Annotated in this window: 42 protein-coding genes and 1 riboswitch (2 of these 43 running past the window's edge); of the genes, 22 read left to right on the top strand and 20 right to left on the bottom strand. The window is 65.1% G+C overall.

What is annotated here, in order from left to right; translation table 11 throughout:
* From D7S86_RS29580 to D7S86_RS16950, 5 genes are all read left to right on the top strand, one after another.
* Window positions 1-685, top strand: part of the annotated coding region (locus tag D7S86_RS29580) for an autotransporter outer membrane beta-barrel domain-containing protein (protein WP_476704090.1) (this coding region is incomplete at its 5' end). The annotated region extends 1077 nt beyond the left edge of the window; 685 of its 1762 annotated nt are in view.
* Window positions 686-803: 118 nt separating this feature from the next.
* Window positions 804-1253: a hypothetical protein gene (locus tag D7S86_RS29575; RefSeq protein ID WP_158602003.1), complete on the top strand. Its 450-nt coding sequence runs from the start codon at window positions 804-806 to the stop codon at window positions 1251-1253.
* 312 nt (window positions 1254-1565) lie between these two features.
* Entirely contained in the window at window positions 1566-3137 is a 1572-nt protein-coding gene (locus D7S86_RS16960) for a ShlB/FhaC/HecB family hemolysin secretion/activation protein (RefSeq protein WP_240648230.1), read from the top strand.
* Window positions 3138-3199: 62 nt separating this feature from the next.
* On the top strand, window positions 3200-5059 hold the full coding sequence (locus tag D7S86_RS16955; protein WP_121088029.1) for a peptide transporter: 1860 nt from the start codon (window positions 3200-3202) through the stop codon (window positions 5057-5059).
* Between the two features lie 135 nt (window positions 5060-5194).
* On the top strand, window positions 5195-5857 hold the full coding sequence (locus tag D7S86_RS16950; RefSeq protein ID WP_240648229.1) for a response regulator: 663 nt from the start codon (window positions 5195-5197) through the stop codon (window positions 5855-5857).
* An 87-nt stretch (window positions 5858-5944) separates the two neighbouring features.
* Here the strand turns inward: D7S86_RS16950 and D7S86_RS16945 are convergent, their stop codons facing one another.
* Entirely contained in the window at window positions 5945-7159 is a 1215-nt protein-coding gene (locus tag D7S86_RS16945) for an MFS transporter (RefSeq protein WP_121088028.1), read from the bottom strand.
* A 391-nt stretch (window positions 7160-7550) separates the two neighbouring features.
* Here D7S86_RS16945 and poxB point away from each other — a divergent pair, with 391 nt between their 5' ends.
* Entirely contained in the window at window positions 7551-9272 is a 1722-nt protein-coding gene (gene poxB, locus D7S86_RS16940; RefSeq protein WP_121088027.1) for a ubiquinone-dependent pyruvate dehydrogenase, read from the top strand.
* A gap of 173 nt (window positions 9273-9445) precedes the next feature.
* Here the strand turns inward: poxB and D7S86_RS16935 are convergent, their stop codons facing one another.
* Together D7S86_RS16935 and D7S86_RS16930 are read right to left on the bottom strand one after the other, a co-directional pair.
* Complete coding sequence (locus D7S86_RS16935; RefSeq protein ID WP_121088026.1) at window positions 9446-10597, bottom strand: Gfo/Idh/MocA family protein; 1152 nt, start codon at window positions 10595-10597, stop codon at window positions 9446-9448.
* A 12-nt stretch (window positions 10598-10609) separates the two neighbouring features.
* Window positions 10610-11377 carry a sugar phosphate isomerase/epimerase family protein gene (locus D7S86_RS16930; RefSeq protein WP_240648228.1) on the bottom strand — a complete coding sequence of 256 codons (768 nt, stop codon included), beginning with the start codon at window positions 11375-11377 and terminating at the stop codon, window positions 10610-10612.
* A 150-nt stretch (window positions 11378-11527) separates the two neighbouring features.
* Between D7S86_RS16930 and D7S86_RS16925 the strand changes: the two genes are divergently transcribed.
* The 4 genes from D7S86_RS16925 to D7S86_RS16910 all read left to right on the top strand — a co-directional run bounded on the left by D7S86_RS16925 (window position 11528) and on the right by D7S86_RS16910 (window position 15214).
* A complete protein-coding gene (locus tag D7S86_RS16925; protein WP_121088024.1) occupies window positions 11528-12418 on the top strand; it encodes an AraC family transcriptional regulator in 891 nt (296 codons plus the stop codon).
* 233 nt (window positions 12419-12651) lie between these two features.
* Window positions 12652-12981 (top strand): thioredoxin family protein, encoded by a 330-nt coding sequence (locus D7S86_RS16920; protein WP_121088023.1) that lies wholly within the window; start codon window positions 12652-12654, stop codon window positions 12979-12981.
* A 33-nt stretch (window positions 12982-13014) separates the two neighbouring features.
* Complete coding sequence (locus D7S86_RS16915; RefSeq protein ID WP_121088022.1) at window positions 13015-13914, top strand: LysR substrate-binding domain-containing protein; 900 nt, start codon at window positions 13015-13017, stop codon at window positions 13912-13914.
* A gap of 205 nt (window positions 13915-14119) precedes the next feature.
* Window positions 14120-15214, top strand: coding sequence for an ankyrin repeat domain-containing protein (locus D7S86_RS16910; protein WP_121088021.1), 1095 nt, complete (start codon window positions 14120-14122; stop codon window positions 15212-15214).
* On the opposite strand, the gene D7S86_RS16905 is transcribed toward D7S86_RS16910, so the two are convergent.
* Window positions 15211-16020 carry an SDR family NAD(P)-dependent oxidoreductase gene (locus tag D7S86_RS16905; protein WP_121088020.1) on the bottom strand — a complete coding sequence of 270 codons (810 nt, stop codon included), beginning with the start codon at window positions 16018-16020 and terminating at the stop codon, window positions 15211-15213. The genes D7S86_RS16910 and D7S86_RS16905 overlap by 4 nt on opposite strands.
* Window positions 16021-16327: 307 nt before the next feature.
* On the opposite strand from D7S86_RS16905, the gene D7S86_RS16900 reads away from it, so the two are divergent.
* Together D7S86_RS16900 and D7S86_RS16895 are read left to right on the top strand one after the other, a co-directional pair.
* A complete protein-coding gene (locus D7S86_RS16900; RefSeq protein WP_121088019.1) occupies window positions 16328-16954 on the top strand; it encodes a TetR/AcrR family transcriptional regulator in 627 nt (208 codons plus the stop codon).
* A gap of 85 nt (window positions 16955-17039) precedes the next feature.
* Window positions 17040-18746 (top strand): acid phosphatase, encoded by a 1707-nt coding sequence (locus tag D7S86_RS16895; protein ID WP_121088018.1) that lies wholly within the window; start codon window positions 17040-17042, stop codon window positions 18744-18746.
* A gap of 600 nt (window positions 18747-19346) precedes the next feature.
* Here the strand turns inward: D7S86_RS16895 and D7S86_RS16890 are convergent.
* Window positions 19347-19712, bottom strand: coding sequence for a hypothetical protein (locus D7S86_RS16890; protein WP_121088017.1), 366 nt, complete (start codon window positions 19710-19712; stop codon window positions 19347-19349).
* A 42-nt stretch (window positions 19713-19754) separates the two neighbouring features.
* Window positions 19755-19865, bottom strand: a riboswitch (SAM-I-IV-variant riboswitch).
* Window positions 19866-21245: 1380 nt separating this feature from the next.
* Here D7S86_RS16890 and D7S86_RS16880 point away from each other — a divergent pair.
* Complete coding sequence (locus tag D7S86_RS16880; RefSeq protein WP_240648227.1) at window positions 21246-23588, top strand: putative bifunctional diguanylate cyclase/phosphodiesterase; 2343 nt, start codon at window positions 21246-21248, stop codon at window positions 23586-23588.
* 105 nt (window positions 23589-23693) lie between these two features.
* The gene (locus tag D7S86_RS16875; RefSeq protein WP_121088014.1) at window positions 23694-25313 is read left to right on the top strand and encodes a DHA2 family efflux MFS transporter permease subunit; all 1620 of its coding nucleotides are present in this window, start codon (window positions 23694-23696) and stop codon (window positions 25311-25313) included.
* Between the two features lie 69 nt (window positions 25314-25382).
* Here the strand turns inward: D7S86_RS16875 and ribA are convergent, their stop codons facing one another.
* Window positions 25383-26033, bottom strand: coding sequence for a GTP cyclohydrolase II (gene ribA, locus D7S86_RS16870; protein ID WP_121088131.1), 651 nt, complete (start codon window positions 26031-26033; stop codon window positions 25383-25385).
* A 535-nt stretch (window positions 26034-26568) separates the two neighbouring features.
* On the opposite strand from ribA, the gene mprF reads away from it, so the two are divergent.
* Window positions 26569-29154, top strand: a complete 2586-nt coding sequence (gene mprF / locus D7S86_RS16865; protein WP_121088013.1) for a bifunctional lysylphosphatidylglycerol flippase/synthetase MprF — start codon at window positions 26569-26571, stop codon at window positions 29152-29154.
* 40 nt (window positions 29155-29194) lie between these two features.
* Window positions 29195-30532 (top strand): virulence factor family protein, encoded by a 1338-nt coding sequence (locus tag D7S86_RS16860; protein ID WP_121088012.1) that lies wholly within the window; start codon window positions 29195-29197, stop codon window positions 30530-30532.
* Window positions 30533-30558: 26 nt separating this feature from the next.
* Here D7S86_RS16860 and D7S86_RS16855 read toward each other — a convergent pair whose 3' ends face one another.
* Both D7S86_RS16855 and D7S86_RS16850 read right to left on the bottom strand, forming a co-directional pair.
* Window positions 30559-32199, bottom strand: a complete 1641-nt coding sequence (locus tag D7S86_RS16855) for an EAL domain-containing protein (RefSeq protein ID WP_121088011.1) — start codon at window positions 32197-32199, stop codon at window positions 30559-30561.
* Window positions 32200-32373: 174 nt separating this feature from the next.
* Complete coding sequence (locus D7S86_RS16850; RefSeq protein WP_121088130.1) at window positions 32374-33063, bottom strand: alpha/beta hydrolase; 690 nt, start codon at window positions 33061-33063, stop codon at window positions 32374-32376.
* 241 nt (window positions 33064-33304) lie between these two features.
* On the opposite strand from D7S86_RS16850, the gene D7S86_RS29185 reads away from it, so the two are divergent.
* Together D7S86_RS29185 and D7S86_RS16845 are read left to right on the top strand one after the other, a co-directional pair.
* The gene (locus tag D7S86_RS29185; RefSeq protein WP_147432370.1) at window positions 33305-33607 is read left to right on the top strand and encodes a hypothetical protein; all 303 of its coding nucleotides are present in this window, start codon (window positions 33305-33307) and stop codon (window positions 33605-33607) included.
* A 4-nt stretch (window positions 33608-33611) separates the two neighbouring features.
* Window positions 33612-34514 (top strand): DMT family transporter, encoded by a 903-nt coding sequence (locus tag D7S86_RS16845; protein ID WP_240648226.1) that lies wholly within the window; start codon window positions 33612-33614, stop codon window positions 34512-34514.
* 21 nt (window positions 34515-34535) lie between these two features.
* Here D7S86_RS16845 and D7S86_RS16840 read toward each other — a convergent pair whose 3' ends face one another.
* The 3 genes from D7S86_RS16840 to D7S86_RS16830 form a co-directional block, all read right to left on the bottom strand.
* Complete coding sequence (locus tag D7S86_RS16840) at window positions 34536-37748, bottom strand: bifunctional diguanylate cyclase/phosphodiesterase (protein ID WP_121088010.1); 3213 nt, start codon at window positions 37746-37748, stop codon at window positions 34536-34538.
* Between the two features lie 269 nt (window positions 37749-38017).
* Window positions 38018-38629 (bottom strand): hypothetical protein, encoded by a 612-nt coding sequence (locus tag D7S86_RS16835; protein ID WP_121088009.1) that lies wholly within the window; start codon window positions 38627-38629, stop codon window positions 38018-38020.
* A 465-nt stretch (window positions 38630-39094) separates the two neighbouring features.
* Complete coding sequence (locus D7S86_RS16830; protein ID WP_121088128.1) at window positions 39095-39844, bottom strand: SDR family NAD(P)-dependent oxidoreductase; 750 nt, start codon at window positions 39842-39844, stop codon at window positions 39095-39097.
* A 177-nt stretch (window positions 39845-40021) separates the two neighbouring features.
* Here D7S86_RS16830 and D7S86_RS16825 point away from each other — a divergent pair, with 177 nt between their 5' ends.
* Window positions 40022-40951 carry a LysR family transcriptional regulator gene (locus tag D7S86_RS16825; protein WP_121088008.1) on the top strand — a complete coding sequence of 310 codons (930 nt, stop codon included), beginning with the start codon at window positions 40022-40024 and terminating at the stop codon, window positions 40949-40951.
* A gap of 86 nt (window positions 40952-41037) precedes the next feature.
* Here D7S86_RS16825 and glgA read toward each other — a convergent pair whose 3' ends face one another.
* A complete protein-coding gene (gene glgA / locus D7S86_RS16820) occupies window positions 41038-42507 on the bottom strand; it encodes a glycogen synthase GlgA (protein ID WP_121088007.1) in 1470 nt (489 codons plus the stop codon).
* On the bottom strand, window positions 42504-43802 hold the full coding sequence (gene glgC / locus D7S86_RS16815; RefSeq protein ID WP_121088127.1) for a glucose-1-phosphate adenylyltransferase: 1299 nt from the start codon (window positions 43800-43802) through the stop codon (window positions 42504-42506). The genes glgA and glgC overlap by 4 nt, the downstream gene beginning before the upstream one ends.
* A 382-nt stretch (window positions 43803-44184) precedes the next feature.
* Between glgC and D7S86_RS16810 the strand changes: the two genes are divergently transcribed.
* Window positions 44185-45129, top strand: coding sequence for a pyridoxal-phosphate dependent enzyme (locus tag D7S86_RS16810; protein ID WP_121088006.1), 945 nt, complete (start codon window positions 44185-44187; stop codon window positions 45127-45129).
* 107 nt (window positions 45130-45236) lie between these two features.
* On the opposite strand, the gene D7S86_RS16805 is transcribed toward D7S86_RS16810, so the two are convergent.
* Together D7S86_RS16805 and D7S86_RS16800 are read right to left on the bottom strand one after the other, a co-directional pair.
* Window positions 45237-46958: a tannase/feruloyl esterase family alpha/beta hydrolase gene (locus tag D7S86_RS16805; RefSeq protein WP_121088126.1), complete on the bottom strand. Its 1722-nt coding sequence runs from the start codon at window positions 46956-46958 to the stop codon at window positions 45237-45239.
* Window positions 46959-47225: 267 nt separating this feature from the next.
* The gene (locus D7S86_RS16800; RefSeq protein WP_121088005.1) at window positions 47226-47678 is read right to left on the bottom strand and encodes a MarR family winged helix-turn-helix transcriptional regulator; all 453 of its coding nucleotides are present in this window, start codon (window positions 47676-47678) and stop codon (window positions 47226-47228) included.
* Between the two features lie 257 nt (window positions 47679-47935).
* Here D7S86_RS16800 and aceE point away from each other — a divergent pair, with 257 nt between their 5' ends.
* Both aceE and D7S86_RS16790 read left to right on the top strand, forming a co-directional pair.
* Window positions 47936-50620, top strand: coding sequence for a pyruvate dehydrogenase (acetyl-transferring), homodimeric type (gene aceE, locus D7S86_RS16795; RefSeq protein ID WP_121088004.1), 2685 nt, complete (start codon window positions 47936-47938; stop codon window positions 50618-50620).
* Between the two features lie 99 nt (window positions 50621-50719).
* Window positions 50720-51343 carry an FMN-dependent NADH-azoreductase gene (locus D7S86_RS16790; RefSeq protein WP_121088003.1) on the top strand — a complete coding sequence of 208 codons (624 nt, stop codon included), beginning with the start codon at window positions 50720-50722 and terminating at the stop codon, window positions 51341-51343.
* A 30-nt stretch (window positions 51344-51373) separates the two neighbouring features.
* On the opposite strand, the gene D7S86_RS16785 is transcribed toward D7S86_RS16790, so the two are convergent.
* The 5 genes from D7S86_RS16785 to D7S86_RS16765 all read right to left on the bottom strand — a co-directional run.
* Entirely contained in the window at window positions 51374-51841 is a 468-nt protein-coding gene (locus D7S86_RS16785; RefSeq protein WP_158602001.1) for a GNAT family N-acetyltransferase, read from the bottom strand.
* Window positions 51842-52053: 212 nt separating this feature from the next.
* Complete coding sequence (gene yicI / locus D7S86_RS16780; protein WP_121088001.1) at window positions 52054-54417, bottom strand: alpha-xylosidase; 2364 nt, start codon at window positions 54415-54417, stop codon at window positions 52054-52056.
* A gap of 174 nt (window positions 54418-54591) precedes the next feature.
* Complete coding sequence (locus D7S86_RS16775; RefSeq protein WP_121088000.1) at window positions 54592-55404, bottom strand: carbohydrate ABC transporter permease; 813 nt, start codon at window positions 55402-55404, stop codon at window positions 54592-54594.
* 8 nt (window positions 55405-55412) lie between these two features.
* On the bottom strand, window positions 55413-56393 hold the full coding sequence (locus D7S86_RS16770) for a carbohydrate ABC transporter permease (RefSeq protein ID WP_205962834.1): 981 nt from the start codon (window positions 56391-56393) through the stop codon (window positions 55413-55415).
* A 186-nt stretch (window positions 56394-56579) separates the two neighbouring features.
* Window positions 56580-57671, bottom strand: the 3' portion of a protein-coding gene (locus D7S86_RS16765) for an ABC transporter substrate-binding protein (RefSeq protein ID WP_205962833.1). 138 nt of this gene lie beyond the right edge of the window; only the last 1092 of its 1230 coding nucleotides appear in the window; its start codon lies off the right edge, out of view — the gene reads right to left on this strand; it ends in the stop codon at window positions 56580-56582.

Raw genomic sequence — 57671 nt, 5'->3', positions numbered from 1 at the left:
CATACTCAGGAACGGCAACAGCATTGCGCTATCCGGTTCGGTCGTCAATATCGGAGGCGGTTCGCTCCAAGGCACGTCATCGGGCGGCGCCGGCGTCGTCTTTCAGGGCACCCTGACCACGACGGGGAATGGCACGCTGACGGCCACGGGCGTGTCCAATTCGGGCAATGGCGTGGTGATCTGGAAGTATGGGAATCTGAACGTCACGGGGAATTCGACGATCGAGATCAATGGCACATCGGCAAGCGGGCGGAGTGTCTATGCTTTTGCGGGCTACGATTCCGTGAATGGGCGTGCAGCAGATCGGCGGGGTCAATGCGTCAGGCAACAGTTCGACGACTTTCATCGGTCGCTCGACGGCGAGCACGGGTGTCAATCAGCGAGGACAAATCAGCGCCGCGGAAGACAGCACGGTCGTGATTCTCGGCGATTCGTCCCAAGGCACGGGCGTCGACCAGAACGGCGTGATCAACGTTTCAGGGACGGCCGAAGTGGCGGTTTCCGGAAACTCCACCGAAGCCGTCGGTCTCGTGCAATCCGGCACCATCAATGTCACGGACAACGGCATTGCGACCGGCAACGGGAACTCGACGCTCGGCACCGGCGCAACGACCACCGGGGCCGTCAACGTCACGCAAGCGGGTGTCGCGTCGATCAGAAGCAACGGGCAATCGATCGCCTATGAGAGCGATCCGCCGCCGGTTACCGATGATCCGGGTCCCGGTGATTCGAACGGCTCGAGCCCGGTTGTCAATACCGACACGTCGAGCGACTCGAATGGCGCGGTCGGCGCAATCGTCGGTGTGGCCGGGGGTATCGGCATCGGCGCGGCCATCGAATACTTTGTCGCGGACCACGGAGGAGCGCTGGGTCTTGAGCGCGCCGAGCCGCTGACGATCGAATCGGGCGATGCCGAGTACTGGTCCGGCGCGACGCTCGACGAGGTGCGTTTCGAGGGGGCCGGACACGATGCCGATCTGGTCGTGCGCACACGCTCGGCACGGATGACGCGCCACATGCCATATCGCGATGCGGCACACGGAGCGAAGCATTTCGCGTTCGACGATGCATCGACCGGTACGCACGCGGAACTGTCCGTCGATACGCATACGCGCGAGTTCTTCTACGCGGAACGCGGTGTCGCGGACGGGCGGCCCTATGCCGTCAAATCGCACGGATGGCTTCGGCCCGATTCCAAAACGACGCTCGACGCGTCCGCGTCGGCCGATACGGCACAAACGACAGCGCACTGACGTTTCATCGCATGGACGTGGTGGCGTCAAGCCGCCGCGTTCATCGCGTCACGACTTCGGATACTTGCTTCAAAAGCGCGACACCCTCACGGTGGCGAGTCCGCGATGGCGGACATCGACTGTCGGGGACGCGCGCCCGCAATACGCTGCACGGATTCAATTTAGGTAAGGAAGCATCGCATCTTGGTGCATCGATGGAACTGGAGCGACTTCGCTCGCGCAGGCGGCCGTGTCCGCCCGATATGGATCGCAGGGCTGATTCTGATTCAGCCTGCTATCGCGATGGCGTCGGCTCAATCTGAGATATCGTCCGTGTCCGATCCGCACGCACACGGCGAGATCGCCGTGAAGGTCGTGCCGGCCGACGGTCGCGACGCGGCTGAAGCGACCGAGCGCGTCGCGCAGCGGATACGCGCGCTCGGCGATGCGCCGGCCACCTACGCCGACGTCAATCGCTGGTCGGAGGCTTTGACTGCCGCGCTGCGTCAGGACGGCTTTCCTTTGGCGCAAGTTCTGATGACGCAGGAAGACTGGGAGGCATCGCGCCATGGCGCGCAGGTGCGTTTCACGGTATTTCCGGGGCGTGTGCGGGCGATTACGCTGAAGAACGCATCGCGGGTCGACGATGCGCATCTGCAACGACTGATCACGCGCGCGCTATGCGGTCAGGACAGCATTCCTGAAGATTGCCTGCTGCGTTCGGTGCGTCTCGAACGCGCGACACAGCTTCTGCAGGACATGCCGGGCGTCGCGATCGAGAAGGCGCCGCAGTTTTCACCGGGCGCGGGTGTCGGCGACGTGAACGTTGCGTTCGATCTGGCCAGCTCGGGTAAGCCCGTGCAGGCCGATCTCGTTGCCGACAACAAGGGGATGCCGTCGACGGGTTCGCTGCGTTTCGGCGTGACGGGGTCCGCGAACAATCTGTTCGGCATCGGCGATCGCTATGCGCTGACGCTCATGGCGACCGACGACAAGATGTGGACCGGTGCGTTGAGCGGCAGCGTGCCGCTGTTCGGCAGCGATTGGCGCGCAACGGCGGGATTTACGCGCCAGCAATATTCGATCAACGGGCTGACGGCGATCACGGGCGTTGCGTCGACGAGCGAGGTCGGGGTCATGTTTCCGTTCGCGCGCGGTCTCGACAGCAATATCTGGGGCACCGCATCGTACGTGCACAGCCGCACGACGACGGATCTGGGCCCCGTCTACGGCGCGCAGCACAACACGATCGATTCGCTGCGGCTCGGCGTGCAGGCCGACAACGGCGATCGGCCCAAATACTTGCGCGCGAACGTCTGGAGCATGCAAGCCGCGATGAATATCGGGCATCAGTCCAACGATTCGTTCGCCAATCGCGTCACGGACGTGGCTGGCATGTATGCGAAATGGACCACGAATCTTTTTGGAACGCGCGCGATCACCTCGAACGGCAATCTCTTCGTCATGGGGCGTGTGAACGCGCAGCTCGCGAATCGGAATCTCGATCCGAGCGAAAAGCTGATGATCGGCGGCCCCGATGCCGTGCGTGCGTATCGGCCCGACGAGGGGTCGTTCGACGATGGCGCGGTCGTCAATCTCGGCGTGATTCAACGCGTGCCGGTCGCGACCGGTCACCAGCTCCAGTTCGGCGCGTTCACGGATTTCGCTTACGGCCGCGTCAATCACGCGCCGTGGAACGGGTGGGAGGATGGGTATCCCGGCGTGCCCGGCGTGAGCAATGACCGCCTGCTTGCCGGTTACGGCGTGAGCGTCGATTGGCTGACGCCGATCGGCGCGACCGTTTCCGTTTCCGTCGCGAAGCCGTTTGGGTTCGCGTCGTCATCATGGGTCGACCCTGGAAAGAAACCGGTTCAGTATTGGTTATCGGTCGCCTGGACACACTGATTCGAGCGTCGTCCCGCATATTCATCGAGGGCTCGCATCGCGTCGATACACGTTGGAATGCCATGAAATTCAGCATCAACAAGTTCGAATATCTGTGCTATTGCCGCGATCACGAAGCCGCCGGTCGCGAGCTTCTGGCCTTGCTGACGCGAATCGATCAGAACTACGGCATCCTGATGGACGTCGACGACTGGGCGCAGTCGGAGGAAGCGTTCGACATCATGGACGATCACATCGTCACGCGTCTCGCATCCGCGATTACGGCGCTCGTGACGGATCCCGCGTTTACGTTCTCCGACGAGGGTTTCAAGCACATCGCGCTGTTTCAGCGCTGGCTCGCCGGGATCTTCGCGGCGAGCGCGTTTCGCAACGGCGATCACGTGTTGCGTTCGCTCGGCATCGACGAGGACGCGCGCTATGCAGTCTCGCCGCGTGTGGCGAACATGCGCAAGTTTCAGCTGTTCTACATGCCCGAGTCCGAAGTGCGCCTCGATTGGGACGCGCTCTGGGACTACGACAAGGTCATCGCCGCGAGTCTGGCGATGACGATCATGTCGTCGCGCTTTCTCGCGACACCGCCCGCGCATCAGAAGCGCGAGTTGATTCTGCGCTGGCTGCCCGATCGACTCGCCGAGATCGAGTCGATCGATGCCTTGCCGATGGGCGTTCTGCACGACATGTATATGCATTGCAGTTATGCCGATCTGCCGGGCAAGCACGACATCAAGAAGCCGATCAACGCGCTGATCCGCCGCAAGCTCGCGAGTCTCGATCTGCACGACGTCGAGCGGCGCGCGGCTCCTGCGGCGCAGGGCAAACCCGTAGTGCTCGTCGTACTCGAATGGTTTTCAAAGAATCACTCGATTTATCGCACGCACTCGCAGACGCTCGTCGCGATGCGCGAGCGCTTCCATCTCGTCGGCATGGGGTTCGAGCGGCTCGTCGACGAAGCGGGACGTGCGGTGTTCGATGAGTTCATCGTGTTCGGAAACGAGAACCTCTGGGAGAACGCCAGGTTCGTGCGTGAGACCAGCGAGGCGCGCGGCGCGCAGATGATGTATATGCCGAGCGTCGGCATGTTCCCGATCACGATGGTGCTCGCGTGCCTGCGCGTCGCGCCGATTCAACTCATGGCGCTCGGTCATCCGGCCACGACGCACGGTCATGCGATGGATTACGTCGTGGTCGAGGAGGACTACGTCGGCGACTCGGCGTGCTTTAGCGAAACCTTGCTGATGCTACCGTCCGACGGCATGCCGTATCGCGCGCCGGCGGCCATGCTCGAACTGGATTTGCCGCCGAAAAAAAATCAGAACGGGCCCGTGAGGATCGTCGTCGCGGCCACGACGATCAAGCTCAATCCAGGTTTTCTGCAGGCCTGTGTCGAGATCGCGAATCAAGCGTCCGTGCCCGTCGAATTTCATTTCCTCGTCGGGCAGGCAAGAGGACTTACGTTTCCTCAAGTACGGAACTGGATCCGTCGCTTGATGGGCGATCAAGCGATCGTCTATACGCACCAGGACTACACGCGCTATATGCGCGTGATCGCGGAAAGCGACGTGTTTCTCAATCCGTTTCCGTTCGGCAACACGAACGGGATCGTCGACACGGTATGGGCCGGACTCATCGGCGTGTGTCGCACGGGCCGCGAGGTTCATGAGCACATCGACGAGGGCATGTTCCGGCGCTTGGGGTTTCCCGAGTGGACGATCGCGCGAACGACGCAAGCGTATATCGATGCCGCCTTGCGCCTGATCGGTGATGCGGACGAGCGGCGCGCGCTGTCACGGATGCTCGCGGGGCCGAAGGCGATCGAACGATTGATTTTCGCCGGGCGCCCCCAAGTGCTCGGCGAGCGCATGCATGCGCTCTGGCGCGAGCGGGTATCCCAGGAGGCCGCGCAGAGCCGGCCCGATGCCTGACGCAGTTCGACGATGAGGCGCGCGCGATGGCGTGGCGAGGCCCACAAAGAGGTTGTCTCCCGAGTCGCGATTACTAGAATTCAGGTGGATATCACCGCGCGCGTCCCCTTTGCGCCTTACTGATTCGGTGTGCTCATGCATAGGCAGGCCCGCCCCCTTCGTATCGTCATTGCCGACGATCATCCCGTCGTGTTGGCGGCCGTGTCCGACGCCTTCGCGCAGCACATCGGATGCGAAGTCGTCGCGACAGCCAGTTCGGGCGACGAACTGGTTCAGATTCTGCAGCGCGATCTGCCCGATCTCGTCGTCACGGACCTCGTGATGCATTCGACGGATCAAAGCAGTGTTGACGGGCTGCGACTGATCAGCATGTTGCGGCGCAGCTATCCGACGCTGCCGCTCGTCGCTTTCACGATGATCGCGAGCGGCGGCATGTATCGCGAACTGAGCAAGCTGCGGGTCGCGGGCATCGTGAGCAAGGAGGAATCCTTGACCGAACTCGTCCAGATGGGCCTTCGCGCGCTGTCGAGCCGACGCACGCTGATGTCGCCGAAGGTGCTGCAGCGCGTTGTGGCGAACGGGCATCGCGAGGGGGAGATGCCCGAACGTTCGCTTTCGCCGCGCGAGCTTGAAGTCGTGCGCCTGTTCTCGCACGGTCTGACCGTCACGGAAATCGCGCGGCGGCTCAGCCGCGCGGTGCCGACGGTCGCGACACAAAAGCGCTCGGCGATGCGCAAGCTGAATCTGACGAATCATGTCGATCTCGTCAAATACGCGAACGACATCGGGCTTGTCTGAGTGCGGGGCGCGCGCGACGCCGTGCGCCTCGACACGACACGACACGACACGACACGATCGCGCGCCGTGTGCGGCGCGACGACCGACTTAGCGCGAGCGCTGCGCGCTCTCCCGGCTGCCGACCGCCGCGAAATGCAGCAGCGCAAGCAGCGGGAACACGATCGCGATACTCGCCGTCAGCGTCCAGCCGCCGTGCTTGTAGAGCGCGCTCGCGATCGACGAACCGATCGCGCCGCCCGTGAAGATGCACGTCATATAGAGCGCATTGAGCCGATTGCGGCTCGCCGCGTGCAACGAGAAGATCTCGCGCTGGCCGAGCACCATGTTCATCTGAACCGCGAAATCGATGGCCACGCCGGTCACGACGAGACTGCCGACGCCCCAGGCCGGATGCACAATCGACGGCAGGAAGGCGAGGATCCCCAGCGTGAGCGCGATATACGTGCCGCGCCGCGTATAGCCGGCATCGGCGAGACGGCCGGCGAGCGGCGCCGACGTCGCGCCGGCCGCGCCGACGAGCGCGAAGATCGCGACCCCGGTTTGCGTCAGGCCTTCGTGCCCGATGAGTTCGAGCGGCACCGCCGTCCAGAACAGACTGAACGCGGCGAACATCAGGCCCTGATACAACGCGCGGTGGCGCAAGACGGGCATCGTCACGACGAGATGTTCGAGCGAGCGGATCAGTTCGAAGTAGGTCGCTTGGTGCGCGGGCTGGCGCTTCGGAATCGTCCATGCGACGACGCCCGTCACGACGGCCATGAGCACCGCGGCGGCGGCGAATACGAAGCGCCAGCCAAAAAAGTCGGCGGCGAAGCTCGAAATCGGGCGCGACAGCAGGATGCCGAGCAGCAGGCCGCTCATGATCGTGCCGACGACCCGGCCCCGCGATTCATCGGGCGCGAGATGCGCGCCGAGCGGGATCAGGATCTGCACCGCGACCGAACTGAAGCCGATCACGAACGAAATGACGAGAAACGTTGCCGCATGGTGCGTGACCGCGGCGATCGCGAGCCCGGCGATCGCGAACAGCATCGTCGTGATCATGAGCCGGCGGTTTTCGAGCAGATCGCCGAGCGGAACGAGGAAAAACAGGCCCATCGCGTACCCGATCTGCGTGAGCGACACGATGAGACTCGCGGTTTCGGTCCGTAGATGAATATCGGGCGCGATCAGGTCGATGATCGGCTGCGAGTAGTACAGATTCGCGACGATGACGCCGCAGCAGAACGCGAATAGAGCAATGAGGCCGGATGTGAGCTTGGGGGCGTCCCGTGTCGGGGCCGCTGAGACTTCGATCGTCATGAAGATTCCTGTGGGGGCAAGGAGGCTCGCTGGCGCGTGCTTGTTCGGCACGGCGCGGTCAAGCTGCGTGGCGTCTTGCGCCGCAGGTGCGAGAAACGAGGTTGTGTTGTGAAGGACGAAGCATACCTGCGCGCGCCGCGGCGTGAAATGTCCCTGCGCGCAACTCAGGTTTAAACGGTGCGCAACGTGCGTCGGGCGGAGGCTGGCCGCAAGGCGTGTTGGCGGGCCGCGCGATGCACGCCGAGGATCCCGCCACAGGCGATGCAAGGATCTGGCGGCGGCGCGCGGACACCGTGTCCACGTATCCCGTCGAGCGCGTTCCGGGGGCCGATATGCGGCCTTGGGCGAACGCTCGCATACTGCCGCGTGTGTCCAATTCAAGGGTGGCGGGATGAGCAAATCGACGATAGCCGGATATGTGGCCAATACGCTCAAGGCGGTCGGCGTCGAGCGTATCTGGGGCGTCACGGGCGACAGCCTCAATGGCCTTGCCTACAGCCTCGATCAGGTCGGCGGCATCCGCTGGATGCATACGCGCCACGAGGAAAGCGCCGCGTTCGCGGCCGGCGCGGACGCGGCCTCGACGGGCAAGCTCGCCGTCTGCGCGGGCAGTTGCGGGCCCGGCAACCTGCATCTGATCAACGGCTTGTTCGACTGCCACCGCAGCCATCAGCCCGTGCTCGCGATCGCGGCCCATATTCCGTCGACCGAAATCGGCCTCGGGTACTTTCAGGAAACCCATCCGCAGCAGCTTTTCAAGGAATGCAGCCATTTCGTCGAGCTTGTCTCGAACGCGACGCAGTTACCTCGTCTGCTCGACCGGGCGATCCGGACCGCGATCGAGGAACGCGGCGTCTCGGTCATCGTGCTGCCCGGCGACGTGGCGCTCGCCGACGGGCCCGCCGAAAAACCGGCGTGGTCGCCGAGCGAACCCGCGACGATCCTGCCGTCCGGCGCCGATATCGAGCGCCTCGCGCAGATGCTCAACGATGCGGAGGCCGTCACGATCATGTGCGGCAGCGGCGTCGCGGGCGCGCACGCGCAGGTCGTCGCGCTGGCCGATGCGCTCGGCGCGCCGATCGTGCACGCGCTGCGCGGCAAACCGTTCATCGAATACGACAATCCGTTCGACGTCGGCATGACGGGGCTCATCGGGTTCAGCTCGGGCTATCACGCGATGGAATCCTGCGACACGCTGCTGCTGCTCGGCTGCGATTTTCCGTATCGGCCGTTTTATCCGAAGCACGCGAAGGTCATCCAGATCGACTGGAAGGGCGCGCAGCTCGGGCATCGCGCGCCGCTCGCGCTGGGCCTCGTCGGCACGGTCAAGGAGACGGTCAATGCCGTGCTGCCGCGGATCGTGCGTCAAGCGAACCGCAAGTTCCTCGACAACGCCAAGCGCCACTATGCGGACGCACGCAAGGCCCTCGACGATCTCGCGAAGCCAGCCGGCAAGGGACGGCCCGTGCATCCGCAGTATCTGACCAAGCTCATCGACGAGATCGCCAACGACGACGCGATCTTCACGGCCGACGTCGGCACGCCGACCATCTGGGCCGCGCGCTATCTGACGATGAACGGCAAACGCCAGCTCCACGGATCGTTCAATCACGGATCGATGGCCAATGCGATGCCGCAGGCGCTCGGCGCGCAGGGGGCGAATCCGGACCGCCAGGTCGTGTCGATGTCGGGCGACGGCGGCCTCTCGATGCTGCTCGGCGATCTGTTGACGGCCGTGCAGCTCAATCTGCCGATCAAGATCGTCGTGTTCAACAACAGCCTGCTCGGCTTCGTTTCGATGGAACTCAAGGCAGGCGGGTATCTCGACACGAACGTCGATCTGAGCAAGACCGATTTCGCGGCGATCGCGAAAGGCGCGGGGATTTTCGGCGTGCGTGTCGAGGACTCCGATTCGGTCGCCGATGCGCTGCGCGCGGCATTTGCGCATCCGGGGCCCGCGCTCGTCGACGTCGTGATTTCGAAGTACGAGCTCGCGATGCCGCCGACGATCGAGCTCTCGCATGCGCGCGGCTTCAGCCTCTATATGCTGCGGGCGATTCTCAGCGGTCGCGGCGACGAGATCCTCGAGCTTGCCGAAACGAATCTGCGTTAGCGCGTCCGGCTGCCGCGCGCGCATCGGCATCGGCAGGCGCCGTGCGTGTGTTCAATGCTTGCGGACCGCCTCGATCGTTCGCGCGCCCCAAAAAAGCGGGCGAACGGCCGCTGGACCGTTCGCCCTTCGAGCGGGAGACACACGGTAAGGCCCGCGCGCGAGACGCGCCCGGATCAGGCGAGTTCGCGTGCGGCGCCGAAGACTTCCTCGCCCGCGCCGAGCGGCACGGCGTCGGGGCGGTCGCACGGGCTTTCGATGACGATATGCCGGCCCTCGTTCGACGAGCGTTCGAACGCTTCGAGCACTTCGAGCACGTGGAGCGCGAGTTTGCCGCTCGCGCGATGCGCACGGCCCTGGCGGATCGCCGTCGCCATATCGAGCACACCGACGATTCGATAGTCGGCGACCGGATCGCCGTTACCCTTGGTCCGGTTGCTGATGCCGAACGGATGCGCGCTGATGTCGAGCGCTTTCCATTCGCCGTCGCGCTCGCTGATCATCGGCGTGCCGCCGAAGAAGTTCGGATCGGGCACGAGCAGGCTGCCTTCGGTGCCGTAGACCTCGATCGGCGCGCGCTGATGGCGCCAGACGTCCCACGACGCGCTGAGCGTCAGGTTCGCGCCGTTCGCGAACTCGAGCAGGCCGTTGACCGTCGTCGGCACTTCGACTTCGATCTTCGTGCCCTTGAGGGGCTCGCTTGTCACGACGCGCACGGGATTGCCGATCGTCGTGATGCCCGACACGCGCGTGACGGGACCGAGCATATTGACGAGCTGCGTGATGTAGTACGGACCGAGATCGAGAATCGGGCCGCCGCCGCGCTTGAAGAAGAATTCCGGATTCGGATGCCAATGTTCCATGCCGTGCGAGAGCACGGCGACGGTGCCGCCGACGGCGCGGCCGATGCGTCCTTCGTCGATCGCGCGGCGCGCGGCCTGATGCGACGCGCCGAAGAACGTGTCAGGCGCGCAGCCCACGCGCAGGCCCTTCGTGTTCGCGAGCGCGATGACTTCGCGCGCGGCGGCCAGTTGGGCCGACAGCGGCTTTTCAAGGTAGACGTGCTTGCCCGCGTTGAGGATTTGCATCGAGACGGGCGCGTGCGCGGCCGGCACGGTCAGGTTCACGACGATCTCGATCTCGGGATCGGCGAGCAGCGCCTCGACGCTGAGCGCCTGCACGCCGTAAAGCTCCGCCTTGGCCTTCGCCGCCTCGGGGCGCAGATCCGCGCAGGCCTTGACCTGGATCAATTGCGAATTCGCGGCGCCCTTGAAGTACGCATCGCTGATGTTGCCGCATCCGATGATGCCGATTTGAGTCACTGTCATGCTGCGATCCGATCAGAGGGAATTGAGGAATGTGAAGCTCGCGCGTGCGAAGCGACCCGGGTCCGACGGCTTGTCGTGTTCGGCGACGAACCAGCGCGCGCCCGCGGCGCGGCTCGCGTCGGCGAGGTCGTGCCAGTCGAGCACGCCGGTGCCCACGTCGGCCCAGCCGTCCTCGTCGAGCGCCTGACCTTCGGGCGCGATGTCCTTCGCGTGAACCGAGACGACACGGTCGCTATAACGCTTGAGCCAGACTTTCGGATCGACGCCGCCGCGCACGAGCCACGCGACGTCGGCCTGCCACGTCAGCGGGCTGCCTGCCGCGCCTTCGAACAACAGTTCGAGCGCGTTCTTGCCACCTTCCTTCTGCTTGAGTTCCCAATGATGGTTGTGATAGCCGAGATCGATGCCTTGCTCGGCGAAACGGCGCGCGTAGTCGCCGAGTTCGCGGCCGAGCGCGCTCCAGTACGGGCCGTCGGCGTCGCGTTCGGCGGGCGGCACGGCGGGCATGAACAATTGCGTGAAGCCGAGCGTCTTGCAGGCGGCCGCGACCGTGTCGAAGCGCGTGCGCAGGGCGTCGAGACTCACATGGCTCGACGACGCCTTGAGGCCGCGCGCGTCGAGTTTGGCGCGCACGTTGACGGCGTCGTCGAGATGCGCGCCGATCAATTCGACGTTGCGGTAACCGGCGGCCGCGACGGTGTCGAGTTCCTGATCGAGGTTGCCGATATTGCGCATGCTGTAGATCTGAATCGAAATCGGTAATGCCTGGACTTGTGCCACGTCTGTTTCCTCCAATGTGGATCTGGGGTTTTCATCACCGTCTGGCGGGTGAATTCACATAGAATCATCCCAGCCGGCGCGGCTGAGAGACATGACCGGAGGCGCGTTCCATCTAGCCAAAGCCGAGATTTCGACCCCCGTATTAACCCTATGCATCCGAGCCACACCCCTGCGCCCTTGATCGAGTCGGGCAGCGTGACGACGCTGCGGCAACCGAATCTGTCCGCGAGCTTTCAGCTCACGGGCGCGCACACGCGCGACGTGCCGGCCGGGTGGTCGTATCCGCGGCACGATCATCCGTACTTCGAGATCTGCCTGCTCGAATCGGGCCGGCAGGAAACGCGGCTCACGGGGCGCACGCTCGATCAGTCGCCGAACGATCTGCTGCTGCTGTGTCCGTTCGACGCGCACGCGAGCGTGACGCCCGTCGAGTCGAAGCTCTATTGCATCCATTTCGATATCGACGAACTCGCGCTGCGGCGCCTGCTGTGCCGGGGCGGCTCGCGGCTCATCGGCGCCGAGAGCGCGGTCGGCCAGCGGCTGCGCCCGATCCTCGAACGAATGCGCGCGATTCCGACCCATAAAGGGCTGACCTCGCGGCTCGAACTCGCATCGGGGCTCTTCGCGTTGTTCGCCGTGCTGGCGGGGGCCTATCAGGTCGAATATGCGGCGCTGCCCGAGTTGCCGCAGGCGACCTTGCAGACGGCGACGCGTCTGGCCGAACGCATCGAGCGCGAGGTCGACGCGGGAGGCGCGGCCACGATCGAATCGATGATCCGGCAGCTCGGTTATCACCCCGATTACGGCAATTCGATGTTTCGCCAAGTGTTCGGCGTGTCGGCGCGCCAATACGAATCCACGCTGCGGCTGCGGCGCGCGAAGATGCTGCTGCTCGACGACGTGCTGTCGATCGGCGAGATCGCCGCGCGGCTCGGATACGCGGACGGCAACCGGTTCTCGCGTCAGTTCAAGCGTTGGTGCGGCGTGTCGCCCGCTGCGTTTCGCGTGCAACCCGACCAAGCCGCGCCGCGCGCGGCGTAACGCGGACATCGGCACCGAATGCGGATTCTCGGTATGCTCGCCGCACACGCAGGCCGAACATGTCGAATGCGCCGTCTGAGTACGAGACGCGAAGCGTCACCTGAAGCGTCACCCTGAAACCACCTGAAGCGCCACCCGGAGAGCCGCCCGAACGCGGCGCGCGTCGACGTCAATCGTGCGTCAATCGTGCGTTGATTGCGCGTCGATGACTGCCGGCGGCGTTCTCGATCCCGATGCCTATGAATACCGTTTATACCGAAGCCGCACCGACGCGCGTCGAGGTCGATGCCTTGCCCGGCGCGACGCTCGTCGAGTTCGGCACGGGCTGGTGCGGCTATTGCCGCGCGGCTCAGCCCTTGCTCGCGCAGGCGCTGGCCGCGCACGCGAGCCTGCGTCATCTGAAGATCGAGGACGGGCCCGGGCGCGCGCTCGGCCGGTCGTTCCGGGTCAAGCTTTGGCCGACGCTGATCTTCATGCGAGACGGTCAGGAGATCGCGCGACTCGTGCGGCCCGTCGATGCCGAATCGATCGCGCGCGCGCTCGCGCAGATCGATCCGGTCTGACGCGCTTCGACCGGATCCGCGCGGGAGGTGCGCTTGGAACTTCGACATCTTCGATACTTTGTGGCGGTCGCCGAGATGGGCAGTCTGACGGATGCGGCCGAGCACCGGCTGTTCACGTCGCAACCGTCGCTGAGCCGGCAGATCCGCGATCTCGAGGATGAGGTCGGGGCGCCGCTCTTTATCCGCAGCGCGCGCGGCGTCGAATTGACGTCGGCGGGGCGCGCGTTTCTCGATCATGCGCGCGTCGTGCTGGCCCAGGTCGATGCTGCCGTCGAGGCCGCGCGCCGGGCGGCCCAGCCGTCCAAGCCCACACTGGCGCTCGGGTTTCTGACGGGCACCGAAATGACGTGGCTGCCCAAGGCGATGCAGGTGCTGCGCGACGATCTGCCGTCGATCGATGTGACCGTGTCGAGCGACTACTCGGCCGATCTCGCCGACGCGCTCGCGCGCGGCCGGCTCGACGCCGCGTTCCTGCGCCAGGAAATCGGCTACGGCCTCGAGTATCGCGTCGTCCATCGCGAGCCGCTCGTCGTGCTGATGCCGAACGACCATCGGCTTGCCGCGCGCGAGCGTGTGCGACCCGAGGATTTCACGGGCGAGCGGCTGGTCGGCGTGACGAACAAGTCGCCCGTACTGGCCGGGATCATCGAAACGTATCTCGAACAGGCGCACATCTCGATGCTTCGCGAACACGGCGTCGACAATCTCGCGGGCGCGATGTCGCTCGTCGCGTCGACGCGCGGTTTGTCGTTGATGCCCGCGTATGCGACGAATCTGCTGCCGTGGTCCGTCGTGAGCCGGCCGATCGAGGGCGATGGGCCGTCGATCGACCTTGTCGTCGGCTACAACAAGACCAATGCGTCGCCCGTGCTTAAGCGTTTTCTCGCGCGGCTCGACGAGCTCGTCGACGAGGGGCGCGCCGGGCGGGATTGACGAACGCCGCGTACCGGTCGCGCGGCGTGTGCGCGCGGCGCGCGTTCGAGTACATCGCCGGGCGCGTGCAAACGTGGCGCTAGGCAGCGCATCTTGGACAAGCCACGCGACGGCGATCTCGCGATGATGCGGAACGCACTGGGGCGTCGGTCGGTTGTGTCGGCCGCGCTTCGGCCCCCAGGCGATTTCCTTCGACGAGGTGCTCATGCTTCCCGCCATCGGATCCGGTCGCGTCACGCCGCTGCCGGCGCGTCAACGCGTGATCGACGCGTCGCACGTCGTATCCCTCGACGACTTGCCCGCGGAAATCATCCACGAGATTTGCCGGCATCTCGATTTCGACGCGCATCTGGCGTTTGCGCACACCTGCCGGCGTCACCATGCGATCGTCGAAAGCGCGTTCGCGAACGTCGACAGGCAGCTTCTCTCGCGCGAACTGATCGCGGCAGCGGAGCGGGGTGATCCAAGCGCCGTGACATGCCTGCTCAATTTCGAGGCGGTTCGCCGCGTCGTCAACGATCTCGATGATGTGGGTCGAAGCGCGCTCTGGCGGGCCGCGAGCGGCGGATTTGTCGAGATCGTCAAGACATTGCTTCGCGTCCCGGGCATCGATCCGAATCTCAGCAATCCGCTTTGCATTGCTGCACTATTCGGGCGTACGGAAATCGTTCGCGAGTTGCTTGCTCACGACATCGACCTGTGCGCGAGCGATGCTTCGCGCTCGAATTTCGCGTTGAGCTCGAAGCGCGTCGCGGATCGAATGGCGGTCTCGGCCTTGTTTCGCGGCGTGTCGCGCGCGCTTACCGCTACGCCGGACGTCGATGTTCGCGCGTCGAGTGGTTGCCTCGGATGCTTCGATGCGTCTTCGATAGCGTCTCCGGCGGTGGCCGAGCGCGTTGTGCAGATCCATCCGTGCCATGGAGCGTTGCGCCTTGCAGCTCAGATCGGACACGCGTCGATCGTCACATTGCTGCTCGACGATCCGCGAACGGACCCGAATTTCGACTGCCCGCTCGTCGGCGCCGCGTTCGCGGGCCATACGCAGATCGTCGACATGTTGCTGGCGCATCCGTCCATCGATCCGTGTCGTCGCGATGCGACCGGCAGGAGCCCGATCCGCATGGCGATCGACAACGGTCACATCGAGATCGTGCGAAGCCTGCTCGCGACCGGGCGCATCCCGTGCGATCTCGATCTCGCACGGGCCATCGTGACGGACGACGACCCGAACGGCATCCGCGCATTGATCCGCGCGCATTTTTCGAGCGCCCCGTCGCCCGCCGCGCCTCGCCCGAACTAGACCTTCGCGGCGACGCCGTAACGCGGCGCCGGATGCTGATGCGACAGGTTCGGGCGCAACGCCGCGCGGGCGTCGAGGAAGCGCTGCCAGTCGGCCGGGTCGGGCAGCGACGGAATCGTGACCGTTTCGCCGGCGTCGAGGCCCGCGAGCGCGGCGTCGACCATCTCATCGACTTCCATGATCATCGAAGCCGGGAATTCGTTGATGTCGGCACCCGACGTCTCCCAAATTTCCGTGCGCGTCGCGCCCGGCAGCACGGCCTGGACGTGGACGCCCGCCGCGCCGACTTCCTCGTTGAGGACCTGGCTCAGGTGCAGCAAATAGGCCTTCGTGCCGCCGTAGACCCCGTTGCCCGGCTGAATCATCTGCGAGAGCACCGACGCGATATTGACGATCGTTCCGCGGCCCCGCGACACGAGTCCCGGCAGCACCGCATGCGAGAGGCGCGTCGGCGCGACGATGTTGAGGTCGATTTCGCCGTTGAGCCGCTCGATGTCGGCCGTGCCGAGCGGGCCCAGCGTCGCGGTACCCGCATTGTTGACGAGCAGCGTGATCCGCGCATCGCTGCGCAGCGTCTGCTCGACTTTGGCGAGGTCGTCCGGCTTGCGCAGGTCGGCGACGAGCGTCTGCACGGAGCGGCCCGTTTCGCTGCGCAGCCGAGCGGCGAGCGCATCGAGGCGCTGCGCATTGCGCGCGACGAGGATCAAGTCGTATCCGCGCCGAGCGAGACGATCCGCATAGGTCGCGCCAATGCCCGTGGAGGCGCCCGTGACGAGTGCCGTGCCGTTGTCGTGTGAGTGGCTCATTGCATATTCCTCAGTGTCGGTCGATGGAGAAAGACCGCGGAGCCGGATGCCGGCTTAGCCGCTCGATCCTTGATGCGTTCAAACGATGAACTCGGGACGCCGCATCGTGCGATCGTTGTCGAGTCATCAAGATGTTGTTCATCATCCTGGCTGAAGACTATCGGTGTACAATCTGGATGTCAATCGACATCTTGATTGATTTTGCCGATCGCGCGCTTTCGTTCTTGCTATGGCGTCGTGCCTGCACGGCGGGAAGAGCAGGAAGGAGGGGCGGTATGATCGGCATCGTTGAAACAGGGGTACGACCATGGGTTATTCGAAAGCGGACAAGGCGCAGTCGCACGAACGCATCGTGAACACGGCGGCGGCGCGCTTTCGCGAGAAAGGCATCGATGGCATCAGCCTTGCCGATCTCATGAAGGAAGCGGGTCTCACGCACGGCGGGTTCTACCGGCATTTCGAATCGCGCGAGGACCTCGTCGCCGAGGCGGTCGAGGTCGCGCTGCGCGCGAGCGACGGCACGCTGTGTTCGATCGTCGACGCGCGCGGCGCGATCGATCTCGTGCGCTACGTCGAGCTGTATTTGAGCGTCGAACATCGCGACGACCCCGCGACAGGGTGCGCGCTGACCGCGCTGACCGGCGATATCGCGCGCAGCGGCACGCGTGCGCGTGCGCTGTATTCGGCGCATGTCGAGCGTCTCGTCGCGCGTCTCGTGCCGTTGCTGGGGGCCGCGCGCAGCGCGCGCGAACGGCGGCTCCATGCGCTCGACATGGTGTCGACGATGGCGGGCGCGCTGTCGATGGCGCGCGCGGTCCAGGATCCGGCGCTGTCCGAAGACGTGCTCGAAGCGGCGCGCGCGCGGCTCGTTCGCGATATCGAGCAGGTAGGCAAGCCGGCGGCCGAGGCGAGTTCGGACAACGGGAACGGCTAACGGCGCGTCGTGTTCCGCACAGGGCTTCATCGACATGGCATAGGGGCGTGTTAGGGTGGCGGATCGCCTGAACCAGGACGCCCCTATGAGCCGCCACGACGATCCGACCGATGAACGCCCCTCCGATGCGCCGCTCGACGCGAGCGCCACGCGCGACGCGCCGGCCGATCCGTCGCGCCGCCGGCTGCTCGGCGGCTTCGCGGCGGTCGGCGCGGGCTGGGTCGTCGCGGGGTGCGATGCGCTGAAGACGCCGTCCGCGCAAGCCGCGGTCGAACCGAACGCGGCCGAACGTACGCAGTCGCTCCGCGACAAGGTCCGTACGATAGTCGTGATCTATGCCGAAAACCGGAGCTTCACGAACCTGTACGGCAATTTTCCGGGCGTGCATACGCCGCTCGACACCGTGCCGACCGCGCGCTCGACGCAATATGACCGCGACGGCGTGACGCCGCTTCAGACGTTGCCGAAGATCTGGGGCGGTCTCGTGCCGCAGGCGCAGACGATCGGCGGGCGCGACTACGTGATCGCCGAGGACCAGATCGCGAATCTCGCGAACGCGCCGTTCCGGGTCGGCGACGAAACCGGCGCGCCGCTGCCGCCGTCCGTGATCACGCGCGATCTCGTGCATCGCTTCTATCAGAACCAGATGCAGATCAACGCGGGCCGCAACAACCAGTTCGTTGCCTGGGGCGACTCGGGCGCGCTCGTCATGGGGCATTACCGCAATGACGCGTCGTCGTTGCGGCTCTGGGGCCTCGCGCAGAAATACACGCTGTGCGACAACTTCTTCATGGCCGCTTTCGGCGGCTCGTGGCTCAACCACATCTACCTGATCTCGGCGCAGACGCCGCGTCACCCCGATGTGTTCAATTCGCCGGCGAAGAAGCAGGTCTCGGTCATCGTCGGCGACGATCCGACGGGCACGCGGCTGCAGCTCGCGCCGAATTCGCCGAAGTCCGCGCTCGACGGGCCACCGGTCTATGTCAAGGACGGCGCCTATACGCCCGACGGATACGCGGTCAACACGGTCGCGCCGCCCTATCAACCGAGCTTCGTGAAGCCCGCGCCCGACGGCGACCCGACGAAGGCCGATCCGTCGAACGCCGCCGTGCTGCCGCCGCAGACTTACGACACGATCGGCGACCGCTTATCGGCGCGTCAGGTTTCGTGGGCCTGGTATGCGGGCGCGTGGAAGGATGCGCTCGCGCATCACGAGACGGGCGCGATTCCGAACTTTCAGTTTCATCATCAGCCGTTCAATTACTTTGCCGCCTACGCACCGGGCACGACGGGACGCACGCATTTGCGCGACGGCGGCGTCGGCGACGATCCATCGACGAATGCATTTCTGGCCGATATCGACGCCGGCACGTTGCCGGCGGTCACGTTCTACAAACCGCAAGGCAACCTCAATATGCATGCGGGTTACGCGGACATCGAATCGGGCGACCGTCATATCGCGAACGTCATCGCGCATCTCGAGAAGGGGCCCCAGTGGGGCGGCATGGTCGTCATCGTCACGCACGACGAGAACGGTGGCTGGTGGGATCCGGTCGCGCCGCCCGAGGGCGACCGATGGGGCCCGGGGTCGCGCATTCCCGCGCTCGTGATTTCGCCGTTCGCGAAGAAGGGCCATGTCGACCACACGATCTACGACACGAATTCGATCCTGCGCCTGATCAGCCGCGTCCACGATCTCGAACCGCTCGACGGCGTACGCGCGCGCGATGTCGCGCGCGCATCGCGCGGACAGGCGCCGATCGGCGATCTGACGAACGCGCTCGATATCTGAACGCGCGGGCTGAGATCGCGTCGAGCTCGCAGAGTCGCAGCAGCGGATTGGTCGGCGTCTCGATCCAGATGAGCGTTCTCCTCAATGGATCGAGCAGGCCGATTTCGATATTCGAAACCCGGGCGGGCGCGCGACAGGCTAGCGCAACGATATGCGCGCCGCACCGCGACGGGGCGGCGCGATCCGCGCGCGTGCGCGGATCACGGATCATGCACAGGAATACGCGGGAACGCGCTAGGATGCGCCGCCGCGGTGCGCGAGCAGTTCGGTCAACAGGGTGCGCAACGTTGACCATTCGCGCGGTGAAGGCATGCTCGCGTTTGAAAGCAAGGTCGAGATGCGTCGGTTCATGGTGGCCTCGGTCTGAATCGAAAGGGATCGCGGCGGATCGTTAGAGGCGATTCTGGCAAAGGCCCCGGCGCGCGTCACATTGATTGAACGAATCCTTCGAATAGCGTTTGCCAATCACGGCCTGTCAATCACGACGCACGGTATCGATGCGCGGGGTACAAGCGATGCCGATCAAGCGCAGCGGCACCGACGATCGGCACTGACGAGGCGTATGCGCGCGCTCTTGGGCATCGAGGGCGCGCGTGAACCTCAAGCGTCGTCGCGCGAGACTTTGATCTGATGTTCGAGCTTGACGCGGATGACGGGCGCGAGCGTTTCGAGCCGGTCGCGTATCGCGCGTGCGTGCGTTTCGTCGATGCCGTGCAGACAGACGCGTTGATCGAATGCCGTGGGCAATCGGCGCACGTGAACGCTCTCGATATCGAGCGACAAGGACTTAAGCGAATCGATGCACTCGATGACACTGCTGACCGCGGACACGCTCGGCTCGGTCACGACATGGAGAATATGGCTCAGGCGAGACCCGGGGAACAGATCCGCGATAGCGACATGCGTCGCTTCCGATGCCGCATGAGACGCCGCATACGCAGCGGAAGAAGACTTCGATGAGGTCATGCTCGATTCCGGTAAGAGGTTGACGAACCGGTGCGAGCCTTGCTGTTCCCGTTTCGTTGCCGAAGCTCGGCCGCATCGCCGCTGAGGGCCGCCACCTTGCCGGGAGGGCAGGTTGGCGTCGGCAAACACGCTTGCCGACTCTGGATGCCCGCGCATGATAGCAGGCTTCGCGGCGGGCCGCCGGATAGGGGCGGCCTGCCCACGCGGATTAAGCCTAGTCCGAGCAGGGGTATCAAAGACCTTGATCGATCTTTTTTGGCTTTAAAAAATGAGATCGTCGGGACCCCGGAATGAAATTTTCTTAATCGCGTCGATGGCTTCGCTCGATGGGCGCGCCCGCCGAATTCCGCGCCCGCATGGCCGCCGCACACGCGTTCAAGGTCGTCGGGCGCGCGCCGATAACCTGATTGTCGTCGGCGACGGCTGTCGATTATTTGCATTGGGGCACCAATGTATTCACGCGCGGGCGATTTATCGATACGCGATGCGCGGCTATCTTTGCAGCCATGAAGGGGCCGCTGCGATTGCGATATGCGATTGCAGAGGCCGATGGAGCGTGAAGCGCGCGATGCGCGGAGCGGAATCGGCGTCGTAATTGAGACGCGCGGTCAAGGCCTCGTCTGATAGGCGAGGCACAATGAAGTTTCGGGAGTTCATCATGTCCGATCTTGCACAACTGGGGTCATTTTCGTCGCTCGATGATTTGGGTCCGACGGAACCCACATGGCATCCGTATGCGTTTCGTACGGCGCCGCGCGTGGGCGTGCGCACACAGCCTTATGCAGAGCCTCAACAAAACACGGACACGCGTGTGTTCGAGTCGGCGTAATACATCGTAAAAAGCGGGCGATCGGGCGCGGCATGCGGATGCGTGCGACGGCAAGGCCGATGCGTGGATCGTTTGACTGCGCGATGCGTCAGGTGTGTCTCCCTACGCTCGATGCGGCGTTGCACGCGCGAATGCGTCGTATTAAGGCGGTATGGCATCCGCATTTTTTTGAACACGACTCGTGTTTCATTTTTATGAATCTGTGACAGCGGCGATCACGGATTGGCGATGTTTTAAGTCGAGGGGGCGGATGCATGCCGCAATCCGCACGTGAATCAGCATGCCGATGCTTGATTTCGAGGCTTGCTTCTCAAGAATAATTCCCCCTTAATTTCAAGCTCGTCTTAAGATGCGGCATCGGTTCGCCAACGACCGGCTATGCGGTCGCTCATATTCTTAGCGAATTTTCGCCTTAAGATATTTTTTAGACTGCCGATATTTGGAGGAAGGCTTCGCGCCGGCCTCATGTCTTCCCGATTCATCCAAACCGGGCGCATGTGCCGCGGTTTCGCGAAAACGCCGCACCATCCTGTATGACCGGAGAGACGATGACGTCACGTTCCCTGTGCCGACCGAGCCAACCACGCATCGACGCTACGCGCGCGCATGCGGGGCTCGGGCGCGTCGCACGGTCCGGCTTCTGACGCGCGGTACGCATCCTCATGCATTTACGCGCGCATAGTCTTCGTACGCGAATCGCACTGATGTTCGTGGTGCTGCTGCTCGCGATCCAGCTCGCCGGGTATTTCGCGATTACGGGCGTGATCCATGCGAGCACGCGCGCGACCGCGGATCAGGAACTCGATGTCGGCTATCGCGTGTTCGACCGCATCCTGCGCAGCAACAGCGACAAGCTCATCGAATCCGCCAAGGCGCTCGGCACCGACGGCACGTTTCAGGTCGCGGCCGTCGAGGGCAATGCGCGCGCCGTGCGCGCTGCGCTCGAGAACCATCGGGCGCGTGTACAAGCGGGCACCGCGCAATACTTCGACATCGACGGCAGCCGCGTCGCGCAGACGCTGCCCGCAGGTCCCGTGATCGAAGGATCCGTTTTTTCAAAGCTCGTGAGTCGCGCGTCGCAAGACGGCAGCGCGAGCGCGATCGACGTCATCGGCGGGTCCGTTTATGCGCTTGTTGCGGTTCCCGTCAAGGCGTCGATCACGATCGGGTGGGTCGTCATGGGGTTCAAGGTCGACGACGCGTTGATTCGCGAACAGGGCAAGCTGATCGGTCTCGACGTGTCGTTCGTCGGACGCGCGAGCGATGGTCAGTGGCAGATCCTCGCGACGTCGGTCGAGCAGGACGAGCGCGGCGCGCTGACGGGTTTGTTGGCGAAAATCGCAGGCAATCGCGGAATTCCGAATGTGATGTCGCTGGGCCGCGACGGCTATGCGACGAAGACGGCCGTCATCGGCACGGACGGGCCGCCGCTGATCGTCGTGCTGCAGCGGTCGATGCATGACGCGCTCGCGCCGTTGCGCGATCTGCAATCGACGTTGCTGATAATTTCGTTGGTCGGCATCTTGATTTCGGTGACGGCAGGGGTGTTGATTGCGCGCGGCATCGCCGAACCGATTCGCGCGCTCACGCGCTTTGCGCGCGAGATCGGCGGCGGCGATTACGATGCAGAAGCGCCCGTTGCGCGTCATGGGGAGGTCGGCGAGCTCGCCGATGCGTTCGAACGCATGCGCCGCGATATCGCCGTGCGCGAACGTCAGATCTCCTTGCTGGCCTATGAGGACACGCTCACGGGTCTGCCGAACCGCGCGAAATTCGATCTGACCGCCAAGGCCGCGCTCGAAGAAGCGCGCTCGCGCGGTCATGCGTTATCGATCGTGACGATGGATCTCGACCGCTTCAAGTATGTGAACGAAACGCTTGGACACAGGATCGGCGACCTGTTGTTGCGCGAGGTCGCGTTCCGGCTCTGGAAGGTGCTCTCGGAGGACGGCGATACGATCGCGCGGCTCGGCGGCGACGAATTCGCGGTCCTGATGCCGGGCGCGGATCTCGGCGCGGCGCATCGCAAGGCGTCGACCGTGCTGCGCGCGCTCGAAACGCCGCTTGCGATCGACGGCCACATCATCGACGTCAGCGTGAGCATCGGTCTCGTCAGCTTTCCACGTGACGGCGAGGACTTCGATGCGCTCATGCGCCGCGCCGATGTCGCGATGTACGCGGGCAAGCGCCGCAATGCGGGTGTCGCGGTCTATCGGCCGAGCGACGATCAGCACAGCCCGGACCGGCTGTCGCTGATGGGCGAACTGCGTCAGGCCGTCGAGCGCGACGAGCTCACGCTGTACTACCAGCCGAAGGTCGATCTGACCACGGGGCGCGTGAGCTACGTCGAGGCGCTGGTGCGCTGGATCCATCCGGTTCGCGGCATGGTGCCGCCCGATCAGTTCATCCCGTTCGCCGAGCAGACCGGCTATATCAAGGTGCTGTCGCGCTGGGTCATCGACAAGGCGCTGGCGCAGTGTGCGGCATGGCGCGCGGCGGGTATCGAACTCGACGTGTCGATCAACGTATCGGCGCGCGACCTGATCAATGCGGATCTGCCGCATACGTTCGCCGTGCTGCTCGACAAGCATCGCGTGCAGCCCGAATGGATCTGGGTCGAGATCACGGAAAGCGCGTTGATGGACGATCCGGTCCACGCGATGCAGACACTCGACGCGCTCTATGCGATGGGTCTGCGTCTGTCGATCGATGACTTCGGCACCGGGTATTCGTCGCTCGCGCATCTGAAGAAGATGTCGGTCCACGAGATCAAGATCGACAAGTCGTTCGTGATCGGCATGACCGAGGACAGCGACGACGAAACGATCGTGCGCTCGACGATCGCACTCGGCCATAACCTCGGGCTGCGGGTTGCTGCGGAAGGCGTCGAAACGCAGCTCGTACTCGACCGCTTGCGCACGCTCGACTGCGACCTCGCGCAAGGGTACTTTCTGAGCCGGCCGCTCGCGCCCGATGGGCTCAAGGCCTGGCTCGATACATGGCATGCCGATTGGGCTTCGCCTCCGCAGCGCGTCTTTTCGGCGTAACGCGCGATTCGATGCACGCCGCGCGACCGCACGATGTGTATCGTTCGCTGAGCCGTTGTAGCATCGCGTCTTGTCCCGCGCGTTGAGCGCGGCCCCGCGCGCCGCATGGCGCGCGCGACGCGACCCGAGGACCGATCGTTGAGCGCCAACGCCCCCGCAGGATCTCCCGCTACGCCGCCCGCCGCGCCGCCGCCGCTGCAGGGCACGCAATTGCTGATCGCCACGTTCGCCGTCGCGCTCGCGACGTTCATGGTCGTGCTCGATTCGTCGATCGCGAACGTCGCGATTCCGACGATATCGGGCAATCTCGGCGTTTCGGTCGACGAAGGCACCTGGGTCATCACGGTCTTTGCCGCGTCGAACGCTGTCGCCGTGCCGCTGACGGGCTGGCTTACGCAACGCATCGGACAGATCAAGCTGTTCGTCAGCGCGATCGTGATGTTCGTCATCGCGTCGTGGCTCTGCGGATTGGCGCCGAATCTGACGTTCCTGCTTGCCGCGCGCGTGTTGCAGGGCATCGTCGCGGGGCCCTTGATCCCGCTGTCGCAAGCGGTGCTGCTCGGCTCGTATCCGCGCGAGAAATCGTCGATGGCGCTGTCGCTCTGGGCGATGACGGCCGTGGTCGGACCGATCGCGGGTCCGGCGCTCGGCGGGTGGATCACCGACAGCTATAGCTGGTCATGGATTTTCTATATCAACATCCCGGTCGGGGTTTTCGCGGCCCTGACGGTCTGGAGCATCTATCGCAAGCGCGAGTCGGCCACGCGCAAGCTGCCGATCGACACGGTCGGACTCGCGTTGCTGATCGTCTGGGTCGCCGCGCTGCAGATCATGCTCGACAAGGGACGCGATCTCGACTGGTTCAATTCGTCGACGATCGTCATCCTCGCGATCGTCGCGATCATCGGTTTTGCCGCGTTCGTGATCTGGGAGATTACCGAAGCGCATCCGATCATCGATCTGTCGCTGTTCAAGGGACGCAATTTCCTCGGCGGCACGGTCGCGATTTCGGTCGGGTACGGCGTGTTCTTCGGCAATCTCGTGCTATTGCCGCAGTGGCTGCAGGAGTATCTCGGCTACCGCTCGGTCGACGCGGGGCTCGTGACGGCGCCGCTCGGCATCTTTGCCGTGATTCTCGCGCCGATCATCGGGCGCATCATGCCGCGCACGGACACGCGGGTCATGGCGACGATCGCCTTTGTCTTCTTCGCGTTCGTGTTTTATCTGCGCTCGCGCTACAACGTCTATGCCGATACGTGGACGATCGTGCTGCCGACGCTGTTGCAGGGTATCCCGATGGCGCTGTTTTTCACGCCGTTGACGGCGATCATCCTGTCGGGCCTGCCCGGCGAGAAAATTCCCGCGGCCGCGGGGCTGTCGAACTTCGTCCGGATCTTCTGCGGTGCGATCGGGACCTCGATCGCGGGTACGGCCTGGAATAACCGGACGATTCTCCATCACGCGCGACTCACCGAAGTCGCGAACGCGTTCAATCCCGACTACGCGCAAGGACAGACGACGTTGCAAACCTTGTTCAACGTGCCCGCGTCGACGGCGCGTGCGATGTTCGGTCTCAGCGTCGACTCGCAGGCGGCGATGCTCGGACTCGACGACGTGTTTTGGGCGTCGTCGCTGATCTTCATCGCGATCATTCCGCTGATCTGGATCACGCGGCGCTACAAGGCGGGCGGGGCCGGCGGGGCGGCCGCGGCGGGGGCGCACTGACAGTTGGATGCGGGTGCACGATCCGGCACGCCGGATTCAATTGACTGGCCGAACCCCGCCAGGCACCGCTTATTCGTTCTCGTCGAAGTAATGGCCGAAACGCGCTTGTTTCGTCCGGATATAGCGTTCGTTTTCCTCGCGCACGGGAATCGCCAGCGCGACGCGTTCGCGCACCGGAATGCCGTGCCGGAGCAGCGTGTCGAACTTCGACGGGTTATTGCTCATCAGGCGTACCGATGTGATACCGAGCGCCCGCACGATCGCGGCGGCCGAGTCGTATTCGCGCGCGTCATCGGGCAGCCCGAGCTGGAGATTCGCGTCTACGGTGTCGAAGCCCTGTTCCTGCAACGCGTATGCGCGGATCTTGTTCGCGAGCCCGATGCCGCGTCCCTCATGGCCGCGCAGATACAGCAACACGCCCTGGCCCTCGGCCGCGATATAGCGCAGCGCCAGATCGAGCTGTTCGCCGCAGTCGCATCGGTACGATCCGAATACGTCGCCGGTCACGCATTCCGAGTGCAGGCGCGTGAGCACCGACGCATCGCCCGACACGTTGCCCATGACGAACGCGATGTGCTCGGCGTCGGTCGCCTTGACGCGGTAGCAATACGAGACAAAGGTGCCGTAACGGGTCGGAATCGTCGCTTTCGCGACCAGCGTCACGCAATCGTTGACATCGGGTTCTCCGCACGCGACGGAGGTTTCCGCAGAAGTTTTCATCATTCGTGGTGCAGCGTTTTCCATATCAATCAAGGCGCGCAACCGATGGCGCGCCCGGTCGTCGTGCCGCGCCCGATCCGCGAGCCCTCGCGTATCGCGGACGCCGAACCTCGAAGGCTACCACGCGCCGCCTTGCGCCGCCCAACGTAGCTTTCGACGCGCGCGGTGCGCGTGTCGCGTCAACGGTTTAACCCGCCGAACCGTTCCACGCTTTGCGCGCAAGGGTTTGTTTAGCTGTCTGAAGGCGGTTTCAAAGAATGGACAGGGTGTTCACTGTAAGATAGCGGGCTTTGCGTCGCGCGGCCGCGGTTTGCGTGCGGGTTGCGTGGCGGTGCGCCGGCTTAAGTCGTGCGCCGAAGTGCCGTTAAACAGCCTGCTGCAATTCAGTAAGCAGACAGAAAGCGCGGCGAAAGTCATCTCGCCGATGCTCCGTACGCTGCCGCGCCACGCCTCCGCGGCACGGACAAACGGCCGACGACTGTCGGCCGGGGCGCAAGCCCGTGGCGCCGCTGTGGCATCCGATTACGGTTTCAACATGCATTACGAAGACAATGTCAGTCAGACCGGCGGGGCGGATTCCCGATCGAGCGCGCGCGTGAAGGCCAAGCGGTTTGCGGCGCCGGCCCTCGTGCTCGTCGTTGGCGCGCTGTTGCTCCTCGCGCTCCAGCATGTCTCGAAGACATTCGACTACCACTCGGTCGTGCACAGCGTCATGCGCTTGCCGCCGACAGCCTGGGCCGCGGCGTTCGCGGCGACCGCGCTCAGCTACCTCGCGCTCGTCGCGCGCGACGCGGTCGGCCTGCGGCATATTGAAACGCGTGTTCCAGCGACCGCGCTCTGGATCGGCGCGACTGTCGGCTCCGCGCTCGGCAACGCAACCGGCTTCGGCGCGCTGACGGGCGGCGCGGTGCGCTGCCGCGTCTACGGCACCGCGGGCGTGACGCCCGCCCAGGTCGGCCGTCTGACGCTGTTCACGAGCGTTACGCTCGCGGTCTCCCTCGCCTTGATGACCGCCGCCGGCATGGTCGTCGCGGCGCCGACCTTGAGTCCGATGTTTCATCTGCCGCCGCCGAGCGTCGAGGCGATCGGCGCGAGCGTGCTCGCGGCGTTTGCGGCGCTCGTCGCATTCGGCTGCCGCGCGAAGTCGCGCGCCGTGACCCTGCGCTGGGTCACGATCGATATCCCCGGCCGCGCCGTGCTGACCGCGCAGGTCTTCTTCTCGATCGTCGACGTCGTCGCGGCCGCGCTCGCGCTGTGGGCCGTGCTGCCGCACGCGGGCGTCCCGTTCGTTCACTTTCTCGTGGTCTTCTCGGCCGCCATGCTGCTTGGCATGATCGGTCATACGCCGGGCGGCATCGGCATCTTCGAAGCGGCGATGGTGTTCTCGCTCGGCCACGCGATGCCGGTGCCGCAGATGGTCGCCGCGCTGCTCGCGTACCGGGCGATCTATTTCGGCGCGCCGCTGATCCTCTCGGCGGGCCTGCTCGCGGGATTCGAAGGACGCCTGCTGAGCGCGCGTTTCGACGCGGCGCGCCGCGAGCAGGTGCTCCAGCTCGTGCCGCTGTTTCTCGGGATCTTCGCGTTCGTCGTCGGCGGCATGCTCGTGATCTCGGGAGCGACGCCCGCGTTCCGCTATCGCCTGATGTTTCTCCAGACGGTCGTGCCGCTCTGGGTGCTCGAAAGCTCGCAACTGCTCGCCAGCATGTTCGGCGTCGCGCTGCTGTTCGTCGCGCGCGGCCTCATGCGCCGTCTCGACGCCGCGTGGTGGATCACGATGGCGGTCGCGGTCGCGAATCTCGTGCTGTCGCTCGTCAAGGGGCTCGCGTTCTTCGAAGTCGGCGTGCTCGGTATCCTGATCCTGTTGCTGATCGTGACGCGCAAACGTTTCGACCGCGCGTCGTCGCTGTTCGGCGAACCGCTGACGGCGATGTGGCTCGTCTCGGTCGCGATCGTGCTCGCGCTCGCGTTCTGGGTGCTGTTCTTCGCGTTCCGCGATATTCCGTATCGCGACGACCTGTGGTGGCAATTCGCGTTCGACGGCCGTGCGCCGCGCGCCTTGCGCGCGACGCTGGCCGCCGCGCTCGTCGGACTCGCGTTTGCGTTCCAGCAGTTGCTGCGGCCGCCCGCGGGCCGCTTCGTCGCGCCTCACCATGACGATCTCCGCGACGCGCAGCGCATCATCCGCGCGCAGTCGCGCAGCGATGCGGGCCTCGCGATGATGGGCGACAAGAGCTTCTTGTTCTCGGAGTCGCGCGAAGCGTTCCTGATGTACGCGAAGCACGGCCGGACCTGGGCCGCGCTGCACGATCCCGTCGGCCCGTCGGACGAATGGCCCGCGCTGATCGCGAAGTTCGTCGCGCTCGCGCACACGCACGGTGGCCGCGCGGCTTTCTACCAGGTGCGCGCCGACGGTTTGCCGCTCTATCTCGACGCGGGCCTCTCGCTGATGAAGCTCGGCGAAGAGGCGCATATCGGGCTCGATGACTTCGAGCTTGTCGGACCGCACCGCTCGCATCTGCGCTATGCGCTCAAGCGCGGCGAACGCGACGGTTTCAGCGTCGAGATCGTGGAGCCGCAGGCGATCGCGGGACTGCTGCCCACGCTCAAGCAGATTTCGGACGCCTGGCTCACGAGCCGCACGGCGCGCGAGAAGAGCTTCTCGGTCGCCGCGTTCACGGCCGAGTACCTGTCGGCGCAGTCGGTCATGCTCGTGCGACGTCACGGCGTGCCGATGGCCTTCGTCACGTATATGACGACGGACCTCAAGACCGACGCGACCGTTGGCGTGATGCGGCATCTGCCCGACACGTCGCCATACGCGATGGAATATCTGTTCACCAAGCTCGCGCTGCATCTGAAGGCGTCGGGCTTCAGCAATCTGAGTCTCGGCATCGCACCGCTGTCGGGCATGCACGCGACGCCGCTCGCGTCGTCGTGGCATCGGCTCGCGAGCCTCGTTTGGCGTTTCGGCGGGCGGTTCTACAACTTCCGCGGATTACGCGGATTCAAGAGCAAGTTCCAACCGCGCTGGGAGCCGCGCTATCTCGCGGCATCGGGCTCGGTGGGCGTTTTCTTTACTCTGGCCGACCTGTCGTTGTTGGCCGGAGGCTGGCGTTCATGACGCCTTTCGCCTCGCTTCGCGAGGCTTGCGGGAGATCGGAATGATGGGGGTAAAGGGACTGCGCGCGGCGCTTGTCGCGGTGTGCGCCGCAGTGGCGGGAATGTCGTGCGCGCACGCGCAGACGGTCTCGGGCGGTCGTTACGGCGATGTCGAACTCGTGCGCCCGAGCGGCGCGCTGCGCGGCTTCGTCGTGCTGTTTTCGGGGCGTGACGGCTGGACGCACTCGGATCAAGACGCGGCCGACGCGCTCGGGCGCAACGGCGCGATGGTCGTCGGCGTCGATTTGCCGCGCTATGCGGCCCAACTCGCGACGATCAAGGGCGAACAGTGCCACCCGCTCGTCGGCGATGCGGAAAACGTGAGTCACCAACTGCAACGCGAGGTCGAGTCGAACCAGTATTTCTCGCCGATTCTCGCGGGTACGGGCGAGGGCGCGCTGCTCGCCGAGCGCATGCTCGCGCAGGCCCCCGACAACACGCTCGCGGGCGCGGTCGCGATCGATCCGCAAACGAGCGCGCTCGATGCCCGCTTCAAGCTGTGCCCGCCCGATCCGACGCTGAGCCGCGGCAAAGGCCTGCCCGGCTTTCTCGAACTCGGCGCGACGGACGGCGAGCCGGTCAAGCCGCTCGACGGTCCGAACGGCAAGCCGATGCAGGTTCATCGTCTGGATAAGGGCGCGACGACCGTCGACAGTCTTGTCTCGCTGATGGAACCGCATCTGCAGAAGCGTGACAGCGGCGCGGACAGCGTCGCCGATCTGCCGCTTATCGAATTGCCGGCGGCGAAGCCGACCGACATGCTCGCCATCGTGATCTCGGGCGACGGCGGCTGGCGCGACCTCGACAAGACGATCGCCGAAACGCTTCAGAAAGACGGCGTGTCGGTCGTCGGCGTCGATAGCCTGCGTTACTTCTGGACGCCGAAATCGCCCGAGCAGACGAGTCACGATCTCGCGCGCATTCTCGACCGATACTCGACGCGCTGGCATGCGCGTCATTTCGCCTTGATCGGGTATTCGTTCGGCGCGGATGTCATGCCGTTCGCCTACAACCGGCTGCCCGCCGCCTTGCGCGACAAGGTGTCGTTCATGTCGTTGCTCGGGTTCGCGCATGCGGCCGATTTCCAGATCCGCGTGAGCGGCTGGCTCGGTCTGCCGCCGAGCGCGCAGGCGTTCAACGTCGCGCCCGAGATCGCCAAGGTGCCGGCGGCGCAGGTGCAATGCATCTATGGCGAGGATGAAGACGATACGCTGTGCCCGTCGCTCAAGGCATCGGGCGTGTCGGTCGTGCGCACGACCGGCGGCCATCACTTCAGCAAGGACTACGTCGCGTTGACGAAGACGATCCTCGACGGCTGGAAGTCGCAGATTCACGACTAAGGCGCGCACGTCGCGCGCATCCCGAATCAGGGCGCGCGCATCGTCGGATGCGGCGACGTATCGAGATACCGTTCGGCTTGCCGCGCGGCGAGCCAGCGCACGACGGCATCCGCGGCCATCGGACGCGCGAGGTAATACCCCTGGACGTCGTGCGTGCCGAGTCGACGCACGATCTTGAAGTCGCTCCCGGTCTCGATGCCCTCGATCGTGATCTTGAGGTCGAGTTCGCGCGCCATCGCGCAGATGTGCCGCAGCAAGGTCTGGCGTCGGCGATCGTGTTCGAGCCCGGTCACGAAGGTCCGGTCGCACTTGATCCCCTCGATCGGCAAATCGCCGAGCATCGACAGCGACGAGTAGCCCGCCCCGAAATCATCCATGAGCACACCGACGCCCAGCGCGGCGAGTTCGCGCATCACGTGCGCGAGCCGGTCGGCGTTGCGGATCATCGCGTGCTCGGTCAATTCGAGCTTGAGCCATCCCGCGGGGCATGCCGTCTCGTGGAGCTGCCGCGCGAGCCACTCGACGAAATCGTCGTCGAACGGCGTGTTCGGCGTGATGTTGACGGAAATGCCGCTGCATTCGAGCGCGGCGGCGCGCCATGGCGCGGAAAGTTCAAGCGCCTCGCGGATCACGATCCGGTCGGCCGCCGTCGTGCGTCCGAGCCGCTCGCACGCGAGAAAGAACAGTTCGGGATCGACGTGCTGGAGTTCGGGGTCATGCACGCGCAAGAGCGCCTCGAGCCGCACGGGGGCGTCGAGATCGCCGGCCTTGAAGATCGGCTGGAAATGCAGCTTCATGCGCGCGGGCGACAGCAGCGCCGGCAAACGTTCGGCGATCAGCGCGAGGCGTTGTCCGCCGCCCGCGCCGAGTCGCGCATTCGCCGAGTTCTGGAGCATCAGCGCAAGGTTCATCGACCGATCCTCGCGCGCGTCGATGCGCAGGCTCTGCACCTGATACGCGGTGCCGACGATGCCGAACAGCACGAGCGCGAGCAGCAGCTTGAATCCGCCCGCATGCGCGGGCGCGATCGGCGCGAGCGCGAACATGTTCGCGAGACAGACGTGCAGCGGAACGACGGTGAGTCCGCCGAGCACCTTTTCTTGCCACGAGAACGGACTATAAGCGTTCGGATCCTTGCGCAGGCGCGCCGAGCGATGCCGGAGCGCGAGCACGACGGCCAGCACGGTCGCGAGCAGCAGCGCGCCGACGCCCGCCTGCCAGCTCATGACGAGCGCGATGTCGCCGAACGCCGAGAACAGCAGCGCGTTGCCCGCGAGCATGCCGATCGCGAGGCCGGCCCCCGCGAGTACGACGCGCAGGGGGGAACGCGTATTCGTCAAAGCCGGGATCGTCCAGCGTCCCGAGACGACCATCACGATGAGCGCGAGGATCGCGGGCGCGAGCCTCGCTTCGCCGAGATCGAGCTCGGGGTACATGAAGAGCCCGGCGGCATCGAGCGCCCAGACGATCGAACCCACGCAGAGCGCCGTGCGCGCGAAGCTCGCGCGGCGCGCCTCGGTGCCGATCACGACGGCGGCTTGCTCGACGAGGCGCTGGCAGATATGGACGGCCGCGCACGCAAACACGAAGAACAGTACGGCGAGCTCGAGGTCGGGCAACCCGAGCGGATGCCCTGAAACGGTAGCGGAGGCGGAGGCGGGATTCATCGTCGTTCGCGCTCGTTCAGATTTGAAAGCGCTTTCGCGCAGGACCGAAAAGAAAACGATTGCGTGAGCGGGCACGGGTCAGCGGCTGCGATCGTCATCATGAAGGGCGTTCGTGTCGGGAAGGGGATCGAAATTCGGACGGAGGACGCGGGCTCGGGTCGTCGGTCGTCGGCGTCAGGATGCCGGCGCGAGGCGCTTCGCGAGCCACGCGCCGATCTGCGCGATTTCCTCGAGGCAGACCGTGTGCGGCATCCGGTACGCGTGCCACTCGATGGGATTGCCGTAGCGGATGACGACTTCGCGCGCGGCGCCGCCGAGTTCGGGCGGCACGACCGGATCCTCGATGCCGTGCGCGGCGAAGATCGGTGTATGCGCGTTCGCGGCTGAACGCTCCGAGTCAAGCAAGGCAGGCGCGGCGATATACGTCGATAACGCGACGATGCCCGCGAGCGTGTCGGGATGCGTGAGGCCCGCGATATAAGCAATCGCGCCGCCTTGCGAAAAGCCGGCGAGCACGATGCGGTGCGTCGGCACGCCGCGCGCATTTTCACGCGCAATCAGCGCGCGCACGGCATCGCGCGTCCGGCGAATGCCGTTTTCGTCGGCGTGGCGACGGCCTTCTTCAAGCGAATAGATGTCGTACCAGCCCGGCATCACATAGCCGTTGTTCCAGGTGATCGGAATCGACGGGGCATGCGGAAAGACGAAACGAACCGCGAGCGAGGCGGGTAAATCGAGCTCGGGGACGACCGGCACGAAGTCGTTGCCATCGGCGCCAAGGCCGTGCAGCCAGATCACGGCGGCATCGGGGGCCGCGCCGGTTTCGATTTCGATGGCAGGCAATACATCGCTATTGGACTGCATCCACATACTCCGCTTTCATGCGCGCATGAATTTTTTTAATGATGCGCGCGGGGTATCCCATACTGCGGGTCGATATTCGTCGAGTGCGGACATCATAATCGGTTTATGCGCGAGTGATAAGCGCGGCAGAGATTGATGTCTATTGTCTTTCAAACATGACAACACGAATCGCCGAAGATTTGACGCGTCTTTTTTATTCGTCTCGCCGCAGATAAACGATTATCAAAATCGCCGGAAGCGCATGTTTGGCGAATCCGCGTTGGCATCGGATAAAGCGCGGCAGCCATCGAAGCCATTTTGCTGGCGCCATGTCGAAAGTCGGGCGACGACGTGTCGAGTGCTGATCGGACAGGCTTTTCACATCGAGTCCGGCGCGGACAAAGTCGAGCAGAGCGCGGGGTTGCGTCAGGCATTCGTAAGCCAGGCTGGTATCATGTGCGCCGGGCCGCGAACGTCGCGGCCGTACGTCGCGGCCGTTTTTATTGCCTTGCGCCGTTCGTGTTCACAGGAAGCCCGCTTTGACCCGCCGTCCGATTTTCGTTGATTTGATGATGTTGCTGGCCGCCATGATCTGGGGCTCCGCGTTCGTCGCCCAGCGCCTGAGCGCGGCGGCGATCGGTCCGTTCTACTACACGGGACTGCGCTTTCTGCTCGGCGCGCTCGTCGTGCTCGTGTTCTGTCTGTTCGTGCCCGAGCAGCGCAAGGCGCTGCGCGCGATCCCGTCCGATCGCGGTTTGCTGCGCGCGGCGGGCACGCTCGGCGTCGTGACCGCGATCGCGATTTCGGCCCAGCAAATCGGACTCCAGTACACGAAGGTCGCGAACGCGGGCTTTATCACGTCGCTCTATGTGATCCTCGTGCCGATGATGGGGCTTTTCACGCGCCACAAAACCGCGGCACGGACCTGGATCGGCGCGTTGCTCGCGGTCATCGGCATGTACTTCCTGAGCGTCGACGAGCATTTCACGATCATGGCGGGCGATGGCCTTCAGCTTGTCTGCGCAGTCGTGATTTCGGCCCAGGTCGTGCTCATCGGCCGTTATGCGCGGCAGCACGATCCGCTTGCGCTGTCGATCGCGCAGTTCGTCGCGACGGGGCTGATCTGCATGGTCGTCGCGGTCTTCACCGAGCCGCTGAGCGTGGCGTCGATCGATGCGGCGTGGCCGACGATCCTCTACGGCGGCGCGCTTTCGGTCGGCGTGGCCTACACACTGCAGGTCGTCGCCCAGAAGCGCGCGTCGGCCGCGCATGCCGCCGTTATTTTCAGCATGGAAGGGCTGTTCGCGGCCATCGCGGGTTGGCTCGCGCTCGGCGAAACGCTGTCGCCGCGCGCGATCGGCGGTTGCGCGCTGATGCTCGCGGGCCTGCTCGCGTGCCAGTTGCTGCCCGCGCGCGAGCGCGATGCGCGGACCTCGCCGGCGACCGCCAACGGGGTGGCCGCCGACGCCTGAGCGTTCGCGGCGTCGGCGGACTCAGGCGGTCGTCCGGTGCCGGTCGGTCGCGACGACGTTGCGCGACCAGGTCGAACGTTCGCGCAGCAGCGCATTGAGCTGATCGGCCGGCAGCGGCCGGCTGAACAGATAGCCCTGGATTTCGTGGCAATCGTTGTCGAGCAGGAAGTCGAGCTGATCGACGGTTTCGACGCCTTCGGCGATCACGTCGAGATTGAGCCGGCGCGCGAGCGAGATGATCCCCGTGACGATCGCGCTGTCGTCTTCGTCGTGCGGCAGCCCGCGCACGAACGACTGGTCGATCTTGAGCCGCACGATCGGGAAATGCTTGAGCGCGCTGAGGCTTGAATAGCCCGTGCCGAAGTCGTCGATCGACAGCCGTACGCCCATGCGCTGAAGTTCCTTCATCGTCGCGACCGCGGCGTCGAGGTCGCGCATGATCAGGCTTTCCGTGAGTTCGAGTTCGAGATAACGCGGGTCGAGCCCGCTCTCTTCGAGCGCGTGCGCGACGCGCGCGACCCATTCTTCGTGCAGGAACTGATGCGCCGACACGTTGACGGACACCGTCAGCGGGGGCATGCCCGCGCGCTGCCATGCCTTGTTCTGCTTGCACGCCTCGTGAAGCACCCAGTCGCCGATCGGCACGATCAGCCCCGTCTCTTCGGCCAAGGGAATGAATTGCGCGGGCGACACGAGGCCCATCATCGGATGCTCCCATCGCACGAGCGCTTCGACGCCGTTGATCGTCTCGGTCGCGAGATCGACCTGCGGCTGATAGACGAGCCGGAATTCGTGATTCGCGAGCGCCTGGCGCAATTGTTCCTGCATCTGGAGCCGGTCGTGCGTGCGCGCGCTCATCTCGGCCGTGTAGTGCTGGTAGTTGTTGCGTCCGAGCGCTTTGGCGCGATACATCGCGATATCGGCGTTCTTGAGCAGCGTCTCCGCGTCCGTGCCGCCGTCGGGATAGCTCGCGATCCCCATGCTGCACGTGATCTGGTAGGTCTGTCCCGCGAGTTCGACGGGTTGGAGGATTGCGTCGCGCACGCGCTCGATCGAGGCCGTGACCGCGTCCGGCCGCCCCGAATCGCCGAACAGTACGACGACGAACTCGTCGCCGCCGAGCCGCACGACGGTATCGGGATCGTTGAAGCAGTTCGTCATGCGCGCCGCGACGACCTTGAGCAGGTCGTCGCCCGAATGATGGCCGAGACTGTCGTTGATGAGCTTGAAGTTGTCGAGATCGATAAAGACGATGCTCACGCGGCGTTGCGTCTCGTCGCGCTGGCGCAGCGCGCGATTGAGCCGCATGCCGAGCTGGGTGCGATTCGGCAGCCCCGTGAGCGCGTCATGGCTCGCCATGTGCCGGATGCGGTCTTCGGCCAGACGGCGCTCGATCGCGATGCCCGCGATGCGCGTGGCCATCGCGAGGGCGTCGGCCTCGATCGGCGTCGGCGTGCGCGCGTCCTGCACGTAGAGCGTCAGCGACGCGAGCGCATCGCCCGACGGCGCGATGATCGGCATCGCCCAGCAACCCTGGCAGTCGCCGACATGCACGCGGATCATCTCGCGACGCACGGTTTCGTTGTTCGCCGAATTGCCGATGATGACGGGCGCGTGGGTGTGGATCGCGCGGCCGCTCGGCCCCGCGTCGGCGCCGATCGGCGTGCCGAGCACGGCTTGCCAGTAAGGGTCGGGCAGGCTCGGCGCGGCGATGACTCGCAGCGATTTGCCGTCCTCGCTGCGCATGAGCGTCGCGCAGACGACGCCGCTGATCTGCGTCTCGAGCACGCGCATCAGATAGTCGAGGACTTCGGCGAGCGGCGTGGCCGCCGCGATCATTTCGAGCACGCGATTCTGTTCCTGGCGCCGGAGTTCGGCGCCTTTGCGCGCGCTGATGTCGCGCATGATCGCGACCACGCCGTCCTCGACGCGCACGACCTGGCGATAGAGCCAGAGCCGCGTGCCGTCGGGGCGCCGGTGGATCCATTCGCGTTCGAGCACCTGGCCGGTATCCGCGACGCGCACGAATTCGTCGAACATTCCGTCGTGGTTCGAATCGGGGAACGCGTCGTCGAGCGACATGCCGAGCAGTTTCGCCTTCGGCAGCCCCGAGACTTCGACGCCGCGCCGGTTCGTGTTGCGCACGACGAAGCGCGCGATCTCGCCGTCGGGCCCGCGTACGCAGTCCAGCACGAAAAACGCGTCGATGCTGCCTTCGGACGCCGCGTAGTACGTTTGCTGCGCCTGGCGCGCGCGCTGGCGGATCAAGGCGAGTTGCCAGCTCGTGCGGCTCAACACGAGCGTCAGGACGATCAGCATCACGCTGCCGAGCGCTGTTTCCCAGATGTAGGTGCGTTTGTGCGCATGGAAATCGACGAGCTGTTCGTCCTGCGAGAGGCCGACGATGGCCACGAGCGGGAAGCCGTGGAGTTCGCGTACGTTCGTGTACCGCGTGACGCCTTCGTCCCACGGATGCACGGTCGCGGTATCGGTCGAGATGGCATGCGCAATCGATTCGATATCGACGGGCACGTGTTGGCCCCAGATCGTGCGCGAGCCGATCTGCTGCGCGCGCACGATGTCGTCGGTGCCGATGACGGCGAGCAGGCCGTGCTGGCCCATGCGCGACGAGTCATAGCCGCTCGTGAAATAGGCCGGACTGACCGAGACGAGCACAATGCCCGCGAAGCGCCCGCCGCTGTCCTCGAGCCGGCGGCTGAACGTGATCGCGGTCGAGCCGCCGAGGGGATCGCCGGTCGCCTCGCTGACATAGGGCATGGCCCCGTCCGTCGCGCGGTGTTTCTGGACGGCGAAGTAGGGGCGTTCGGCGATATTGCCGTGCGCATGCGGATCGGTCGAGGCGAGCAGCGCGCCGTCGGCGCCGACGATCGCCACGTCGAAGACCATGCGCGACGGCAACAGGCCGTTGTCGTGCAACTGGCGGATCGCGTCGCAGCCCGACATGTCGTAGGCATATTTGACGGTCTTCAGCGTTTGGTCGATGGCCGTCAGGCTGCGCACGAGCTGCGCTTCGTAGGTGTCGGCAAGTTCGCGGCTCGATGCGGCGGCCGCGGCCTGGGCGGCGTCGCCCTCGACGCCGACGAGGTGCATGACCGAGGTCCACGCCGAGACGAGCAGCAACAGCGCGAACACGGGAAACAGCACGTACGCTTCGAGTCCGCGGCGCAGGAGCGTGCCGGCCCTGCCCGCGTAGCGGACGTCGCTGTATTTCATCGCGCGGCGCCGCCTCCGGCCGAATACGCAAGGTGCATGGGATATCGCAGTGAAACGTTGTTCGACGGACCGGACGGCAGGCCGTTCTCGGAGCCCGGAAATTGACCGAACGTTCAAGTCCCATGCTTAACGGCTCGCGAGGGCGATTCTTGAATCGGCATTCACCCTGATGGGCGTGCGTGTGCGCGCGTGCGGCCTCGTCGCGCTTCGCGCGCGTTTGGGCCGATCGCGGGTCGCGATCGGTTCGGATTCCGACCGAACGACGTGCGTTACTGGATTGCGGCGCCGTCGCGCGTGATCTTGACGGCCGTCGCCGACTTGAAATTCGCGCGAATGCTGTCGCCGACCTTGAACGCATCGAGCGGCACGTCGGGCAGGGCTTGCACGACGACCGTGCGCTCGGGGCCGCGCAAGGTCACGAGCCGTTGCTTGCGGTCGATCTTCTCGACTGTCGCGACGACTTCGACCGAGCGGACCGACGTCGACTCGCCGCCAGAGACGGGGGTCGTCGCATCCGTTTCGATCTTTTGCCGGATGCCGTTCGAGGCGACCTTGTCCGCATGGACGAGCAACGCGTTCTGATAGTCGATCGTGACGGTGTCGCCGATCTTCAGATCGGCCACGTTTCCGACGTTCGGATCGACGTCGACGGCGATCTCGTTGCCGCGCGGTCCCCGGATCAGCACGCTGTTCGAATCGGCGTCGATTCCGACGATTTTCGTGACGACATGCGCCACCACGCCGCTCTGGACCGCGTGGGCCGTATCGGGCGGCGGCGCATCGTCGGCGTGGGCCGGCGCGGAGACGGCGCAGGCCAGGGCGACGCTCGCGACCGCGACGAAGGTATGGACTCGGGGGCTGCGGCGATCAGTCGGGTTCATGAGGGCGCTCCGCGGGGCGTGGACGGCGTGTCGGTCGTCGATACAGATCGTGCGGGATCGCCGGAGATCGTGCGCACCGGACGCGGGGCGTAGATCGAGCGAAACAGGCACGGTGCAACGAAGGCGTGATGGGGGCGTGCGCCGAGCGCCCGCGCCGTCATGCGATCGCTTCACGAAAATACGCCGTCTCGCGCGCGGCGGCGTGTCAAAACGCCATGACATGCCGTGTTCGCTTAGCGTGTGAAGCGATCTGCCCCGAGGGTGGCCCGGCCGAGGCTGACCGCGCGCGCATGATCGCAAGGCATGCCGGCCTCACGGCGCGCGCGCTCGACAGCTCGCCGGACCGCGTCTCGCGCCGCCATCGAGCCGCCGGCCGGTGGCGATTGAGCGGCCGCTCATCCGGCCGCTCACCGCTCACCGCGTCGCCGTCGACGGGGCCGCCTACCAGGGCGCCGACCCGACTGCTTACTGAGCCGTATAGGCCCCGTCGACCGCGATGCGTTGACCCGTCAGGTAGTGCGCCTTGTCGCTCGCGAGAAACACGATCGTCTGCGCGATCTCCTCGGGCGCGGCCGCGCGCTTGGCGGGCACCGTCGCCAGAAAACCGTTGCGCACGTCATCGCTGCCGCCCGTGAAACGGTCGAGCATCGACGTATCGACAGGACCCGGCGACACCGCGTTGACCCGCACGCCGAGCGGCGCGCCTTCGAGCGCGGCGCTCTTCGTCAGGCCTTCGACCGCATGCTTGCTCGCGGCGTAGACCGATGCGCCCGCGATGCCGACCTGACCCGCGATCGACGATAGATTGATGATCGACCCCGCGCCTTGCGCCTGCATCGCACGCATTTCATGTTTGATCGACAGCAGCGTGCCGAGCACGTTGACCGAGAACGTCGCTTCGTAGTTCGCCGCGGCCTGATCGGTGATCGGACCGAGTTCGCCTTCGGTGCCCGCGTTGTTGACTGCGACGTCGAGCCGGCCGAAGCGCGCAAGCGTCTGTTCGACGAGGCGGCGCACGTCGTCCTCGTGGCGTACGTCGGCACGAACGAATTCGGCCTCGACGCCGCGTGCGCGCAATTCGGCGGCAAGCGCCTGCCCCTTGTCGTCATGACGACCGCTGACGACGATGCGGTGGCCTTCGTCGGCGAACGCGAGGGCGGTGGCGCGACCGATGCCGGTCAATGCGCCGGTGATCAGAACGACGGGCTGGGCGATGGGCGTCTCGTTCGTGCGAATCGTGTTCATCTGAATCTCCTGGATCTTCGGAAAGGCATCTCGTTGAGGGAAACGCGTCTGGCGTTGCGTTGAGTGAACTTTGAATGATTCCAATCGGTTGAACTAGATAGGGCGTCGGCCTATCATCCATTCCATCAAGGAATAAAAGCGGCGGATATGGACAAACTCCAGGCCATGAAGACCTTTGTGCGGGTCGTCGAAGCGGGGAGCTTTTCGGCGGTCGCGCACGAGACCAACACGACGCAGAGCGCGATCAGCAAGCAGGTGGCGGGGCTCGAACGCGAACTTCAGGCGAAGCTGCTCACGCGTACGACGCGTTCACTCGCGTTGACCGAGGAGGGGGCGCGGTATTTCGAACAGGTGCGGCGGCTCGTGGCCGAGATCGACGAGGCCGAGGGCGTGCTGCGCAAAGGCGAGCAGCAACTGACGGGCTGGCTCCGCGTGGCGGCGTCCGTCGCGTTCGGGCGGCTCAAGCTCATGCCGATCGTGCAGACGTTCTTGCGCGACCATCCGGCGGTCAAGCTCGATTTGCGCCTGCATGACGGCTTCGTCGATCTCGTCGAGCAGGGGATCGACGTGGCGGTACGGATCGGCGAGTTGTCCGACAGCGGGCTCATCGCGCGCCGCGTCGGCACGACGCACCGGATGCTGCTCGCGCATCGGCGCTATCTGCCGTCGCAGCCGGCCGCGACGCGGCGGCTCAAGACACCCGAGGATCTCGCGCAGCACAACTGCATCGTCTACACGGAGATCGCGTCGCGCAATGTCTGGACATTCACGGCGGGCGTGGGCGCCAAGGAGCCCGTCGGCACGCAGCGCGCGGTACGCGTCGACGGCAACCTGCAGACGAACAGCAGCGAAGTCATCCGCGCGTCGGTCTTGTCGGGTATCGGCATCGGCTATTCGCCGACCTGGCTGTTCGACGAAGAACTCCGCAACGGCGAGGTTGTCCAACTGCTCCCCGACTGGCAGACCGCGTCGTTTCCGATCCATCTCGTGAGTCCGCAGGAGCGGCGCGATTCGGCGAAGGTCCGTGCATTCGCCGAATGCGTCGGCGCCGCGATCGCGCAGATGCACGCGGATTGAGACGGGGTCCGTCCGCGCGATGGGGCGCGAACCGGCGGTCGATCATGGACTGTCACGCAACCCGCACGCAACCCGTACACGACCCGTCACGCGTCCGGCACGAGCCGTTGGTACAGATCGACGTACCGGAGCGCCGACGCTTCCCAGCCGAAGTTCGACTTCATGCCGTGCCGGCGCGTCGCGTTCCACTCGTCGGGACGCGCGTGCAAGGCGAAGACCCGCTTGACCGCGCGCGTGAGCGACGCGAGGTCGAACTTCTCGAACACGAAGCCGGTTGCGATGCCGTCCGCGAGGTTTTCGAGCGAAGCGTCGACGACCGTGTCGGCAAGACCGCCGACGCCGTGTACGAGCGGCAATGCGCCGTACGCGAGGCCATAGAGCTGCGTGAGACCGCACGGTTCGAAACGCGACGGCACGCAGACGACGTCGCTGCCCGCGACGATCACGTGCGCGAGCGCCTCGTCGAAGCCGAGCTCGATCGCGACCGACTCGGGATGCGCGAGCGCGGCCTGCTTGAGGCCCGCTTCGAGCCGCGGTTCCCCGGTGCCGAGCACGACGAGCTGGCCGCCGCGTTCGACAATCTCGGACAACGCGGCGAGCAGCAGGTCGAGGCCTTTCTGCTCGGTCAGACGGCTTACGACGCCGAAGATCGGCGCGTCGGGCTTCGCGGCGATGCCGAAGCGCTGTTGCAAGGCACGCTTGCAGGCGGCTTTGCCGTCCATGTCCTCGGCCCAGTACGGCGCCGCGATCGACGGATCGGTCGACGGATGCCAGACCGCGTAGTCAACGCCGTTGAGGATGCCGAGCACGTCGTGCGCGCGTTCGCGCAGGAGTCCGTCGAGTCCCGCGCCTTGCGCGAGCGTTTGAATCTCGTTCGCGTAGGTCGGACTCACGGTCGTGATCTTGTCCGAGTAGAACAGCCCCGCCTTCAGGTAAGAGACCTGACCCCAGAATTCCATGCCCTGCATCTGGTAGTACGGCGCGGGCAGGCCGAGTTCGCCGAACGTCGACGCGGGGAACAGCCCTTGATAGGCGAGGTTGTGCACGGTCATGACCGTCGCGGCGATCCGGCGGCGCTGCGCGGCCTCGGCGGCCCGGATATACGGCGCGGCCAGGCCCGCGTGCCAGTCGTGCGCATGGACGAGCGCGGGCGTCCAGTCCGGATCGGCGCCCTGCGCGATCAGCGACGCGGCCCAGCCGAGCAGCGCGAAGCGGCGGTTGTTGTCGGCATACGGATGATGGGCCGCATCGAGATACGGACTGCCCGGACGACCGTAGAACGCATCGGCGCGAATCACGTAAAGACCCGTGCCGTTCGTGCGCAGACGCCCGAATTCGAGCGCGATGTCTTGCAGGCCGAAGCGGGGACCCGTATGGGCGACCGGCCGGAGATCCTCGAGTCCCGCGAGCACGGCCGGAAAGCCCGGCATGATCACGCGTGCGTCGGCCCCGAGCGGCGCGAGCACGGGCGGCAGCGCGCCGACGACGTCGGCGAGCCCGCCGGTCTTGAGCAGAGGATAGAGTTCGGCCGCGACGTGAAGCACGCGGATCGTCACGCGTCGTCCTCCTCGTTGCCGTGAAAGCGCCGGCCCGCGACCATCGCATCGACGGCGTCGCGCGTGACGAGCACGACGCCGCTCGAGGTCCGGAAGAAACGCGACGCGTCGAGTTCGGGGTCTTCTCCGATGACGGTGCCTTCGGGGATCGTGCATCCCCGGTCGATGACGACTTTACGCAAGCGGCAGCTCCTTTCGACAGTGACCTGCGGAAGCAATACTGCCTCATTGATGTTACAGAACGAATGCACGCGGACCGCCGACGACAGCACCGAGCGCGAGATCTGCGAGCCGGACACGACGCATCCGCCGCACGCGAGCAGGTTCGTGCCCGTGCCCTGCAGGCCGTTGAGATCGCGCACGAACTTGGCCGGCGGCAACTGTTCCTGATGCGTCCAGATCGGCCAGCGGCCGTCGTAGAGATCGAGCGCGGGAATCGTCGAGGCGAGGTCGAGATTCGCGGCCCAGTACGCGTCGATGGTGCCCACGTCGCGCCAGTAGGCGGGCGCTTCGTTGTCCGAGGTCACGCACGACATGCTGAACGGGTGCGCGATCGCGACGCCCGTCGAGACGACGTGCGGCACGATGTCTTTGCCGAAGTCGTGTTCGGTGCCCGATTTCTCGATGTTGTCCTCGAGCAGCTGGTACAGATAATCGGCGCTGAACACGTAGATGCCCATGCTCGCGAGCGCGACGTCGGGGCGGCCAGGCATCGCGGGCGGATCCTTGGGCTTTTCGACGAAACCCGTGACGCGGCGCGTCTCGTCGACATGCATGACGCCGAAGGCTACGGCGTCCATGCGCGGGACCTCGATGCATCCGACCGTGCAATCGGCGCCGCTTTGCACGTGATCGGCGAGCATCTTCGTGTAGTCCATCTTGTAGACGTGGTCGCCCGCGAGCACGATCACGAAGCGCGGGCGGATCGAGCGGATGATGTCGATGTTCTGATAGACCGCGTCGGCCGTGCCGCGATACCAGCTCTCGTCGATGCGCTGCTGGGCGGGCCACATGTCGATGAACTCGTTGAACTCGCCGCGCAGGAAGCCCCAGCCGCGTTGAAGGTGGCGCAACAGCGAATGCGCCTTGTATTGCGTGACGACGGCGATCCGGCGCACGCCCGAGTTCAGGCAGTTCGACAACGCGAAGTCGATGATCCGGTACTTGCCGCCGAAGTGCACGGCCGGTTTGACGCGCTTGTTGGTCAGCGCGCCGAGCCGTGTGCCGCGACCGCCGGCGAGCACGATGGCGAGTGTCGATTTTTGCAGATCGTTCAGATTCACCGGCGTCTCCATGCCGACCTCCCGTTGTGCCGTGGTTGTGTCCTTCGAGGTGATGCTTTCGATCGTGCAATGCGGCGTCAAGCGCGAACAGCGTGGCATCGCACGTCGCGTTCCCGTCGAGCCGGGCCGGCGCGTATGCGGCGATGCAGCAGGCGTGGCACGACGCATGACCCTCGCGTCGCGCGCACACGTGAACGATGTGCGTAAAAAACAATGTAGGCGAAAAGTCGACGCAGATCCGGAGAATCCCTGCGTCTTGGCCCTCAGGCAGAACCCTTAGATGCGAGTGCGTCGGGGAGGGCGCCGCGACATCGTCACACGGGCCTTGTTACACTTTGACGCGCGCACGCGGCCCTGCGCGTTCGCGCCCTCATCTTCCGATCCGGACGTCCTCATGAAGTTACATAGCCGTACGCCGCTCGTTCTTCATCGCGAACTGTCGAGTCCCGAGCAACGCATCTGGCTCAAGCTCGAGAATCTCCAGCCGTGCGGGTCGTACAAGCTCAGGGGCATCGGCGCGTTGTGCCAGCACGCGCATCTCGAAGGCAAGCGGCGGCTGATCGCGCCGTCGGGCGGCAATGCGGGCGTGGCCGCGGCGTATGCGGGTCGTGAGCTCGGCATGGGCGTCGAAGTCATCGTGCCGACGACCACGCCCGAGGCGACGCGCGCGCGCATCCGCGCGCTCGGCGCGGACGTGCTCGTCTTCGGCGACGCATGGGACCAGTCGAACGCGCTCGCGCTCGAACGCGCCGGCGAGATGAACGCGCAGTACATTCCGGCCTTCGATCATCCGATCATCTGGGAAGGGCACAGCACGCTGATCGACGAAATCGTCGACGAACTGCCGACCGTCGACGCGGTCGTGGCGTCGGTCGGCGGCGGCGGCCTGATTTCAGGCGTCATGCTCGGACTCGAACGCTACCGGCGCTCAGACTGCCGTGTGATCGCCGTCGAAACCGAAGGCGCGGCTTCGTTTCACGCGGCGCTCGCGGCCGGGCATCCGGTCGATATCGGACGGATCACGTCGATCGCGAAATCGCTCGGCGCGCTTCAGGTCGCCGCGTGGCCCGTCACGGCGATCGAGGCGTTCCCCTATCGCTCGCTCGTGCTCAGCGACGCCGAGGCGATCGCGGGCACGATCCGCTACGCGGACGAAGCGCGCCAGCTCGTCGAGCCCGCGTGCGGCGTCTCGCTCGCCGTCGCCTATCAGCATCACGTATGTCTCGACGGCGCGCGCGACGTCGTCGTGGTCGTATGCGGCGGCGTCAGCATTTCGGCCACGCAGATCGCCGCGTGGAAGGCCGAACAGATCGGCGCGGGCATTCGCTGGGCCGCCTGAGGTCCCGTGTGAAGACCCTCGGGTCGCCGCATGAAAGACTGAGCGGGCCGGCCTAGGTATCCGGCGGGCCGCCCGAGGTGTCGCGTAAGGCCTCGTCTGAGGTCCCCTCAGCGCACACACGTGAACGACGCCGCTGCATCGACGGAGCCGCTGCCGTTGTAGCGCGGCCACGTCGGGTATTCGCAGAGCGGGCGCGTCCGGCCGGGCACGCCGGCGGTGTCCGTGACGATCTGATCGGCCGGCGCGGCGCCGTTTTCGACCCAGTGTTCGAGCGCCGTCAGCGAGTCCCACGACGCGTTGAACACGGCGCTCGCCGCGTGGTTGTAGCCGGGCACCTCATAGAACCGCGCGAATGAACGCACGGCCTCGGGTCCCATCTGGCTCACGAGTCGGCCGTAGTAGTCCTCCGTCGATCGCGTGCTGACGAGCACGTCGCTGAGACCGTGCGCGAGCAGCAGCTTGCCGCCGCGTGCCTTGAACGCGGACAGATCGGTCTTCGCATCGAGCGTGCGGCTGAGATCGCTGATCCTGTCGGCCCATGGGCCCGGGCGTTCGGGGTCGATCGCGAGCGTGTCGGCGTTCGGGTCGCGCGTCACCGCGTATTTGAACCATTGATCGGCGAGCACGCTCACGTAAGGCGCGTTTTTCGGCATCGGCATGGTCGGCGCCGCATGGCCGAGGGCCAGCCAGAGGACGGTCTTGTGCAGCACGTCGTCGCCTTCGCCGATACCGGTGTCGGCGCCCCAGATGTTGAAGCCCGGATGCTCGGTCAACCCGCTGGCGAGATAGGTCAGCCGCATCGGCGCGTTGATCGTCTTGACCGCCTGGATCTGTGCGTCGGACAGACACCGATCGCCCGTGTCGTGGCCGTCGGGGCAGCGCAGCGGATGCCCGTCGACGGTCGCGCTCGCCGGATCGAAGAGCCGGTTGCATTCGGCCTGGTTGCTGATCAGGCCGTCGCGCACGCCGTCGAGCGCGTCGCATGCCTGCATGGCGGCGTCGAACAGCGTCTTGCGCTTGGCGGGCGTCAGATAGGCGCCGGGCGCGGCGAGCGCGCGGCTCATGCGTTGGCCGCCGAGGATGCTGACCATGCCGGCCCACGCCGGATACCACGCGATCGCGCCGTCCCAATCGCCCGGCCAGCGTTGAATGGCCGTCAGCGCTTCGCGGCCGCCCGTCGATCCGCCGATGAAATACGCGCGAGCCGGGGCCTGGCCGTAGCGCGTGCGGATCACATAGACCGCGACGTCGCGCGTCTTCTTGAGCGCATCGCCCGCATTCCAGTTCATCAGCGCTTCGTCGTTGCTCGCGAACGCGCCGTCTTGCGATCCCAGCGGACCCGCTTGGTGTCCGGAGTCGCTGCCGAAGACGGCATAGCCGCGCGCGATCGGATAAGGGCGGTCCGCGGGACCCGCGGGCACGTTGCCGACGACGTTCGGCATCGTGCCGTCGAGCCCGCCGCCGCCGTACATGACCGCCTTCGCGTTCCATGCGTCGGGCAGCGCGATCTTGAGCTTGACGGCGGGCGCCGCCGGATCGTGCGGCGCGATCGAGGCGGTCACCGCGCAATGCGCGGGGACCGCCTTGCTGCCTTCTCCGCTTGGGTCGACGTGAGCAGCGGTCGTCACGACGGCGCCCGATGTCGGCAGCCCGATCGCGCTCGACGGGATCTGCAGGCCCACGAGCTGCGCGCAGGCGAGGCCGTTGGCGTTGTTGGCGTTCGATGCGCCGTCGCCGCTTCGTGCGGTCGTATCCGGATGAAGCGCGGCACAGCCGGGTAGCAACAGCGCGGCAACGACGAGCGAAGGGAGGCGCAGCTTCGACGGCATGAATGTCTCCAGATTGTTTTTTGCGCGCGAGGGCGCGCGCGTTTTCTGGCGATGATACGAGCGGAGACGGTCGAGAAACAGCGCCGAAACGGACAAGTTGATGTCTCTTTCGGACTCGGCGCGAACTGGGGGCGGACTCGATGCGGACTCGGTGCGCGCGCGTCGCCGTGACCGCGTGGAAAGCGTCGGCCGACGGCGATGCATCGTTCGCGCGCGTCTTGGAGGCTGCGGACGACGCCTATGCGTTGCGAGCGGTCTGCCGATGCCTCATGCGTCCGATGTCACCTGACGCGCGGCCGCGCCGGCTCGATCGAGTGCGTGCGCGAAGGTACGCTGTTCGTCCGCATCGAATTGCGCGACGAACAATTCAGCCACGGCCGACTCATAGACCTTCCACATTTTTTTACGCAACGCGCGGCCCTTGCTCGTGATCGACGCGAACGCGGCGCGTCCGTCCTCGGCCGAGCGCGCGCGCGTCACGAAGCCTTCCTGCTCCAATCGATCGACGAGTCGCGTGAGGTTGTAGCGCTCGATGACGAGCACGTCGGCGAGCTCATGCATGCGCCGCGTGCCGCCGGGACCGCTTTCGAGTCCCCACAGCAAGTCGTACCACGCGTAGGCGGGCAGGCCGGCTTCGGCGAGCCGCCGTTCGACCTCGCGGATCATGAGCCGATGCGTGCGGACAAACGAGAACCATAGATCGGGCTGGTCTTGGGGCATGGCGAGACACTCCGTAAAGTAATTGCAGTTGCAATTCTACTCGACGGCGATACAATGGCCGCCCATACGATTGCAATTGCAATCGTATGGGCGCGATAGATGGACGTGGTCCGCATTCGCGGTTATTGGCGGCGTGTATTCGCCGCGTTTTTTGTCGCGCTCATGGGTCGCGCTCGTTTGCTCCGTGTATTCGGCGCATTGCATAGCCGCGGCCCGCGCAATGGCGTTCACTCGCCCCTTATTCCGGAGACCTGCCCATGAATTCCCGCCATCCGCACATCGACGTCGATCCGCAAGAAACACAAGAGTGGCTGGAGGCGCTGGAAGGCGTCGTGGCGGTCGAAGGGCGTCCGCGCGCGCACTACCTGATCGATCAACTCGTCGATCGCGACGCGGACCTCCACGGCGATCTGCATGCCCGCGTGACGAGTGCCTATGTCAACACCATCGGACGCGAACGTCAGCCGGTCTACCCGGGCGACCTGAGCATCGAGCGCCGCTTGAACGCCTATATCCGCTGGAACGCGATGGTCATGGTCCTGCGCGCGGGCAAGCATTCGAACGTCGGCGGCCACATCGCGACCTATGCGTCCGCGGCCGTGCTGTACGACGTGGGCTTCGACCATTTCTTTCGCGGCCGCACCGAGCGCTTCGCGGGGGACCTCGTCTATATCCAGGGGCATTCGGCGCCGGGCATTTACGGTCGCGCCTATCTCGAAGGCCGCTTGACCGAAGCGCAACTCGACAACTTCCGTCGCGAGGCGGGGCGCGACGGGTTGTCGTCGTATCCGCATCCGCGTTTGATGCCGGCATTCTGGCAATTTCCGACGGTATCGATGGGACTCGGACCGTTGACCGCGGCCTATCAGGCGCGCTTCATGCGCTACCTCGAATACCGCGGTCTGACTGCGCATCAGGGACGCAAGGTCTGGGCATTTCTCGGCGACGGCGAAATGGACCAGCCCGAATCGCTCGCGGCCATTTCGCTCGGCGGCCGCGAACGGCTCGACAATCTGATCTTCGTGGTCAACTGCAACTTGCAGCGGCTCGATGGCCCGGTACGCGGCAACGGCAAGGTGATTCAGGAACTCGAAGGCACGTTTCGCGCGGCGGGATGGAACGTCATCAAGGTCATCTGGGGCGGCGGATGGGATGCGCTGCTGCAGCGCGATCACACGGGGCTGTTGCGTCAACGCATGATGGAGTGCCTCGACGGCGACTATCAGACCTTCAAGTCGCAGAACGGCGCTTATGTGCGCGAACGTTTCTTCGGCACGTCGCCCGAACTGCTCGAATTGGTCGCCGATCTTTCGGACGACGACATCTGGCGACTCGCGCGCGGCGGTCACGATCCGGAAAAGGTCTATGCGGCCTACGCGCAGGCGATGCGGACTCAGGGACGCCCGACCGTCATTCTCGCGAAGACGGTCAAGGGCTTCGGCATGGGCGAGGCCGGCGAAGGCCAGAACGTCAATCATCAATTGAAAAAGATGAGCGCCGACGCCGTGCGGGCTTTTCGCGATCGATTCCATTTGCCGATCAGCGATGCGCAACTCGACGAGATGCCGTATCTGAAGCCCGATCCCGACAGCGAAGCGGCACGGTACTTCGCACAGTGCCGTGCGCGGCTCGGCGGACATATCCCGGCGCGCGTCGCCGACGTGCCGTCCTTGCCGATTCCGCCGCTCTCGACGTTCGCCGCGCAACTCAAGGACAGCGGCGATCGCGGCGTCTCGACGACCATGACGTTCGTGCGCATCCTCGGCACGCTGCTCAAGGATCCGAACCTCGGCAAGCGCATCGTGCCGATCGTGCCCGACGAATCGCGCACGTTCGGCATGGAGGGACTATTTCGACAGATCGGCATTCATTCGGCCGTCGGGCAACTGTATACGCCGCAGGATGCGGGCCAACTGAGCTACTACCGGGAAGCGGCCGACGGCCAGATTCTGCAGGAAGGGATCAATGAATCGGGCGCGTTCGCGTCGTGGATCGCCGCCGGCACCGCGTACGCGAATCATGGGTTGCCGATGATTCCGTTCTACATTTTCTATTCGATGTTCGGTCTGCAGCGCATCGGCGATCTGGCCTGGGCCGCGGGCGATGCACGCACGCGCGGCTTTCTGCTCGGCGCGACGTCGGGGCGTACGACCTTGATGGGCGAGGGCCTCCAGCACGACGACGGTCATAGCCATGTGCTGTCCTCGGTGATTCCGAATTGCGTGTCATACGACCCGACGTTCTCGTATGAACTGGCCGTCATCGTTCACGATGGCTTGCGCCGGATGTACGCGGAGCACGAGGACGTCTACTACTACATCACGCTGCTCAACGAGAACTATCCCCAGCCGGGTTTGCCGGCCGATGCCGAGGCCGGCATTCTCAAGGGGCTGTATCGATTGCCGAGCGCGGTGCCGGATCGCGCGCCGGAAGATTCCTCGCATGCGCACGTACAACTCTTCGGCAGCGGCGCCATTTTGCGCGAAGTGATCGCGGCGAGTGAATTACTGATGCAGGACTTCGCGGTATCCAGCGATGTCTGGAGCGCGACGAGTCTGACCGAACTCCGCCGCGACGGCTTGGCTGCCGAGCGATGGAACCTGCTGCATCCCGAAGATACGCCGTGTATTCCATACGTCCGGCAGTGTTTGCAAGGGCGTCCGGGTCCGGTCGTCGTCGCGACGGATTACATGAAGATCGTCGGCGACCAGATTCGCCCCTTCATCGACGATCGCCGCTTTGTGGCGTTGGGCACCGACGGATTCGGCCGCTCCGACACACGCGAATCGCTTCGCGCGTTCTTCGAGGTCGACCGGCATTTCATCGTCGTCGCGGCGCTCAAGGCGCTCGCCGACGATGGGGTGATCCCGCATCGACGCGTCAGCGAGGCGATTGCGCGCTACGGTATCGATACCGAGAAGATCGACCCGGCCTCGGTCTGACCTTCGGTGCGCGGTCCGCACGAACCTGAACGATCGATGGCCCGCTTTCGCGCGTTTAAACGCTCACACGCTCACGCGTTTTCATTCGGATTCTCTTTGATGCGTCTCTTGAATATTGTGTCGTCTCCGCGCGGCGCCGACTCGGTCTCGATCGGCATGGCCAACGCGTTTCTCGATGCCTATCGCGAGCATTGCCCTTCGGTCGAGATCGATACGCTGAATGTCTGGGAAGAGAACCTCCCCGATTTCGATGCTCAGGGTATCGGCGCGAAGTACAAGGGGGTCTCGAAACAGCCGCTGAACGATGCCGAGCTGTCGATCTGGATGCGCATCCAGTCGCTTGCGAAGCGATTTCAGCGGGCGGACCGGATCGTCGTGGGCGTGCCGATGTGGAATTTCGACTATCCGTACAAGCTCAAGCAACTGATCGATCTCGTCAGTCAACGCAATATGCTGTTCACGTTCGATGGACAGACATACGGTCCCGCGTTGCGGATTCCGCGTGCGCTCGTCATACACGTGCGCGGACAGCATCGCGATACGCGCACGGGTATCGCGAGTCCGGGCTTCGATCATCAGGCGGACTACATCGACTTCTGGCTGAAGTTCATCGGCGTGGACGACGTCAAACGGCTCACGATCGAACATACGTGGGATGCCCAAGCGCATGCCTCGATCGCCCACGGCAAGGCGCTGGCCCGCGATCTCGCGGCCGACTTTTAATCGTGCGGCCGCGCGGGAGCGTCGCCGCGCCTAGACCGCCGACTCGGTGCGCAGGTTTCGGCGCATGACGACCGTCGGTTCCGCGATCGCGTCGATCACGGTCCAGCCCCGGCGTTCATAGAACTCGCGTTCGTCGGCCGTCATCAGCAGCAGGGCGGGCTCGCCGAGACGTCGCGCATGCGCGCAGCACGCGTCGACGATCGCCGCGCCGACCCCGCGGCCGCGATGCGCTTCGTCGACCCAGACCGCCGATAGCCACGCGGACTGAACCGTATCTTCAGGGACTTCGTTGACGAGCACGCTGCCCGTGCCGAGCAAGGTGTCGCGATCGTGCGCGACGAGCGTGAAGGGGAGCGCGTGGGCGTTCAGGCGTTGCGAGAGGCGGTCAATCGCGCGTTCGATCGACGCTTCGGGGTCTGTGAGCCAGAACGTTTCGTGGAGCGCCTTGGCGACCGCAGGGAGGAATCGCGGGACATCGCACAGCAGGGTGATCTGCATACGTATCCTCTTCGGGTAGGTCCGGCGCGCCGCGAAGGCGGCCGCCGGTTCCGAGATGATACTCGCGCGCGCGGACGAGACGATGACGGCGATGTCCGCGTCATACCCGCCATCGAGCGGCGCGTCATCGATGCCGGCGCGCATGCCCGATCAGACGGCCATGCGGCCGGACGCGATACGCGTGCCCGATGACCTCGGGCACGCGGACGACTTCAGTGCGAGAGCACGAGTCGCGTCGTCTTCGCCGGGACCGTGACATGCGTCGCATGGTCCGCAATGACGACCTTGACCGCCGCAGCGTCGGCGCCCGCAACGTCGACGACCTTGACGGCTTGCGTCAGATTGACGAGCGTCAACGTGCAGCCGAGCGCGTTGCCCGAGAACTCGGCGGTCAGCATGTCGCCCTGACGGCTCACGCTCGCGTGCACTTCGCCCGACGCCGCATCGGCGCCGCGCACCGACGCTTGCGCGCGGCTGCCGTCGGACAGTGCGTACAGACGCCATTCGAGTCCGTCCGCATAGTCATAGTCGGGCTTCGAGGCATTCGCGCCGATCGCGAGCAGCGTATCGGGGCGCACGTAGATCGGCACGCTCATAAAGCCGTGTCGTTCACGCCGCCACGTTCCGCCCGCGACTTCCTCGCCCGTGAACAGATGCGTCCAGCGTCCGGCGGGCAGATAGAAGTCGACGTCGCCGGCCTCGCTGAACACCGGCGCGACGAGCACCGATGCGCCGAGCATGTACTGGCGATCGAGATAGTCGCACGCGCGATCGTGCGGATATTCGAGCAGCATCGCGCGCATGAGCGGCGTGCCTTCGTCGGCCGCGACCGCCGATTGTTCATAGAGGTAAGGCATGAGCCGCGACTTCCACTGCGTGAAGTGCCGGAGCACGTCGACCGCTTCGTCGTCGAACAACCATGGAACGCGATACGACTTGCTGCCGTGCAGGCGGCTGTGGCTCGACAGCAGACCGAACGCGCACCAGCGCTTGTAGACGTCGGCGGGCGCGGTGTTTTCGAAGCCGCCGATATCGTGACTCCAGAAACCGAAGCCCGACAAACCGAGCGACAGACCGCCGCGCAGGCTTTCCGCCATCGATTCGTAGGTCGAGTTGCAATCGCCGCCCCAATGCACGGGGAATTGCTGGCTGCCCGCGGCGGCCGAGCGCGCGAACAGCACCGCGTCGTCGCTGCCGCGCGCTTCGGCGAGCACCTCGTGCACGATCTTGTTGTAAAGGAAGGCGTAGTAGTTGTGCATGCGATGCGGATCCGAGCCGTCGTGATAGACGACGTCCGTCGGAATCCGCTCGCCGAAGTCGGTCTTGAACGCGTCGACGCCCATCGCGACGAGACGGCGCAGATGGTTCGCATACCACTCGGCCGCGTCGGGATTCGTGAAGTCGACGATCGCCTGACCCGGCTGCCATTTGTCCCATTGCCAGACGCTGCCGTCGGCGCGCTTGAGCAGATAGCCTTTTTTCTGGCCTTCGGCGAACAGCGGCGACGGTTGCGCGATATACGGGTTGATCCAGACGCAGATCCGCAGGCCCTTGTCCTTCAGACGGCGCAGCATGCCTTCGGGATCGGGGAAGGTCTCGGGGTTCCACTCGAAGTCGCACCAGTGAAACGCGCGCATCCAGAAGCAATCGAAGTGGAACACATGCAGCGGCAGATCGCGCTCGCGCATGCCGTCGATAAAGCTGTTGACCGTCGTCTCGTCATAGTTCGTCGTGAACGAGGTGGTCAGCCAGAGCCCGAACGACCAGGCCGGCGGCAGCGCGGGACGGCCCGTGAGCTGCGTATAGCGATCGAGCACGCGCTTGGGCGTGGGGCCGTCGATGACGAAGTATTCGAGTCCTTCGCCGGGCACGCTGAATTGCACCTTCGCGACTTTCTCGGTCGCGACTTCGAACTCGACGCGCTCGGGATGATTGACGAACACGCCATAGCCGCGGTTCGTCAGATAGAACGGGATGTTCTTGTAGGCCTGATCGGTGCCCGTGCCGCCGTCGCGGTTCCACATGTCGATCGACTGGCCGTTCTTGACGAACGCGGCGAAGCGTTCGCCGAGACCGTAGACGGCTTCGCCGACACCGAGGTCGAGGCGTTCGAAGACGTGGGTGCGTCCGCCGGCTTCCGTCACGTGGCCGGCCGCGCGAAATCCGCTGCCCGTCAGACGTTCGCGCGCGCCCGATTCGGTTTCGCGGACGAAGTCGATCGCCCAGTCGCCGTGCCGCGCGATCCGGAACGTCAGCGCGCCGCTCGTGAGCGTTGCCGCATCGTCGGTCAGCGACGTGCGCACATCGAGCGCATCGTCTTGCGCGAGCGCGAAATTCGGACCCTGCGCGCGGCCGCCTTGGTGGCGTTCGATACGCACGCCGATCACGCCTTCGACGGGCGAATGCACGCGCAAGGTGAAGAGGGCGGTGTCGAGCTGATACGCACGCGAACTCACGTCGCGCGGCGCCGCATAGATCAGCAGTTCTTTGCCGCGTACTTGCACGTCGTGCACGTAGACGGGGTACATCACCTGCAAGCCTTCGTGGATCAGCCAGTTACCGTCGCTGATTTTCATGGTTTGTCTCGTTCGGATGGACAATCGGATGCCCGAGGCACAGCGCGGCGACGCAGGCCGTGCCCGAGTGTTTCAAGGGTTCGCCGAAGCGGTGAGGCGCATGCGCATGCACGCGCCGGAACAGGGATATCGGTGTCGAAGTCGTCGATCTGTGACGGGGCCGCGTACGATTCCTTATTTGATTGCGCCCGCGGTCAGACCGCCGACGATGCGCCGCTGCAGCAGCATGAAAATGCCGAGAATCGGCGTCACGTAGATCGCGGAGTACGTCATGATCCCGATCCAATCGGTATTCGTCGCGCCGACGAACGCCGAGAGTCCGACCGTCGCGGTCTGATACGAATCGTCGAGGATCAGCGAACGCGCATAGACGTATTCACCGAACGACTGCAGGAACACGAGGATCCCGCTCACGAGGATGCCGTTCATCGCGAGCGGCAGCACGACGCGGAAGAACGCGCCGGCGGGGCTCGCGCCGTCGACCATTGCGGCGTCGCGCAGATCGCGCGGGACCTGCACGAAGCTCGAACGGCACAGCACGATGAAGAACGGCAGCGTCTTCGAAATCTGCGCGAGCACGACCGCGACACGCGGCGACGACAGCAGGCCGAGCGACTTGAACGCGGTGAACAGCGGCGTGACCATCAGCGACGACGGCAAGGCCTGCAGCACGAGCACCGCGAAGATCGCCACGCTCGTCACGCGGTTCTGGGACTGCGCGAGCGCGTAGGCCGCGCCGGTGCCGAGCACGATCGTCGCGGCTGTCGTGCCGCAGGCGATCGCGAACGAGTTCCAGAGATAGTTCGCCATTTGCCGATCGACGAAGGTCGCGACGAAATGCGACTGCGGATCGAGCGGCCACAACGTCGGCGGATAGCGGAACATCTCGGCCGCGCTCTTGAACGCGGTGATGTACATCCAGTACAGCGGGAACAGATACAGCGCGGTCACGGCGAGCGCGACGACAAGCAGGATGGTTTTTTTCATGGCGGACCTCACGCGACCTGTTCGTGACGGATCGAGCGCACGTAGATCACGGCGACGAACAGCACGAGCACGAGCATGACGGTCGCGACCGCGCTGCCCTGCGAGACTTCAAAGGTCTGGAACGAAAGCTGCCACGACCAGTACTGCGCGACTTGCGACGCGTTTGCGGGGCCGCCCTGCGTGAGCGCGGCGATCAGGTCGAACTGTTGCATCGTCAGGATCGCGCCGAGCGAGACGACGGCGCCGAGCGTCGAGCGCATCATCGGCAGCGTCATCGAGAAGAAGCGGCGAATCGGACCCGCGCCGTCGATCTTCGCGGCTTCGTAGATATCGGCGGGGATGCCGATCAGGCCGACGGAGAGCAGCAGCATGTTGAACGGCACGCCGAGCCAGACGTTCGCGAGGATGACGGCGAACAACGCATAGTGCGGATCGGACAGCCAGAAGATCTTGCCGTGGATGAGGCCGATCGACGTCAGCGCGTGATTGAGCACGCCGTAGTCGCCCGCGAACACGAGCTTCCAGATCGCGCCGACGACGAGGCCCGGCATGATCCAGCCTGCAAGAAAAAGGCCGCGCATAAACGATGCGGCCGGAAAGCTCTGCATGAAAAGCAGTGCCAGGAGGAAACCGATGACGATCTGGAACACGAGCGAGAGCCCGACGAACAGGATCGTGTTGATCACGACGATACGCGTCTCGGGACGCGAGATGACGTCGAGATAATTCGCGAGGCCGACGAAGGGCCGCACGAAGAACGCGGGGCTCATGAGATCGACTTGCTGAAACGACAGCACGACGTTGTAGATGAGCGGAATGCCGGCGAAGAGCAGCAAATAGAGCAGCGCCAGCGAAGCCATCGTGACTTCAAAGCCATTGCGGCCCTGGGCCTGTCTGAACCATGTCTTCATAGTGCTTGCGCGGGAATAGGTCGTGGCGGACGGCATATCTTGCGCCGTCTGCGCGGTACTGCGTGGGCTCGAACTCATACACACCCTCCTTCAGCGGCTGCGCGCGTCGATGCATACGAGGGACATCGCGCGTCGCGCCGCACCTGCGATCGGCCACGCGCCGACGTCATCAGGAACATCGAGGACGTCGAGCGTGGCCGGGACTTCAACAACGGCCCGGCGCGATACGCCGCGGCGGCGCATCGGCGGGCACGATCACCTGGCTTACTTCGTGGCCTTGTCGACTTCGGCCGCGGCGTTCTTCATCGCCGTGGGGGCGTCGGCCTGATGCGTGAGGACCTGCTGCATCGCCGTGTAGATCGCCTTCGAGATCTGCGGCCAGTTCGGGTTCGGACCGCGGCCGCGAGCGTATTGCATCTGCTCGTTGAAGACCTTGTACGCTTCGGGCCACTTCGGATCGTTCGTGACCGTGTCCTTCGACGGCGGCAGCATGCCGAACTCGTTCCAGTCGCGGCCGCGCTGGCTGTACATGTACTCGAGGAATTCGAACGCGAGTTCCGGGTTCTTGCTCGTCTTCAGGATCGCGTGGTTCTGTTCGCCGAGTGCCGATGCGCGCGGCGAGCCTTCCTTCTCGACGGGCAGCAGCGCCACGGCCCACTTGAATTTCGCGCCCTTCGAGACGGCGGGCAGTTCCCACGGACCGTCGATATCCATCGCGGCGTTGCCGTTGATGAACGTCGCGGCGGCTTCCGATTGCGAATGCGAGAGCGTATCGGGCGACGCGACCTTGTCGTCGAGGAGCTTTTGCCAGAATTGCGCGGCGCGGATCGCGCCGGCCGAGCCGAGCGAGGTCCAGTCGGCGCCCGTCGTCTGGATGAACGGCAGGAACTGGAACGTGCCTTCTTCGGTGCCGATCGCCGAGAACGCGAGACCGTAGACGCCCTTGGACGCATCGGTCAGCTTCTTCGCGTCCGAGTAGAGCTCATCCCACGTTTGGGGCGGCTTGTTCGGATCGAGGCCGGCGGCCTTGAACGCGTCCTGGTTGTAGTAGAGCGCGAGCGTGTTCGCGCCGCGCGGAATCGCATAGACCTTGCCGTTCCAGGTCGCGTTCTTGAGCGGGCCCGGGAAGATCTGCTTCGCATCGATGACCTTCGACTTCGCGAGGAACGGCGTCAGGTCGATGAGCGCGCCGCGTGCGGCGAACATCGCGGTGTTCGGATTGTCGACGGGCACGACGTCGGGACCGTTGCCCGACATGACCGCGCGCATGGCTTCATCGTTGAGCGCGGCAAAGCCGACGCGGCGAATCTGCACCTTGACGTCGGGATGCTGTTTCGCGAATTCGTTCGCCATTTT

Source organism: Pararobbsia silviterrae, from assembly GCF_003628125.1.
Lineage (GTDB): Bacteria > Pseudomonadota > Gammaproteobacteria > Burkholderiales > Burkholderiaceae > Pararobbsia > Pararobbsia silviterrae.
Note: the sequence above shows the minus strand (reverse complement) of the source record. Positions and strands in the feature narration are given on the sequence as shown.

Coding starts and splice junctions, on each gene's coding strand:
- D7S86_RS16955 (WP_121088029.1), top strand. CDS start 3,200: ATGAAATTCAGCATCAACAAGTTCGAATATCTGTGCTATTGCCGCGAT.
- D7S86_RS16950 (WP_240648229.1), top strand. CDS start 5,195: ATGCATAGGCAGGCCCGCCCCCTTCGTATCGTCATTGCCGACGATCAT.
- D7S86_RS16945 (WP_121088028.1), bottom strand. CDS start 7,159: ATGACGATCGAAGTCTCAGCGGCCCCGACACGGGACGCCCCCAAGCTC.
- poxB (WP_121088027.1), top strand. CDS start 7,551: ATGAGCAAATCGACGATAGCCGGATATGTGGCCAATACGCTCAAGGCG.
- D7S86_RS16935 (WP_121088026.1), bottom strand. CDS start 10,597: ATGACAGTGACTCAAATCGGCATCATCGGATGCGGCAACATCAGCGAT.
- D7S86_RS16925 (WP_121088024.1), top strand. CDS start 11,528: ATGCATCCGAGCCACACCCCTGCGCCCTTGATCGAGTCGGGCAGCGTG.
- D7S86_RS16920 (WP_121088023.1), top strand. CDS start 12,652: ATGCCTATGAATACCGTTTATACCGAAGCCGCACCGACGCGCGTCGAG.
- D7S86_RS16910 (WP_121088021.1), top strand. CDS start 14,120: ATGCTTCCCGCCATCGGATCCGGTCGCGTCACGCCGCTGCCGGCGCGT.
- D7S86_RS16905 (WP_121088020.1), bottom strand. CDS start 16,020: ATGAGCCACTCACACGACAACGGCACGGCACTCGTCACGGGCGCCTCC.
- D7S86_RS16900 (WP_121088019.1), top strand. CDS start 16,328: ATGGGTTATTCGAAAGCGGACAAGGCGCAGTCGCACGAACGCATCGTG.
- D7S86_RS16895 (WP_121088018.1), top strand. CDS start 17,040: ATGAGCCGCCACGACGATCCGACCGATGAACGCCCCTCCGATGCGCCG.
- D7S86_RS16890 (WP_121088017.1), bottom strand. CDS start 19,712: ATGACCTCATCGAAGTCTTCTTCCGCTGCGTATGCGGCGTCTCATGCG.
- D7S86_RS16880 (WP_240648227.1), top strand. CDS start 21,246: ATGTTCGTGGTGCTGCTGCTCGCGATCCAGCTCGCCGGGTATTTCGCG.
- D7S86_RS16875 (WP_121088014.1), top strand. CDS start 23,694: ATGGCGCGCGCGACGCGACCCGAGGACCGATCGTTGAGCGCCAACGCC.
- ribA (WP_121088131.1), bottom strand. CDS start 26,033: ATGAAAACTTCTGCGGAAACCTCCGTCGCGTGCGGAGAACCCGATGTC.
- mprF (WP_121088013.1), top strand. CDS start 26,569: ATGCATTACGAAGACAATGTCAGTCAGACCGGCGGGGCGGATTCCCGA.
- D7S86_RS16860 (WP_121088012.1), top strand. CDS start 29,195: ATGATGGGGGTAAAGGGACTGCGCGCGGCGCTTGTCGCGGTGTGCGCC.
- D7S86_RS16855 (WP_121088011.1), bottom strand. CDS start 32,199: ATGAATCCCGCCTCCGCCTCCGCTACCGTTTCAGGGCATCCGCTCGGG.
- D7S86_RS16850 (WP_121088130.1), bottom strand. CDS start 33,063: ATGCAGTCCAATAGCGATGTATTGCCTGCCATCGAAATCGAAACCGGC.
- D7S86_RS29185 (WP_147432370.1), top strand. CDS start 33,305: ATGTTTGGCGAATCCGCGTTGGCATCGGATAAAGCGCGGCAGCCATCG.
- D7S86_RS16845 (WP_240648226.1), top strand. CDS start 33,612: ATGATGTTGCTGGCCGCCATGATCTGGGGCTCCGCGTTCGTCGCCCAG.
- D7S86_RS16840 (WP_121088010.1), bottom strand. CDS start 37,748: ATGAAATACAGCGACGTCCGCTACGCGGGCAGGGCCGGCACGCTCCTG.
- D7S86_RS16835 (WP_121088009.1), bottom strand. CDS start 38,629: ATGAACCCGACTGATCGCCGCAGCCCCCGAGTCCATACCTTCGTCGCG.
- D7S86_RS16825 (WP_121088008.1), top strand. CDS start 40,022: ATGGACAAACTCCAGGCCATGAAGACCTTTGTGCGGGTCGTCGAAGCG.
- glgC (WP_121088127.1), bottom strand. CDS start 43,802: ATGGAGACGCCGGTGAATCTGAACGATCTGCAAAAATCGACACTCGCC.
- D7S86_RS16810 (WP_121088006.1), top strand. CDS start 44,185: ATGAAGTTACATAGCCGTACGCCGCTCGTTCTTCATCGCGAACTGTCG.
- D7S86_RS16805 (WP_121088126.1), bottom strand. CDS start 46,958: ATGCCGTCGAAGCTGCGCCTCCCTTCGCTCGTCGTTGCCGCGCTGTTG.
- D7S86_RS16800 (WP_121088005.1), bottom strand. CDS start 47,678: ATGCCCCAAGACCAGCCCGATCTATGGTTCTCGTTTGTCCGCACGCAT.
- aceE (WP_121088004.1), top strand. CDS start 47,936: ATGAATTCCCGCCATCCGCACATCGACGTCGATCCGCAAGAAACACAA.
- D7S86_RS16790 (WP_121088003.1), top strand. CDS start 50,720: ATGCGTCTCTTGAATATTGTGTCGTCTCCGCGCGGCGCCGACTCGGTC.
- D7S86_RS16785 (WP_158602001.1), bottom strand. CDS start 51,841: ATGCAGATCACCCTGCTGTGCGATGTCCCGCGATTCCTCCCTGCGGTC.
- yicI (WP_121088001.1), bottom strand. CDS start 54,417: ATGAAAATCAGCGACGGTAACTGGCTGATCCACGAAGGCTTGCAGGTG.
- D7S86_RS16775 (WP_121088000.1), bottom strand. CDS start 55,404: ATGAAAAAAACCATCCTGCTTGTCGTCGCGCTCGCCGTGACCGCGCTG.
- D7S86_RS16770 (WP_205962834.1), bottom strand. CDS start 56,393: ATGAGTTCGAGCCCACGCAGTACCGCGCAGACGGCGCAAGATATGCCG.